46 protein-coding genes and 1 rRNA gene are annotated in these 57671 nt (G+C 46.7%); 27 read left to right on the plus strand and 20 right to left on the minus strand.

Translation table 11 applies throughout. The features are described from left to right. Positions 1-142, minus strand: a 16S ribosomal RNA gene (locus VNM22_01720); the annotation flags it as partial. Between the two features lie 789 nt (positions 143-931). Here VNM22_01720 and VNM22_01725 point away from each other — a divergent pair. The 4 genes from VNM22_01725 (at position 932) to VNM22_01740 (ending at position 15839) form a co-directional block, all read left to right on the plus strand. Next, positions 932-1702 carry a DUF4159 domain-containing protein gene (locus VNM22_01725; protein HWP45855.1) on the plus strand — a complete coding sequence of 257 codons (771 nt, stop codon included), beginning with the start codon at positions 932-934 and terminating at the stop codon, positions 1700-1702. A 64-nt stretch (positions 1703-1766) separates the two neighbouring features. After that, the gene (locus VNM22_01730; protein HWP45856.1) at positions 1767-13835 is read left to right on the plus strand and encodes a fibronectin type III domain-containing protein; all 12069 of its coding nucleotides are present in this window, start codon (positions 1767-1769) and stop codon (positions 13833-13835) included. A gap of 67 nt (positions 13836-13902) precedes the next feature. Next, positions 13903-15186: a histidine--tRNA ligase gene (gene hisS, locus VNM22_01735; GenBank protein HWP45857.1), complete on the plus strand. Its 1284-nt coding sequence runs from the start codon at positions 13903-13905 to the stop codon at positions 15184-15186. 134 nt (positions 15187-15320) lie between these two features. Next, positions 15321-15839, plus strand: a complete 519-nt coding sequence (locus VNM22_01740) for a DciA family protein (protein ID HWP45858.1) — start codon at positions 15321-15323, stop codon at positions 15837-15839. A gap of 68 nt (positions 15840-15907) precedes the next feature. Here VNM22_01740 and VNM22_01745 read toward each other — a convergent pair whose 3' ends face one another. From VNM22_01745 to VNM22_01780, 8 genes are all read right to left on the minus strand, one after another. Continuing rightward, complete coding sequence (locus VNM22_01745; protein HWP45859.1) at positions 15908-16348, minus strand: DUF5946 family protein; 441 nt, start codon at positions 16346-16348, stop codon at positions 15908-15910. A 220-nt stretch (positions 16349-16568) separates the two neighbouring features. Beyond that, complete coding sequence (locus tag VNM22_01750) at positions 16569-17057, minus strand: pyrimidine dimer DNA glycosylase/endonuclease V (protein HWP45860.1); 489 nt, start codon at positions 17055-17057, stop codon at positions 16569-16571. A gap of 271 nt (positions 17058-17328) precedes the next feature. Further along, positions 17329-18174: a PhzF family phenazine biosynthesis protein gene (locus VNM22_01755; protein HWP45861.1), complete on the minus strand. Its 846-nt coding sequence runs from the start codon at positions 18172-18174 to the stop codon at positions 17329-17331. 123 nt (positions 18175-18297) lie between these two features. After that, complete coding sequence (locus tag VNM22_01760) at positions 18298-19038, minus strand: methyltransferase domain-containing protein (protein HWP45862.1); 741 nt, start codon at positions 19036-19038, stop codon at positions 18298-18300. Continuing rightward, positions 18969-19523, minus strand: coding sequence for a hypothetical protein (locus VNM22_01765; protein HWP45863.1), 555 nt, complete (start codon positions 19521-19523; stop codon positions 18969-18971). Before VNM22_01765 ends, VNM22_01760 begins: the two co-directional genes overlap by 70 nt. Before the next feature lie 77 nt (positions 19524-19600). Continuing rightward, positions 19601-20161, minus strand: a complete 561-nt coding sequence (locus VNM22_01770) for a DUF4188 domain-containing protein (GenBank protein ID HWP45864.1) — start codon at positions 20159-20161, stop codon at positions 19601-19603. 377 nt (positions 20162-20538) lie between these two features. After that, positions 20539-21369: a prolipoprotein diacylglyceryl transferase gene (gene lgt / locus VNM22_01775; protein HWP45865.1), complete on the minus strand. Its 831-nt coding sequence runs from the start codon at positions 21367-21369 to the stop codon at positions 20539-20541. 102 nt (positions 21370-21471) lie between these two features. Then, a complete protein-coding gene (locus VNM22_01780) occupies positions 21472-22911 on the minus strand; it encodes a DegQ family serine endoprotease (protein HWP45866.1) in 1440 nt (479 codons plus the stop codon). A 293-nt stretch (positions 22912-23204) separates the two neighbouring features. Here VNM22_01780 and VNM22_01785 point away from each other — a divergent pair, with 293 nt between their 5' ends. The 21 genes from VNM22_01785 (at position 23205) to VNM22_01885 (ending at position 44551) form a co-directional block, all read left to right on the plus strand. Next, complete coding sequence (locus tag VNM22_01785) at positions 23205-23588, plus strand: response regulator (protein ID HWP45867.1); 384 nt, start codon at positions 23205-23207, stop codon at positions 23586-23588. Between the two features lie 13 nt (positions 23589-23601). Next, entirely contained in the window at positions 23602-24837 is a 1236-nt protein-coding gene (locus VNM22_01790) for a response regulator (GenBank protein HWP45868.1), read from the plus strand. A gap of 58 nt (positions 24838-24895) precedes the next feature. Then, positions 24896-25306, plus strand: a complete 411-nt coding sequence (locus VNM22_01795) for a response regulator (GenBank protein ID HWP45869.1) — start codon at positions 24896-24898, stop codon at positions 25304-25306. Between the two features lie 62 nt (positions 25307-25368). After that, a complete protein-coding gene (locus tag VNM22_01800; protein ID HWP45870.1) occupies positions 25369-27537 on the plus strand; it encodes a chemotaxis protein CheA in 2169 nt (722 codons plus the stop codon). A 26-nt stretch (positions 27538-27563) separates the two neighbouring features. Continuing rightward, positions 27564-28070 carry a chemotaxis protein CheW gene (locus tag VNM22_01805; GenBank protein ID HWP45871.1) on the plus strand — a complete coding sequence of 169 codons (507 nt, stop codon included), beginning with the start codon at positions 27564-27566 and terminating at the stop codon, positions 28068-28070. Positions 28071-28107: 37 nt separating this feature from the next. After that, positions 28108-29385 carry a glycosyltransferase family 4 protein gene (locus tag VNM22_01810; protein ID HWP45872.1) on the plus strand — a complete coding sequence of 426 codons (1278 nt, stop codon included), beginning with the start codon at positions 28108-28110 and terminating at the stop codon, positions 29383-29385. 175 nt (positions 29386-29560) lie between these two features. Next, positions 29561-30481: an MBL fold metallo-hydrolase gene (locus VNM22_01815; protein HWP45873.1), complete on the plus strand. Its 921-nt coding sequence runs from the start codon at positions 29561-29563 to the stop codon at positions 30479-30481. Between the two features lie 22 nt (positions 30482-30503). Next, positions 30504-31124 (plus strand): hypothetical protein, encoded by a 621-nt coding sequence (locus VNM22_01820; protein ID HWP45874.1) that lies wholly within the window; start codon positions 30504-30506, stop codon positions 31122-31124. A 15-nt stretch (positions 31125-31139) separates the two neighbouring features. After that, a complete protein-coding gene (locus VNM22_01825) occupies positions 31140-32231 on the plus strand; it encodes a DUF6599 family protein (protein ID HWP45875.1) in 1092 nt (363 codons plus the stop codon). Then, on the plus strand, positions 32221-33255 hold the full coding sequence (locus VNM22_01830; protein ID HWP45876.1) for a DUF362 domain-containing protein: 1035 nt from the start codon (positions 32221-32223) through the stop codon (positions 33253-33255). The genes VNM22_01825 and VNM22_01830 overlap by 11 nt, the downstream gene beginning before the upstream one ends. Further along, a complete protein-coding gene (locus VNM22_01835) occupies positions 33252-34898 on the plus strand; it encodes a 4Fe-4S dicluster domain-containing protein (GenBank protein HWP45877.1) in 1647 nt (548 codons plus the stop codon). The genes VNM22_01830 and VNM22_01835 overlap by 4 nt, the downstream gene beginning before the upstream one ends. 128 nt (positions 34899-35026) lie before the next feature. Next, complete coding sequence (locus VNM22_01840) at positions 35027-36262, plus strand: aldo/keto reductase (GenBank protein ID HWP45878.1); 1236 nt, start codon at positions 35027-35029, stop codon at positions 36260-36262. Positions 36263-36415: 153 nt separating this feature from the next. Beyond that, positions 36416-37507: a cobalamin-independent methionine synthase II family protein gene (locus VNM22_01845; GenBank protein HWP45879.1), complete on the plus strand. Its 1092-nt coding sequence runs from the start codon at positions 36416-36418 to the stop codon at positions 37505-37507. Positions 37508-37554: 47 nt separating this feature from the next. After that, positions 37555-38385, plus strand: a complete 831-nt coding sequence (locus VNM22_01850; GenBank protein ID HWP45880.1) for a hypothetical protein — start codon at positions 37555-37557, stop codon at positions 38383-38385. Between the two features lie 168 nt (positions 38386-38553). Next, positions 38554-38922, plus strand: a complete 369-nt coding sequence (locus VNM22_01855) for a carboxymuconolactone decarboxylase family protein (GenBank protein ID HWP45881.1) — start codon at positions 38554-38556, stop codon at positions 38920-38922. A gap of 304 nt (positions 38923-39226) precedes the next feature. Further along, a complete protein-coding gene (locus VNM22_01860) occupies positions 39227-39682 on the plus strand; it encodes a VOC family protein (protein ID HWP45882.1) in 456 nt (151 codons plus the stop codon). Positions 39683-39866: 184 nt separating this feature from the next. Beyond that, the gene (locus VNM22_01865; protein HWP45883.1) at positions 39867-40451 is read left to right on the plus strand and encodes a hypothetical protein; all 585 of its coding nucleotides are present in this window, start codon (positions 39867-39869) and stop codon (positions 40449-40451) included. A gap of 264 nt (positions 40452-40715) precedes the next feature. Beyond that, positions 40716-41747, plus strand: a complete 1032-nt coding sequence (locus VNM22_01870) for an MBL fold metallo-hydrolase (protein HWP45884.1) — start codon at positions 40716-40718, stop codon at positions 41745-41747. Between the two features lie 230 nt (positions 41748-41977). Then, complete coding sequence (locus VNM22_01875; GenBank protein ID HWP45885.1) at positions 41978-43159, plus strand: hypothetical protein; 1182 nt, start codon at positions 41978-41980, stop codon at positions 43157-43159. 17 nt (positions 43160-43176) lie between these two features. After that, positions 43177-44199: an SMP-30/gluconolactonase/LRE family protein gene (locus VNM22_01880; protein HWP45886.1), complete on the plus strand. Its 1023-nt coding sequence runs from the start codon at positions 43177-43179 to the stop codon at positions 44197-44199. 16 nt (positions 44200-44215) lie between these two features. After that, the gene (locus VNM22_01885; protein HWP45887.1) at positions 44216-44551 is read left to right on the plus strand and encodes a BON domain-containing protein; all 336 of its coding nucleotides are present in this window, start codon (positions 44216-44218) and stop codon (positions 44549-44551) included. A gap of 287 nt (positions 44552-44838) precedes the next feature. On the opposite strand, the gene VNM22_01890 is transcribed toward VNM22_01885, so the two are convergent. From VNM22_01890 to VNM22_01910, 5 genes are all read right to left on the minus strand, one after another. Then, positions 44839-45852, minus strand: a complete 1014-nt coding sequence (locus VNM22_01890) for a hypothetical protein (protein HWP45888.1) — start codon at positions 45850-45852, stop codon at positions 44839-44841. A gap of 15 nt (positions 45853-45867) precedes the next feature. Next, positions 45868-46425 carry a peptidylprolyl isomerase gene (locus tag VNM22_01895; protein HWP45889.1) on the minus strand — a complete coding sequence of 186 codons (558 nt, stop codon included), beginning with the start codon at positions 46423-46425 and terminating at the stop codon, positions 45868-45870. Positions 46426-46577: 152 nt separating this feature from the next. Further along, positions 46578-47012 carry a universal stress protein gene (locus VNM22_01900; GenBank protein ID HWP45890.1) on the minus strand — a complete coding sequence of 145 codons (435 nt, stop codon included), beginning with the start codon at positions 47010-47012 and terminating at the stop codon, positions 46578-46580. Positions 47013-47069: 57 nt separating this feature from the next. After that, positions 47070-48884 (minus strand): PQQ-binding-like beta-propeller repeat protein, encoded by a 1815-nt coding sequence (locus tag VNM22_01905; GenBank protein ID HWP45891.1) that lies wholly within the window; start codon positions 48882-48884, stop codon positions 47070-47072. Positions 48885-49057: 173 nt separating this feature from the next. Then, positions 49058-49951: an NAD(P)-dependent oxidoreductase gene (locus VNM22_01910; GenBank protein HWP45892.1), complete on the minus strand. Its 894-nt coding sequence runs from the start codon at positions 49949-49951 to the stop codon at positions 49058-49060. 484 nt (positions 49952-50435) lie between these two features. Here VNM22_01910 and VNM22_01915 point away from each other — a divergent pair, with 484 nt between their 5' ends. Together VNM22_01915 and VNM22_01920 are read left to right on the plus strand one after the other, a co-directional pair. Beyond that, positions 50436-50672 (plus strand): hypothetical protein, encoded by a 237-nt coding sequence (locus VNM22_01915; GenBank protein HWP45893.1) that lies wholly within the window; start codon positions 50436-50438, stop codon positions 50670-50672. 61 nt (positions 50673-50733) lie between these two features. Continuing rightward, on the plus strand, positions 50734-50967 hold the full coding sequence (locus tag VNM22_01920; GenBank protein ID HWP45894.1) for a hypothetical protein: 234 nt from the start codon (positions 50734-50736) through the stop codon (positions 50965-50967). 478 nt (positions 50968-51445) lie between these two features. Here VNM22_01920 and VNM22_01925 read toward each other — a convergent pair whose 3' ends face one another. The 6 genes from VNM22_01925 to VNM22_01950 form a co-directional block, all read right to left on the minus strand. After that, the gene (locus tag VNM22_01925; GenBank protein HWP45895.1) at positions 51446-52432 is read right to left on the minus strand and encodes a VWA domain-containing protein; all 987 of its coding nucleotides are present in this window, start codon (positions 52430-52432) and stop codon (positions 51446-51448) included. 164 nt (positions 52433-52596) lie between these two features. Further along, positions 52597-53169, minus strand: coding sequence for a tetratricopeptide repeat protein (locus VNM22_01930; protein ID HWP45896.1), 573 nt, complete (start codon positions 53167-53169; stop codon positions 52597-52599). Between the two features lie 84 nt (positions 53170-53253). Beyond that, on the minus strand, positions 53254-54174 hold the full coding sequence (locus tag VNM22_01935) for a VWA domain-containing protein (protein HWP45897.1): 921 nt from the start codon (positions 54172-54174) through the stop codon (positions 53254-53256). 3 nt (positions 54175-54177) lie between these two features. Beyond that, a complete protein-coding gene (locus VNM22_01940) occupies positions 54178-55398 on the minus strand; it encodes a hypothetical protein (GenBank protein ID HWP45898.1) in 1221 nt (406 codons plus the stop codon). Positions 55399-55412: 14 nt separating this feature from the next. Further along, on the minus strand, positions 55413-56291 hold the full coding sequence (locus VNM22_01945) for a DUF58 domain-containing protein (GenBank protein ID HWP45899.1): 879 nt from the start codon (positions 56289-56291) through the stop codon (positions 55413-55415). A 52-nt stretch (positions 56292-56343) separates the two neighbouring features. Continuing rightward, complete coding sequence (locus VNM22_01950) at positions 56344-57312, minus strand: MoxR family ATPase (protein ID HWP45900.1); 969 nt, start codon at positions 57310-57312, stop codon at positions 56344-56346. Between the last annotated feature and the right edge of the window lie 359 nt (positions 57313-57671).

The following is a 57671-nucleotide window of genomic DNA, read 5'->3' on the forward strand; positions in this document are numbered from 1 at the left end:
CCCCGTCCCAAAGTCAGGTCACTCACGTGTTACTCACCCGTCTGCCGCTTTACTAGGGAGTTGCCTCCCGTTCTCGCTCGACTTGCATGTGTTAGGCACGCCGCAAGCGTTCGTTCTGAGCCAGGATCAAACTCTCCGTAATTACTTCTTAAAACCTTGAAACTCTCAGGTTGACTCCGGTTGATCCCTCCCATCAACCTGCTCCTATGTCAAAGAACAAAAATGGAAGAAAAAAGATTAAACTTTTTAGAAAACTTAGATTTTAATTGAGGATTAAAGATTAAACCTTAACTTAAAAGGTAATCACGGAGGGGAAAATTGGATCTTTCGATCACTTAATCAGGTTCCTCTTTCGAGGAACACTATCAATATAAGTTAATCTGCAATTTTTGTCAAGAACTTATCTTCAGCAATGTTATCTTATAACTACCAGTTAACTCTGTTCTTTTTCAGAAAGAACGTTTTTAATATAAAACTAAACTTCAATCCTTGTCAAGGGGTGTTTCCTTATTCTCCTAAAGCCTTTTATCAACCTCATTGCCACTTCCTAACGGATAAAATTAATATATTTTAATTTTTGACTCTTGTCAACGGCTTATCCTTTGGAGTGGAGAAGTATGCATCAGTTTAACAGGTTACTTTTCCTCTTTCTAACCTTCCTCAAGGGGGTTTTCAGGGAGTATCTTTTTTATTTTCCTTAAACCATACTCCCATGGTCCTGAGCTGAGTCTAAGGAATTCTTATAACTTGCAAAGAGTTCAACTTTCTCTTAACATTATCCTCAGATAACTTCTTTCCGTTTTTTTTAATTTTATGATAGAATTTCGGTATTTACCTGAAATTAAGCTTGACAGAGGGAAAAAGATTGGGTACGCTTCTGTCAGCTTTAGCTTTAACCTTTATTGGCCCTCTCCGAGGATGGTGTAAGAGTATGAAATTTCCAGCAACACGAAGAGAGTTTCTCAAGTATGCAACATTCCTGCTAGGAACTTCTTTCTTTCCCAGAACTGCTTCTACGGCTCCCGAATTCGATGCGGAAAAATTTACGTTTACCCAGCTTATCTATCGTGGAGGTAACTGGAATCCTTATCGTAATAGCTCCAAAGAACTCATGTATGAGTTAATGCGGCGAACCAGCGTAGAAGCCAACGTAGAAAGAAACAATGTAAGGTTGACGGATGAAGCCTTGTTCATGTCTCCCTTTTTATATATGACAGGTGGGCAAGAATTTGAGCCTTTTACAGATCAAGAGATTGAAATTTTAAGGCGGTTCTTGAACTTTGGGGGATTTTTACTGATCGATGATAATCTGGGACATAAGAATTATGGGTTTGATAAATCGGTTCGAAGAGAGCTAGCTCGTATTTTTCCAGATAGTCCTTTAACCACACTTCCACCAGATCATACGGTATTTCGTTCTTTTTATTTATTAAAAGCCGTTGGGGGACGAAATCTGGTGAACCCTTATTTAGAAGGGATCTATGTTGACGATCTGACTCCTGTTATTTACTGCCAGAATGACCTCGGAGGTGCCTGGGAGCGGGATGATCTAGGGAATTGGGTTTATGAATGCCAACCCGGTGGTGAGCATCAACGCGCTTTAGCTTTTCGATTAGGTATTAATCTGGTTCTCTACGCCCTTACCACAGATTACAAAAAGGATCAGATTCACTTGCCATCTATATTGAAGAGAATTCAATAATCGTCCGTTGTCTGTTGTCTGCTGTCTGTTGTTCGTAGTCATGAACAGAGAGCCAGCTCCAGGCATGACAAAGGACAAAGGACAAACTGCCATGAAGGGTCGATACCTCTTTTCTGCCTGTTTAGTTCTCTTATTAACCCTGATCTTGACCTCGCCATTAGGTATAACTGCACAATTTACTCGTTCAAATAGCCCTCCGGATAAACCTGGAGTCCGTTCTGAGCTTGCCGAAGGAGTGAAACTTGAACCCCCCCAAGAGCCCCAAACTCCAGTTACATCCCCCCCTGGTAAGGGGGAAAGGTTCGACCCTAAAAAATGGCCCATCGATGTGGGAGCTGTCGTGAATTCATCACCTGTTCTGGGAGATTTGGATGGAGATGGATGTTTGGAAATCATCATCGGTTCTGATAACGGTAAGGTCTACGCCTGGAAAGCTGATGGGACTCCCTTACCTGGATGGCCGGTAAGTACAGGAGATTCGGTTCGATCTTCTCCGGCCTTGGCAGACCTGGACGGAGATGGTAAACTCGAGGTTATTGTAGGATCCTTCGATGGTAAGATATATGCCTGGAACTTCCGTGGAAGTTTGGTCCTGGGTTGGCCGGTCACCACGGGAAGTGTGATTTACTCTTCTCCGGCTATCGGGGATGTAGATGGAGACCAGTCCCCTGAGGTGGTGGTAGGATCCTTTGACAATAAGGTCTATGTCTGGAATGCAGATGGATCTCTGGCAAGGGGTTGGCCACAATCCACCGGTCTCTTTGTTTATTCTTCCCCGGCTTTGGCGGATCTGGATGGAGATGGTAAACCCGAAATAATTATCGGATCGGATAATAACCAGGTTTTTATATGGAATGGAGAGGGGATTCCCTTAGCGGGATGGCCTCAGGTAACTGGACATGTTGTCCCTACATCTCCGGCTGTGGGAGACATCGATGGGGATGGAGAGTTAGATATTATAGCAGGATCCTGGGATAAAGTTTACGCCTGGGATAGCCATGGAAAATTGAAACCAGGCTGGCCTATTACAGTGGGAAGTTGGGTAACCTCCTCTCCGGCTTTGGCAGATCTGGATAATGACGGGCTTCCAGATATTATTGTCGGTTCCAAAGATGGAAAGGTGTATGCCTGGAATGGAAAAGGAAAACTCATCGATGGCTGGCCGACCATTACAGACGGGGAAATTACCTCTTCTCCCGCTGTGGGAGACGTAGATGGAGATGGGCGATTGGAAGTTGTCATAGGCTCCAAGGATAACAAACTTTATATCTGGGATATGAATGGAAAATTGCTCCCAGGCTGGCCCAAAGCCACCGGAGGACCTATCACTTCCTCACCGGCTATTGGAGACCTTGATAAAGACGGCAACATCGAAGTTGTGGTAGGGTCCAGGGACCATAAGGTTTATGTCTGGAGTATCCCAGGTTCCGGGCGCGTGGCCAGGTCCTCTCGACCTGACATCCCCTGGGCAGGTTTCCATCGAGATCCTCAACATACTGGTTTCTTAGGTCAAACCCTCCTTACCGGACAGGTAGCAAAAACCCTACGACCCTCTACGCCTGTCTCCGGTGCACAACCGACTCCAAACCTGACAAAAAGCCCGGAAGCCGAAAGATCCCAAGTCCCGGATACAGCCCTTCAATCTTCCCTTCAGAGAGGGCCTGAGGTTAAAAGGGAGGAGCCTGCAACACCACCGGTGGTCGCTAAACCGGTTATTGAAGATTTGACCATCTCGGACTTTACGGATACTACTGTGACTCTAACCTGGACGGCTCCCAGTGTAAAAGGAAATCCGGCTAAATTTTATGATATTCGATTCTCAGGGGAGCCGATAACCGAGGAAACCTGGGAGAAAGCCACCAAATATACCACCGATCTGCATCCCAGTTCTCCAGGCCAGCCAGAAACCTTTGTTCTCATTAACCTTCCTCCCCGGGAGAAACTTTACCTGGCCATCCGGGCCTCAGATGGAAAAGACAAAACCAAACTCTCCAACGTGGTGGAACTGGACCGTCTGGATACTATTCCTCCAGGTGCAATTAAAGATTTAGTCGTGGTCGAAAAGGGAGAGCAACTTGAACTTACCTGGACAGCTCCAGGAGATAATGGATATGAGGGAAGTGCCAATGCCTATGATATCAGATATGCGTCCCAACCTCTTAGCGAGTCTTCCTGGTCCAAAGCCGCAGAGATTATCGGAGAACCTAAACCGCTACCTGCCGGAACGAAACAGCAGTTCTTGATTCCAAAGCCTGCTACTACCGAAGTTCTTTATTTTGGAATCAAGACCATCGATGAAGCTCTAAATATCAGCCCCCTGTCTAATATTGCCACCTGGACTCCCCAGGATAAAATACCTCCAGCTAAGATCCAGGATCTAAGGGTCGAAAATATCACTCCGGAAGGAATTATTCTGACCTGGACGGCTCCCGGCGATGACGGTAATGTAGGGAGGGCTTTTCGGTATGATATTCGTTATTCAGAATCCCCCATTACCGATGCAAACTGGTCTTCCATTAAAAACCTTATCATAGGTCCTATTCCGGAGGCGGCCGGGACTTTACAAAGATTTATAATCAAAGAACCCCTGGCCGATAAAATTTATTATTTTGCCATGAAGACGGTGGATAAGCGGGGCAATGAATCTCCTCTATCCAATATTCTTCAGGTGGACGTTCGGGACAAAATAGCACCGGCTCCCATAAAAGACCTGGTCGTGATGGAAGTCGGATCCGATTGGGCCCGATTGTCCTGGACGGCTACCGGTGACAATGGAACCGAGGGGACGGCGGCTGCTTACTCTTTAAGATATGCAGAAGATCCTAAAATCCTGGAGGCCTGGGACCAGGCCCAGGAAGCAAAGGATTTACCGAAACCTTTGCCCTCGGGGTCAAAAGAGGAATTCAAACTCTCTGGATTAAAGAGTAACCTTCGTTATTACGTTGCTATAAAAGCTATTGATGGAGCAGGGAACTATTCGGCTATCTCCAATCTGGTCGAAGTAAAGACCTCAGATACGATTAATCCAGACCCCATAACCGATTTACGGGCTACCGGCAGTACAGAAGATAGTGTCACCTTGAGCTGGACCGCCACTGGAGATGATGGCCGAACAGGTAAAGCAGCTCGATACGACCTCCGTTATACGGTAAAGGAGAAGTTAACCAAAAACAACTGGGATCAGGCCAATAAACTAACCGGACTGCCCCAACCTGCCGAATCCGGTAAACCGGAAATTTATATTGTAAGAAACCTTGCCCGGGATACTGTTTACTATTTCGCCATTGAGGCCATTGATAAACAAGGGAATCGCTCCGGTTTATCCAATGTACTGGAAGTATCGACCTCGGATACAACTCCTCCGGCTGCCGTTACAGATCTGGCAGTACAGGGAAGTGGAGCCGATTGGGTTCGGGTAAGTTGGACCGCTACCGGAGATGATGGCACCGAAGGGCAGGCTTCGTTTTACTCTCTGCGATATGCCGAAAGCCTTCAAACGGTTCAGGAATGGGATCGGGCAACCGAAATTCCCAATATGATCAAACCCGGAAAATCAGGAAGTAAAGAAGAGTTTACTATTTCAGGTCTTAAAAGCAACACGGTTTATCATCTTGCAATTAAAGTCGGGGATGATCGGGGGAATCTCTCCCGAATCTCGAATATTGTTCAAGCGCGAACAGCGGATACCATCAATCCGGCACCTATTGCAGATCTGAGGGTAACCAGCAGTACCGAGGACAGTATTACGTTGAGCTGGACGGCTACCGGAGATGATGGAAGGGTTGGGAGAGCCGCAGCTTATGATTTAAGATTTACCCAAAAAGAGAAATTAACGAAAGAAAATTGGCCGCTGGCCGAGAAGATAGAACATCTCCCCAAACCTGCGGAATCGGGTAGTACCGAAACGTTTAGTATTACAGGTCTGGTTAAAGGGACTCCTTATTACTTTGCCATTGAAGCCATCGATGCCCAGGGAAATCGCTCCGGTTTGTCCAACGTGGTGGAGATCACAACGAAAGATGTTACCCCACCGGCGCCTATTAAAGATCTATCGGTTGTGAGAACAACGGGAGACTCTGTAGAACTAAGTTGGACCGCCACCGGAGATGATGGGACCGAAGGAGTGGCCACGGCCTATTCCTTAAAATATGCTCTGGATCGTAAAACCCTGGAGGAATGGAATCAAGCGACCGAGGCGTTTTCTATGATCAAACCTGCCAGGTCCGGTGAGAAAGAGAAATTCACCCTAACGGGACTTAAAAGCAATGTCGTTTATTATATCGGCCTAAAGGCCATTGATGAAGCCGGAAACACTTCAGGACTTTCCAATATTGTTCAGGCCAAAACCCAGGATACTATCAGCCCGGATCCCATTGTAGATCTGCGGGTAGTTGCCAATACAGAAAGTAGCATTACCCTGAGTTGGACGGCTACCGGAGATGACGGTAAAATTGGAAGAGCGGCCTCTTATGATTTAAGATTCACCGTCAAAAGTACCCCGAAGGATAAAAAGAAAAGAGAATCCGGAGAAGGTGTATTAACCAAAGACAACTGGACCCATGCCGTACCGGTTACGGGGCTACCCCAACCTGGAGAAGCAGGCAAAACAGAAACCTTTACGGTGACCGGATTATCTAAAAACAGCACCTACTACTTTGCCATTGAAGCTATTGATAAGCAGGGAAATCGCTCCGGATTATCCAATGTCATAGAAGTCTCTACCTCCGATACTACTCCGCCTGCCACGGTACAAACCCTGGCGGTTATGGGGGCCGGTGCAGATTGGATACGACTAACCTGGATCGCTACCGGAGACGATGGGATGGAGGGAAGAGCGGCCTCTTATTCCTTACGCTATGCGGAAACGGCTGCAGCTATCAAAGAATGGGACCATGCCCCAGAAGTCCCAAATATGATTCGACCCGGTAATCCTGGAGATAGAGAGGAGTTCATTATAACCGGAGGTCTGAAGAGTAATACTACCTATTATATAGGATTAAAGGTACGGGATAGTCGAGGGAACACGTCTGGGCTCTCGAATATTGTTCAGGCGAAAACCAGTGATGCGCTTAGTCCGGCACCCATCACGGATTTAAGAGTGGTAGAGAGTACCGAAGACAGTGTCACACTAAGCTGGACGGCCACCGGAGATGATGGAAGGGTTGGTCAAGCCAGCGAATATGATCTTCGATATACCCTGGGTGAAAAGCTTTCCAGAAATCTGTGGCCGTTGGCACATAAAGTGGAAGGATTACCCAGGCCGTTAGAGGCTGGACGTAGTGAAACTTTTAAAGTTACCGGGTTGAAAAGGCACACAACTTATTATTTTGGCCTCGAAGCCGTTGATAATCAGGGAAATCGATCCGGAATCTCCAATATTCTCGAAGTAAGCACCCGAGATCTAACCCCCCCGGCGGCTGTGACCGATCTGGCCATAGTCAGTACCGGACCTAATTGGGTGAAGGTAAGCTGGACGGCCACCGGAGATGACGGCACTGAAGGGCAGGCGGCCAAATATTCCCTAAGATATTTGGGGAGTACAGGAACAGAGTTGAAACCGGATCCTAACTGGTGGGATCAGGCTGTGGAGGTCTCAGACGTTCCTAAACCTGCTCAACCCGGGACTAAGGAAGAGTTTACGATTACAGGACTGAACAGTAATACCACTTATTTTATCGGATTAAAGATCTTTGATGGTCAAAACAATGTTTCGCCCCTCTCCAATATTCTCCGCACCCGAACTGCAGACACTATTAAACCGGCTCTCATTACAGATCTGGCTCCTGTAGAAGTTGGCGAAACCCTTGTCACTCTAAAATGGACGGCTACAGGGGATGACGGTAAAGTAGGTCGGGCCGAACGTTATGATTTAAGATATATGGTCGTAGGTCCCGGGCGTGGATCTTCTCTAACGCCTAAAACCTGGCAGACGGCCACCGAAGTCCCTAACTTACCCCAGCCTTCTGAATCTGGAACTGTTGAAGTAGTAACAGTAGCCGGTCTTTCCAGAGATACCAAATATAATTTTGCCATTGAAGCCATCGATGGAGCGGGAAATAGATCCGGACTATCCAATATCATCGAGGTAGTTACCCTGGATACCACTCCCCCGGCTTCTGTCACGGACCTGAAAGCCTTAGAGACCGGACCCGATTGGGTTCGATTAAGCTGGACGGCTACCGGAGATGATGGGATTGAAGGAACCGCTTCACGTTATTCCTTACGATATGCTACTGACTTAAAGACCCTTGAAAATTGGGAAAAAGCTACGGAAGCCGTCGCACCGAATCGTATGCCTCTCCCCAAGAGTGCAGGGACTTCCGAAGAATTTCTCCTCAAAGGACTCAAGAGTAATACCACTTATTATATCGCTCTGAGGGTCTTGGATAATCGGCAAAATATCTCTGGGCTTTCAAATATTGTAGAAGTACGTACCGCAGATGCTTTGAGCCCTGGAGTGATTGAGGATTTACAGGTAGTAGAAAGTACCGAGGATAGTATAACCCTAAGCTGGACAGCCACCGGAGACGATGGTCGGGTCGGACAGGCGAACGAATATGATCTACGGTATACCAGTGGAGAGAAACTCACCAAAACGAGCTGGAAACTAGCCCATCGGGTCACGGAGGTACCGAAACCCCAGCCATCGGGAAGTATGGAAACGTATAAGGTAACCGGACTAAGCCGAGATACGGTTTATTACTTTGGTATTGAAGCCATAGATAAGCAGGGGAATCGATCCGGGATTTCCAATATTGTCGAGATCCGCACCCAGGATCTGACTCCTCCGGCCGGTGTGGTAGATCTTGCTGTCATAGGAGCCGGAGCCGATTGGGTAAAGATAAGTTGGACGGCTACCGGGGATGATGGGACCGAAGGGCAGGCCACAGCCTATTCTCTCAGATATGCTGGCGATTTGAAAACTCTGGAGGAATGGGATCATGCTCTGGAAGTACCTGGAGTTCCCAAGCCCGCCCCCTCCGGGACTAAAGAAGTGTTTACCATCACCGGGCTTAAAAATAATTCAACCTATTATATCGGCTTGAAGGTCATGGACAATCGGCAGAATTTCTCTCCCCTTTCGAATATCTTAACGGTTCAAACCGCAGATACCATCAACCCAGCACCTATTACCGATCTTCGAGTTGCCGAGACTGCAGCAGATAGTATCACCCTAAGCTGGACGGCCACCGGAGATGACGATCGGGTTGGTCGGGCCGCTACCTATGATTTTCGCTATTCCACAGTTCCCTTGACCGAAAAGACCTGGGCATCTGCCCAGAAGGTCCCCAATCCTCCTACTCCCGCAGAGGCCGGAACTATAGAGAAATTAACGGTTCGAGGTCTTGTTCCCAATCAAATCTACTACTTTGGCGTACTGGCCATCGATAAAAACAGTAATATCTCTCCCTTATCCAACATCGTCGAAGCAAGCACCGCTGATACTCTGGCCCCAAAAGCGATTACAGATCTGTCCATTGAAGAGACCACCGAGAATTCCGTCTCGCTGGTCTGGACTTCGGTTGGAGACGATCCAATCCATAAGACGGCTGCTAGGTATGACCTGCGTTACAGTACAAATCCCATTACCGAAGGAAATTGGTCCCAGGCAACCAGAGTTTCTCCAGTCATCAAACCCTCGGAGTCAGGAACCAAAGAAAGACAGGTCGTTACGAACCTTCGTAAGGGTACTTCTTATTACTTTGCCATCAAATCTATCGATAACGCCTCCAACGTGTCTCCCCTTTCCAATACAGTTTGGGCTTATACCTTGCCAGACCGAATTACAGATCTTGCCGTGGGAAAGGTAGATAAGGACAAGGTAACCTTAACCTGGACAACTCCAGGGGGAGATCTAACGGGTATTACAGGTACCGAAGGACGTTTCTATGAAATTCGTTATGCAAAACAAGAAATAACCGAAGATAACTGGTCCCAGGCAACCCTCTACCCGGCTCGAATTAAAGCAAAAGAACCGGGCTCTCAAGAGCAGGTGGTTTTGACCAACCTACCCCCCGACGAAAAGCTTTTCTTTGCTGTCAAGGTCTTCAAAGTGGGAGGTCCGACGGTACCGGGTACAGCAGGAGTCCCGGGCACCGGAATCTCTGCCTCACAAATCTCCAATAAACTGGAGGTGAACCGATTAGATATAATTCCTCCGGCAGCCATTACAGATCTGGTAGTTCGCCCCATAACCTGTCAAAGCCCTGAAGGCCAGAATCTGGGGTCTCGAGTTCCGGATTCTGGACCTGAAAAATCTGCAGAATCCAAAAAACAATCCAAGGGTAAGCAAGGCCTACTCTCCTTTACAAAGCGTAAATCCAATAATTTGAGATCTGAATCTCCGGGCTCTGAACTTCGAACTTTAGATTGCTTAGAACTCTCCTGGACGGCTACGGGTGATAACGGTCATGAAGGGACTGCCACAGCTTATGATATCCGTTACGCCCGTACCCCTTTAGATGAAACCAATTGGGTCAGGGCAGAGCGATATCTCCATCCGCCCACTCCCCAGGCCGCCGGAACCCCCCAAACTTTTATCGTTCCACTCCCTTCCCAAGAAGAAACCTTCTTCTTTGCTATAAAAGTCTTAGACGAGGCGCTGAATATCTCCCCCATCTCCAACGTGGTATCCTGGACCCCTCCTGATCACATTCCACCTGCGGCTATTACAGATCTTAAAGTTACAAGTCTGGATAGTCATACCATCACCCTTTCTTGGACTGCACCTGGAAACAATGAAAACAGAGGAAAAGCCGCCTTTTACGATATACGATACTGTGGGGGGGATGTGCGTTGTAAGCTTCCTGAAGGATGGTCCAAAGCTCAAACGGTCGCAGGAGAACCCCTTCCAGAAGAAGCCGGTACCCTTCAGTCCATGACCTTAACAAATTTAATTTCGGATACCACTTATTACATTGCCATGACGGCTACAGATGGAGCCGGAAACACTTCTCCCCTGTCTAATATCGTTGAAGCGACTACACCGGATGTGGTAGCTCCGTCTCCTGTAAAAGATCTTTCTGTGGTAGGGGTAGGACTGGATCGGCTTAAACTTGCGTGGACGGCCACAGGGGATGATGGGGAGGTAGGACAGGCCTCCCAGTATTCGCTTAAGTATGCTACAGATCGGGCCACTTTGGAGAGGTGGGATTCGGCCACGGAAGTTCCTAAAGTTCCGGCACCTAAAAGCGCCGGTAAAAGGGAAGAATTTCTCCTGACAGGTTTAACCCATAATACCACTTACTATATCGGTTTAAAGGTCATTGACAATCGCGGAAATTATTCCGGACTTTCCAATATCCTGGAGGCGCGAACGGGGGATGCCATAGGTCCTGAAATGATCACAGACTTGAAAGTCATTGGAAAGACCAGTAGTCCTGGCACATCTGAAACACCCGATACACGGGAAGAGCGTACTGCCTCGACAGATGGCCTTACCCTCTCCTGGACGGCTCCTGGAGATGACGGTAAGGTAGGCCAGGCCGATAAATACGAAATTCGCTACTCGATAGAACCTCTCAATCCCGCTAACTGGAATAAAGCAACAAAAGTCAAGGAAGTCCCCAAGCCGTCTGTAGCAGGAACCGTTGAAAACCTGGTTATCCGGGGGTTGGCTTTTAACAAAAAGTATTACTTCGGCATCATAGCCGTAGATAAAAGTGGGAATCCCTCTCCCCTCTCCAACATTGCAGAAGGTTTTACAAGGGACACCATTCCGCCTCAACCGGTAAGGGACCTCCAGGTGGAAAGCACCACCAAAGATACCATCACTCTGACCTGGACTGCCCCAAAGGATGACGCTTTGCACGATCAAGCCTTTGCCTACGATTTGCGCTATAGCATACAACCCTTTGGGGAAGGATCCAATGCAGGTTGGGAAACTGCCGAGAGAGTTCAGGGTATTCCACAACCGGGTAACCCCGGAGCTTTAGAACGATTTACCATTGGACCTGCTCAAGGAATTACTCTCCAGGAAAATACACCTTATTACTTTGCGATTAAAGTGATAGATCAAGCCGGTAACGTTTCACCCCTATCCAATATTGTTTCTACCCAGACCAAAGATGTGACGCCACCTGTGGCTATTGGAGATTTAGTCGCTGCGTTTCCAACCCGAAATACGATTACCCTTATTTGGACGGCGCCTCAAGACCCCAATACCGGGAAGGTAGCATCTTACGAGATTCGCTACTGGGAAGTAAAAGACACCGATTTAGAAGGAACGGGTACCTGGGGGCATGAGAGGATAGAAACGCGACGACAGGGCGGGCAAGGTACACCCGGAGCGGAGGTTCAGAAATCTGGAAGCGGGGAAACGCCGGAGCTGATGACCACAGAAGATGTACCTCCTTCCAAGATAGAACCGCCCGGAAAGAAAACAACCGAAAAACCTGAGGCTAAACCCGAGGTGTCCTCTGGTAAGAAATCCCAAAAGACTTCAAAGGAAAAGGGTAAGATAGAGAGGCAAGGGCCGGAAGGTACAGGACAGGAAGGATCTGTACGAAAACCATCTGTTGCAGCGTCGAAACGCTCGATGCGGTCTGTTCTCCCCAAACCCGAAGAGATTCCTGAGGCTAAACCCAAGATAAAGCCGACCCCCTCAATATCGGGACAGGTTCCAGGCTCGGGGGAAACTACTCTCCAGCAGGGAGGTATAGAGGTACACGGGCAAAAGAGCCAAGAAACGGTTCCCACAACTTCGCGTTCTCAGGTCACTACGTCCCGGATACCTTTTCCCTGGGAGAAAGCTGTTCGGATACCTACTCCTCCTCAACCGTCCAATCCTGGATCTGTAGAAAAGTATGTGGTGGCAAACCTCAAGGAAGGTCAAACCTATGCCTTTGCCATCCGGTCCACAGATCCAAGTGGTAATATTTCTGAGCTTTCCAACGTGGTGGTTGAAATGACCCTAGGTCCGTCCCTTCCTGTAGGTCGTCCGTCGATAAGTGCAATCAGCCCAGAAAAACCGATCCATCAGGGACAATGGAGCACTTATCAGGGAAAAGGAACGATCCTTTCAGAGGATAATATGGGTATTCAGGTAACCTCCACCGATAGGGTTTTTGGGATTAAGCGTCCCCTGGTGGTTTCTTATCCGGCCGGAAATAATACGGTAACACTCCCCCAGGATCAATTATCTTTAAAGATCAAGAGTCGAGAACCTTTTATTGTCTATATAAAGGTTATGTCAACCCAAAAGGACGAATACTACCTGGCCTATCAAGCCTCTACATATAATGGTTTGTGGGCTGTGAGTCAGGAGCAGAGATTGAGTAGTGATAAGGAAGTAGCTGTTGCAGCCGATAATGAACAAGGAACTCCTCGATTAAACCCGGGACAGACAATGGACCATGGACCCCAAATAACCGATAACAGACAGCAGACTATGCCTGACAGGCAACCTGCCTTTCATCGGGTGGATAATTTTGTGTTCTTCCGACTGGGTTCGGAGTTTTTGGATGGAAACTGGCATAATCTGGAGAGAAATCTGAGAAAGGATCTCTTTGAAGCTACCGGGCAGAACTATCTGGCAACTAAATGGTTCGCAGTGAGAGGAACCCAGTTTTCCCTTGGAGATGTAAATCTGGCCGGTAAGCTGGTTAAAACTATTTCTGTAAGCGATGGAGGAACCGCTGCGGCAAGTTGGGGGATTCACTATGGAGAGGGCGATTTAAGTATCCAACCAGATAGTGAATTAAACAAACCGGTTCTTCAGGCCAAATCCCGCACAGGAAGAGAATTAGTTATTGCTTATCCGGTAAAGCCGGGCATTCAAATTACGGAAAAGATTTTATCCGCCCAGATAAAAGCCCGAGAAGAGTTCAAGTTCTTTGTAAAGGTTGTGACCTCTACGGGAGAGACTTATTATCTAACCTATATTCCCAGAGAAGGACCCCTAACCGTGTCCGGCAATTATATCTACGTCCCCATTGGAACTTCTTATCGAGACGGTACCTGGCACAAACTGGAACAGAATTTAGAAGCGGATCTGAAAAAAGCCCTTGAATCCTCGGGTCAACCCGGTACAAATTATAGCTATACCAATTGGATTTCCATCGGTGGTAGAGAATTCAGCCTGAATGATATACAGTTCAGTACCGAGGAAATGACCGAGAAGATCCTAAAGTAAAACTTTATCGGAGTAGGGCGTATGGGGCTTTTACCCCCCATACGCCCGTACTTCTACACTTCCCTATTTGATTAAAGGTATACGCGGATTTAAAGATATTTTACCGGGCGAAGTAAGCACCTGGCAATGGGTCGAGCAGAAGGCCCGGGAGATTTTTCATTTGTACGGCTATTTGGAAATACGGACGCCGGCTCTGGAGAAACTAGAGTTGTTTATCCGAGGAGTAGGGGCAGACACAGATATTGTCCAAAAGGAGATGTATATCATTCCGGATCCTCGAGAAGGAGATATGGCCCTTCGTCCGGAAGGAACGGCACCGGTCATGCGGGCCTATGTAGAGCACCAGATCTACGCCAAGGGAGATAAAGATCGTCCTTACAAGGTTTATTATATAGGTCCTATGTTTCGCCATGAAAGACCCCAGGCCGGTCGGTTTCGTCAGTTTCACCAGATCGGTGCCGAAGTATTAGGCGTTGAAGATCCTCTGGTAGATGCTGAAGTCTTAGCTTTACTTCGAGATTTCCTGATCGGCTTAGGTGTACAAGACTTTCAACTTCAACTAAACTCGGTAGGATGTACGAACTGTCGACCTACGTATCGAGAAGAGTTGAAGAAGTATCTTAAAGAGCATCTTAACGAACTTTGTGAGAATTGCCAGGGTCGATATGAACGAAATCCCCTTCGGGTCTTAGATTGCAAAAATCCAACCTGTAGAGAAGTTGTTTTGCAGGCTCCTCTCCTTCGTGACTTTTATTGTTCGATCTGCAAAGACCATCTCCAAAAGCTTGAAAACCTTTTACAAGCTTTAAATATCACATATATGATCAATCCCAGACTGGTGCGAGGTCTGGATTATTATATGCGAACTGCCTTTGAGATTGTCAGTTCTAAGCTTGGGGCGCAAAATGCCATTGTGGGAGGGGGGCGCTATGACGGCTTATCCCAGGATATTGGAGGTCCACCGGTTCCAGGTATCGGTTTTGCCATGGGTATTGAACGGCTCATCTCTCTCTTAGAGATCAGACCGGAAGGTTATATTCCAGATGTTTTCATAGCCGCACTGGGAAAAGAAGCCAAACAGGAAGCGTTCCTGCTGCAGAGTCAACTACGAAGCGTCGGCATCACGGCAGAAATAGAATATCAGGAGGACCGAAGCCTTAAAAGTCAACTCCGAACCGCCGATAAACTCAAAGTCCACTTCGTGATCATGATAGGAGAGGATGAGCTTAAAACCGGTGAGTTAACCGTCAAGAATATGCGAGAGGGAACGCAGGAGCAGATCAAAAGAGAAGAGATTATCCAACATCTGAAGGGGAAGAAAATACCCCATGGATCTTTCCCCTCCCGATAGGGAAGGCTGTTTTTTAAGGGATAAGTAAAACCACCCGGGGGGTATTTTTACTTATCTCAGAATCGTCAGTAAAATCAGCAAGAAGATTCCCTGTTGTAAGCAGATAACTTTGAGTAAAGGAATCTGGTGAAGAAATGAAGCCTTTAGTTTCCATTCTCTCCCGGGTTTTAAACCACGAACAAGAGTCTCTCCGCAGAGGTGAACCGGAAGCAGGTCGTGATCTACAAATCTGGATGGTCTGGAACCGTATTGTAGGAGATCAAATCGCTCAGAGAGCCCAACCGCATCATCTGAAGGGATCTTCCCTTTATGTGGAAGTCAAAGCTCCCACCTGGCTCCGGCCCCTTCAGGAGATCGGTCCACAGATTTTGGAAAACTTAAACCGGGTGATTTCCCACAAGATTTCTCGGATTATCTTTTTTCAAAGGCAATACAACCCAAATCTTGAAGCTACGAAGGGTACAAAAACAAAAAACAACGGTCAACTAACAGGCAACAAGGACAGGTGGTACGAGCGAATCTTCCTGGATGCCGGTGAGAATCAAGAAATTGAGCGAGAGTTAAGTCAAATTTCCGATGTTGAACTTCGAGAAGTGATAAGCCGCGTTCGGATTAAAGCAGCAAAGCTAGAGAAGCTAAGGTCGAAGTTTTGACCAGATTTATCCTTCCCTAAATCCCTCTTGCTTTTCCTCTCTGAATGATCGATCGTCCTGATTTGGTATTACACGATCCCATACTGCCTTAGTAGATCGACTACTTCTTCATGGCTGCCTCGAAATGCATCCCAAACCGAGACGCACCATGCCTCGATAGCCTTATCCCGCCCAGGGCCAGCGGGGGTAGCCATCACCTGCCTTACGGTAATTGAGCCTCGTTCGCGTGGCAAGGCAAACGAGGGCCAGTTCCTCTTGCTTCGGGCAAGAGCCATATGTACACGCTGCACCTGCCGCCCCGAAAATCCCTTCTCGATGTGAAGATAAAGCCCCACAAGCGCAAAGGTCAGGGCGATTGGCTTGGTCTGTTCATTCGCCTGCTGCGCCGTCCAGGCATCCACCACGTGTTGATGGATAAATGCTGGATCGCCGTGAGCAAGCGTGTAGCACTGGAGTTCGTGATAGGCTTCCAGTTCTGATGACCGGTCATCTGAGAGATCTATCTTCATTATTCCTTCCATAATACTCTGTTCCCTTAGTTTGATCGAAGTTCTACGGTACCGGAACGTCAGGCGAGGACGCTTAACCTACCTGCCAACGGGTTATCCCATAGAATAGGTTAAGCGTCCTCGCCTGACAATGCCAGTGATGCAAACCGAAAGCCCGACAGAAACGAGTAGGATTATCTTCAGCTATCTACCTATCCCGTTTCCTTGATATAACCTAACATCACTGCTCAGAAGTGTGCTGCTTGCGGCGCGTCTGCTGCAATAGTTTGTTAGGCAGCAAGATACCTTTTTCCCACGGAGCAACACCGCCTGGTATTACCCGAAATAGGGGATGTGGGCAGGGAAATTTGACCGGTTCAAGCGTGGCGTGCCATTGTGGGTCTCGCGCTTCCAGTTTTTTCAGGAGGTGAAACCACTCGAACTTAAGCTGACCTTCCGTCACGGTGAGTCGCCCAGGCGCTCGCGCACGACTGATCTTTTCGGCGTCAAACCGGTAACCGCGGCGCGTCGCTTCCTCATAAACGACCCGCAAATACTTTGCGATGAAACCAACCGGAAACGCTGTATCCTGAAATCGATGCAGTTGCGGATGATGCAAATAGCCGCTGGTCGTTCCCTTTAGCACTGCTTGGGCGAGAAGTCCTTCTCGCCACAGCGCAACAAGGCCACGGGCGTCAAGATACTTCGGATGCAGACTCCAGATGCGCATAGATGTCACTCAAGCTTTATAACGCCCCGATTCAGCGGTGGGCCATACAGCGGTCCGTCCGCTGGAACCGGAGGAATTGGGGAGTGAAAGTAACCCTAGGAGGTCAAAATTAAGGTAACAGTGTACTACAGTCACATACAGGTGCGCTTTGGGTCGCCGAGGGTGGGAGACCCTAACGAGTTACTATGGGGCTACCCCTACGGCTTAGGTGGCGTTTCGACGTAGAAATGGTATAATTTTCTTTTTACTTCTATCTGATATCTGAACAACTTTAGAATAAGCCTGAGCCCGAAAAAAGCGTGTTTGTTTTTCCACCAACCCACACGGTGCCTGCCGGATCCTGGTTGATATAGATATAGCCAGCACGCCCAAGACGTGTTCCCTGGGAAGCGGTATAAGGTGCAACGGCACGACCGCTGGACAAAAGCCATTGTGCCACCGAGGCGTTCAAGCTGCCTGTTACGGGATCTTCAACCACGCCACCCTTGTGGTCGCTAAAGAATGCGCGAACCTCAAAAGCAATCGAACTGCCCGGCGGATAGGGTCCAACGACGCCGACATCAATCCGTGTGGGGTAATCCTTCGGTGGATTAAGAGCCAGCACTGCATCCGCCGATTCAAGGAGAACGGCGATCCAGCCAGGTCCGTTATCCGCCCACTGCGCATCCATGATTTTTGAGCGATCAATGCGAAGGAAATTCGCAACCTCCTGAATTTTGGATTCATCTACCGGACCGCTACGAATAAGCGGTGGTGCAGCAAACGCCAGGCCTGTGTCATTGCGGCGGATTGATACCAGACCGATACCACACTCTTGAACGATTTCTGTGTTGTGATGTGGCCTGCCACCAGAGGTGAGCCATGCATGGCAACTACCGAGTGTGGGGTGACCCGCAAAGGGCATTTCCCGCTCCAACGTGAAAATGCGGACGCGATAATCTGCCCCGGTGGATGTTGGGGATAGAAGGAACACGGTCTCAGAAAGGTTGAGCCAACGTGTGATGCGCTGCATTTCCTCTGTCGTCAAGCCCTCTGCGTCCAAAACCACTGCTAAAGGGTTTCCAGAAAATGGTTGTTGACCATGAAATACGTCAATCAGTTGAAAACGGCGATTCATCTTAAATAGCCTCCGTAGGTAATCATCCTCCCTTTGGATTGTGAATATCCTTTCTTCGGATTGCTTCCAGAAAATCTTGTAGGTATTCCGGTTTGGGACGGTAGATGTCTGAAGTAAGATAACTCATATTTCACTTCTTTTCTTTCCAACGAACAAAAAATGGTCGCTCTGTCCGAGACCTTCAGATGTTCTGCCTGTTTGTTCAACCAGATCGAGCCATGCGTCGCGTTCATCTGGGGAAAGCTCATGGAGCTTCGATTGCCAAGCGGTCGTGAACGATTCTGTCCCAATTAAAGCCAGTTCCTCAAAATACTCTGTGAGAAGTTCTCGGAACTCTGCCACCGTCGTGAGATGGGCATAGCCAATGGGAGGCGCATGGTGAGGATCAAGCTTACCCTCTCTCAAAAAATCCTCATGAAACCTCTTCCGTCCAAGCACTTCCTTTGGGTTCTCCCGAAATAGATCGCGCAGGTACGCCAGCCGATTGATCCCTGCGGCAAACAAAACACCATTTGGTTTGAGCACCCGCTGGGCTTCTCTGACTGCCTGTTGTCGTTCACGCAGTTCTCGAAGATGATAGAGTGGTCCAAGCATGAGGATCACATCCAGGCTCCCATTGCTAAGGCAATGTAAGTCCTTGGCAGATGCTTTGTGGATCCCTTTGATAAGATTCCCGAGACCTGCGCTTTCCAATCGCTGCCGTGCTGCGTTAAGCAATTGAACGCTGATATCGATTAAGTAAATGGTACAGCCCCTCTGAGCCAGGAACGCGGCATAATGCCCTACACCAACCCCTACATCTGCCACAAAAGCACCGGGCGGAACATACTTTTCGAGATAGCGGCACGTGGTGGCATACTCCACCGGGCAATGTTTTTCCAGCCGTTCCAGCTCGAACTGAAATACTGCGGTATCGTAGTGTTTGGCGATGTAATTCTCGTCGGGCGTCCACATACTTGCCTCAAGATGATTATTCCAAAGCAACCCATCCGGTAAGCTGCTGCGGTTGTGGTACAAGAAAAAGGAAGATTCCGGCTAACTTTCGAGAGTACGGGTCGATGGTCATCGACCCCTTCAGTCATTCCCAAACAGCCTCCTTCGAGCTTGCTTAATTCATTCACCACGACATGCGCCAGACTCTCCCATTCAACAATGGTGACAAAGTTGAATTCTCCGGGCCCGGCAAATTGTTCGAGCAAAATGTCTTGCACAAAACCCCTTTGCTTTCTTAAGACCTCATGGGTTGCTTTGACCCGAGCCATGAACTCATCTCGTGCTGAATTTGGTACAACGAATTTGTCTACACGATAGATGTGGCCCGTACCACCTTGCTTTAGGTTGGATTGCATTTTGAACCTCTTTGAATGTTCGATGTGAGACCTTAACCCCACACAATACTTGCACTCCTATATAACCTCCAGGTCCTTTATTTTTCCCGAATTTGATCCCATAACGGTTTGCTCTCCTTATAAAGTTCCTCTTCCGTGACAGGCACTCCAACTTCTGCACGTCCGCCCAACTTCAAGCGACTCCGTGCTGTGAACATCCCACCGCGAGCTGGTTGCAGCGGAGCAAAGCACATAAAGCCGACCGGAGCGACCATATCATCGTAAATAGCCTCCATGCCTCCTCGCATAAAGTACGTCTCGTGCCAGAATCCGGTACCTCCTGAATCACGTAAGAATTCCTGCCACCACGCTTGATGAGGAAGCGACCGTGCCCATCTTTCGAGTGATTCAAAATTGCGCCAGTATTGCCGCATCCCCATGTGGAGCGGAAAGAGTGAGAAGATGAGATTCTCGTGCAAAAGCAATCCATCCGGTTGCGCATCAACAGCCTTTCGGATCTTCGCCCCGAAACTCAATAATGTCCTCAACCCTCTGAACTGATTCACCCGCATTCCTAAATAGATCACCACAAGATCAGGGTAACCGGAAAGGTCTATCGTGCGGCGATTGACTTGCTTTTTCATATCACTCGGGCTCATAGATATCCTCCTTGTTGGTTGATCAGGTAATTGTAACAATTTAGTAGGCATCACTTTTTCTGTCTGAACACCCCCCTGGCCTCCCTCCAGGGGGGTGTTCTTCCCTGCTTAACCTGACGCGTATGCTCCCATCCCCTTCTCCCGAAGCTTCGGGAGAGGGAGGTATCTGGGAAGTTGATTTGGAGATTTGTCGGCTCCCTTCTCCCACAGCGTGGGAGAGGAGCCGGGGAGGTAAGGGCAGAGAGTTAAGAGAGTTACCTGAAAGGGGTTGGGTAGGGGCTAACATCCTGGTCCCTTTCTGTACACACGTCAGATCAAACACCGAATTGCCGGGATTGATGGTCAGAAGGAAGAGGTCTTGCCTCCTTGCCTCTGTTCTATTTCCCTCCTTTGCTTGGATTAATCAATCTGGTTTTGGCTGTGGAGGAGGCCTGTTCTTCGGAAGATACCTCCCATAAGCGCCATTTGAAAATCAAATAACCAAACACGAGAATGGTTATAACACTGACTACGTGTGGCATTTTTAAGGGACCCAGGTAGAGGTCATCGGCACGAAAGAAGCTGACAATAAAGCGACCGATGGAATAGCCGATCAGGTAAAGGCAAAAAATAAAGCCATCTTTGTGAGGACGGGTGCGGAGTTTCCAGAGTAAGAGGAAGATCCCAAAATTGATAACCATTTCATAAAGCATGGTGGGATGGAGGGGTTGACCAGGGAATTCTCTACCGGCTATACTTGTGGGCGGAAATACGATGCCCCAGGGCATTGTTGTGGGAATTCCATGGGCATCTCCATTCATAAAGTTCCCAAATCGCCCTAAGGCCTGTCCCAGGATGATGCTCGGAGCTACAGCATCGGCCATGCGCCAGAAGGAAATATGATATCGCCGGGTAAACCAGTATCCGACCAGGACACCTCCGATAATACCTCCATGGATAGCCAGACCGCCATGCCAGATAGCCGGAATTTCCAAAGGATTTTGGGAATAGTAATCCCAACTAAAAATAACATAGTAAATTCTTGCACCGATAATGCCACCTAATACCGTTAGCAGAACAAAATTGGTAATCTGATCTTCATTGAGTGGGATATTTTTACGAAGAACCTCGCGTTTGATTAAATACAACCCGATAAGTATGGCAATGGCATACATGAGGCCATAATATCGGATTTCCAGCGGACCGAATTTGAAGAGTATTGGATGCACTTAGAAAGAAGTATGGAAGTATGGGGGTATGGGGGTATGGGGGTATGGGGGTATGGGAGGTTCTTCATATCCTTGTACCCCCATACTTCCCTACTCTTTATCTTATGATTTGGTATTTAGCACAACGTACAAAGTACGTTTCCCTCTTGCGATGAGGAGCAAAACATCCTCACCTTTTTTGATTTTGTCCATGGATTTTTCAAAATCTCGAACGGTTTTGATCTTCTTTTTATTAATTTCCAGGATGACATCTCCCCGTCGGATATTTGTATCATTGGCGGGACTATTGGAATCTACATCGGTTACTAAAACACCTTCTGTTTCTTCCAGACCAAACTTCTCGGCGAGTTCCGGGGTTAAATCTTGAACACTGATTCCGTAACGTTGAAATTCAGGGTTTTCCTTGGTGGAAGCCATGATCTTTTCCTCGGGTAATTCGGCTACCTCGATCTTCAGAACCTCTTCCTTATCATCACGGAGAATCTTAACATCTACCTTTTCTCCTGGAGTGGTTTCAGCAGTAACCCGTTGAAGTTCTTTAACGTCTTTGACTTTGCTTCCTTTAAATTCAAGGATAATATCACCGGTCTTGAGACCGCCTTTTTCGGCCGGGCTATTTTCGACAACTTTACTGACCAGGACTCCTTCTTCGGTTTTCAGCTTGTGTTTTTCTACGATTTCCGAGGTAATCGGCTCTATCATGATACCCAGGTAACCTCGAACGACTTTACCCTGGCTGATGAGCTGAGTCATGACTTTCTTGGCCATATTAATGGGAACGGCAAAACCAATCCCGCGTCCCTGTCCAATAATAGCCGTATTAATTCCCACCACCTCTCCCTTCAGGTTTAGAAGAGGACCCCCACTGTTCCCAGGATTGATAGAGGCATCGGTTTGAATAAAGTCCTCATAATCTGCAATTCCTATATTCGAGCGACCTAAACCACTGATTACCCCTACGGTAACGGTTTTATCTAAAGAGAAGGGATTACCGATGGCGATAGCCCACTCCCCAATTCGAACTTTACTGGAATCCCCCAGGACTGCCGTTGGTAAGGGGGTATTGGCATCTATTTTAATAACTGCTAAATCGGTTTTAGTATCCTGTCCGATCAACCTGGCCGTAAACTTGCGCCCATCAGAAAGCGTAACTACAATATCTCCACCATTTTCAATAACATGGTTATTGGTTAAAATGTAACCCCTCTCATCTACCAAAATTCCTGAACCGGAGCTGCGCATGGGAAAGTCTTCAAAGGGGAAGCCCTTACTCCGAATGGAAGGATGTTTAAAACTTCCCTTTAATTGAATGCTGACTACAACAGGTTTGACCTTCTCGGCTACACTGACAAAGGCATTTTGAAAGGCCTCTAGTTGAGAAACCTGAGCGTCCGAAGCAGGGGGCGGATTAGAGGCCATTGGGGCATCTGCCGCAAGGGATATCCTGGTAACAGGATAAGACCCCTTTACTGCTTGATTTTCTTCTCCTACAAGGGGAAGATAAAAGGTAGAAAGCATAAAAATAATTAGAATAGTAACCATTCTTGATGCTCTCCATTTTTTTAAGGTAAACGGTGGGTCTCTGAATAAATTTCCCGGATAAAGCATAAAACCCTTACTCACCTTGTGTTCATCTAGCTTTAACAAAAAAGCTTGACTTATAACTCACAACTTCTTATGATATGCCTACTGGTTTGCCGTCAATAGAATCCAGAATCTATCAGGCCATATAGGCTTAGACGATAAACTCTCCGTTGAGAGATATCTATTGATATTTTTATGGAGTAGCACGTTAGTTTCGTATTGTCAAACGAAAAATAAAAGAGGAAAGGGCCATGCCAAAAAAGATTTTAATTGTTGAAGATAGTCGCTATGTAAGGGCGGTTCTGACCAATGCCTTAAAAAAGAGTGGATTTGATGTGGTTTGTGTCGAAGATGCAGAATCTGGTCATTTAGAAATCCTCCAGATGAATGAAAAACCGGACTTGATCATTTTAGATTTAAACTTACCGGCCTTAGAGGGAGAAGATCTGGGAGTCATGTTAAAGGGAATGGATGAAACCGCTAAAATCCCCATCGTTATTTTTTCTGCCAGACCAGAGGAAGAAATCAAAAAGGCTGCAGAGTTGGCTGGAGCCCGGGGCTATGTAAAAAAAGACCAGGATCTTAAACTCTGTACCACCCAGTTGATTAATAAAATTAAATCCATTCTCTCTTAGGAGGGGTTCCGAAATGGCCAGAGTCATGATTGTCGATGATAGTAAAACCGTACGGCATTATCTGTCTCAGATGATCGAGCTGGCAGATCATACAGCGATTCCGGTAGAATCTGCAGAGAAAGCTATCGAACTCCTGGAAATGCGTGCAAAGGAAGAACCTGTTCTCCTTCCCGATCTCATTTTTATGGATGTGATCATGACACCTGGCATGAGCGGTATTGAAGCAACCAATAAAATAAAGTCGCATTCCAACCCGGCCATTGCCGATATTCCCATTGTTTTCCTGACCGGGATTGGAGAACAGGACATCGCCAGCGAAGCTTTAGACGCCGGAGCTCTGGATTATATTGTAAAACCCTCCAGTGCAGAGTCCCTCCCTATCTTTTTAGATAACCTGCGTAAAAAGCTGGATAGACTCCTTAATATCAGCACCCGTAGTTTAAAGAAGGGAACTGGTCTTATTGCAGATTTATCCAATGAGTACTTACCCTCTCTCTTACAGATGCTCCATCTGGAAGATGCTTCTGGTTACATTACCCTGACCAATCCTAAACGCAGACAGAGTGCCTCCATGCATATGCGTTATGGAAACATCGAGTATATTGCCCTGGTCGATACGTCTAAAGGGGTTAAGGTAAGGCTGGAAGGTGAGGAGGCTTTCCATATGCTGGTAAACTGGACAGAGGGGATTTTTTCCTTTGGGAGGGCCGATCCCGAAAGAATGCCAAAAGGAAAACCTATGAACCTGGTTGTTCTGTTATGCGCCATAGATACCCGCGAAATCCAGGGTGCCACAAAATCTCTCGGCTCGTCTTCAACTCCCGTTATAGAACCCTACCCGAAATTTAAAGCCAGACTGGAAGAAGAACTCAGCCAGTTGTTGGAAAATTCCACGGCCTTCCAAATTTTCTATATTCGGATCAAAGATAAGGCTTCTATACTCCTGCGGGGTCAGAAAAAAAACAAATCTCCCAAAACTCAGCCATTCAATCCCTTTAAAAGCGAAAAAGAGCTCCTCACCTTTGTAGAATCCAAAGCCCAAAATTTTGTCAGTAAGCTTAAAGATGTTTTCTTCTTCCTCCAGGAAGGCTATCTTCTGTTGCGTAAATGGGGTAAATCGGATTATATCGTAATTCTGGATCCCGATTCGGATCAATCTCATCAGGGTCGTCTCCTGGCAGCTCAAGCAGCAACCATTATACGAAAAGCCGCGGTGGAGCGACGAAATCAACGATTGGCAACTACATAGAATCGTTCTTAAACCAAGGTCTGATAAACCGGGTCAAAGAAGTTAGGGATGAATTTCCATGCAAAAGAATGTTCTTATTATAGATGATTCCTTTACAACCCGTCGTATCCTCTCAACTGCAATTAAAAGCCTTAACCTACACTCTGAGGAAGCCAAAGATGGTTTTGAAGCGCTACAAAAACTTCCCACGAAACATTTTGATCTGATCCTTTTAGATATCAATATGCCCCATATCAACGGCCTGGAATTTATTCAATATTGTAGGAATAGCCAGCTATACAAAAATATCCCCATTATTATTATTTCAACGGAGGATAGTGAAGAAGATAAAAAGAAAGGGCTTAGCCTGGGGGCCCAGGCTTACCTCATGAAACCGGTTCAACCCGATCAGATTGTAGAAACGGTCAAAAGGGTCCTCGCCCACCCTATCCCCCACCCCCCCAACTTGGGAGAGGGGGATCGAAGGTGAAGGAGAAGAAGAAAAAAAGTAAAAGAATCAGCTAACCGTATCCGGTTGTTAACCCTCAGTATATGGACGAGCTTATAGAAGTTTTTATAGAAGAATCTACAGAGATTTTAGAATCCCTGGATCAAAATCTGTTGAAACTGGAACAACAGATTAACCGGGAAAATCCTGACCCGGAGCTGGTCAATCAAATTTTTCGTTCCCTCCATACCCTTAAGGGAAACTCCGGTCTCGCCAGTGCCGATAAAATTAAGGAACTGACCCACAAAATGGAGTTCCTTTTAGACCTCCTAAGGAAGAATAAAATTCGACTAACCGATACCTTCGTAGACTTGTTGTTTAAAGGGGTGGATATGGTAAAAATCCTGTTGAAAGAGGTTTCGACAGGAGTTGATCAGAAGGTAAATCTGTCTGATCTTCTGACCCAAATAGACCGTCTGATGGAAGGGGAGGTAACTCCAACAGAGAAGAAATCTCCCCTCGATCTTTATCATATTCCCAAAGAAATAAGCCGGGTCTTAACGGAATACGAAGAAGCGCGTCTCTTAGAGAACATCCAGAAGGGTATACCTATTTATGAACTACTGTTAAATCTTAAAATAACAGATCTGGAACGGACCATGAGCCAAATCCTTGAAAAGATAAATGGATGGGGAGAGGTCATTGCCAAACTTCCTATTTCAAAATCTTCGAGTACCTTTGATCTTCAGCTTAAAGTAATATTCGCCTGTAAATGGAACCTTTCAGAGGTTATGGAGAATTTAAGGAATGTTACAGAACTTCAGTCTACCGATTACATCGTTCAATCGCTTTTACCCGAAGATAAAACTGGAGCGATAAGCCAATCCCCCGTCTCGGCACCCTCTATACCCGTCCAGGAACCCAGATCGATACCTCTGGAAACTTCTGTATCTATCGAGACTGCCCATGCTAAAGCTGTTGAGGAGCAGAGGAAGCCATTACCTGAAAAGGTGGAAAAACAAATTCCCCTTCAGGAGCAACCCAAGTCAGTAGTGGGAGGAGGAGAAAAAGAGTCTTTAGAGGCATTGGGAAATACGGTACGGGTCGACATTAAAAAGCTGGATAATCTTATGAATATCGTGGGAGAGTTGGTTTTAGCTAAAGCGCGCTATCAGCAAATAGAAGCACAAATTGAACCCGATCCTAAATTACGTGCATTATGGGATGAATTCAAAAAGAATAACAAATTTACTTCTAAAAAATTGGAAGATTTGCGGGAGGGGATCTTGCAGGTTCGTATGGTTCCTATTGGTCAGTTGTTTAGTCGATTTCCTCGAATTGTACGGGACTTAACCCGAACAGGGGATAAAAAAGTCAGACTCATTCTCAAAGGAGAAGATACAGAACTGGATAAGGCTGTTATCGATGAAATGGGAGAAGTTCTGGTTCATATGATCCGAAATGCTGTGGATCACGGGATTGAACCTATTCCCCTCCGCCTGGAACGGAATAAACCCATCGAAGGAACCCTTATTCTCAACGCTTATCAAGAAGGAAATCATATCGTTATCGAGGTCGAAGATGATGGGGGCGGTATCGATGTAGATAAACTGACCCAAAGGGCTATAGAACGAGGGCTTATCGAAAAAGGAGCCCATCTCAGTAAAAGTGAAATTCTAAGTGTTATGATGAGTACAGGGATCTCTACGGCTCAAACCATTACAGATATATCGGGGCGAGGTGTTGGAATGGATGCGGTTAAAAGTACCCTTTCTAAACTCAAGGGAACCATTGATTTTGAAACCACGCCGGGTCTCGGAACCAAGTTTATCATCAAACTTCCCCTGACCCTGGCCATCATCCAGGTACTGTTGGTGAAGGTGGCTGATCAGACTTATGCCATCCCCTTAACTTCCGTACTCGAAAGCTTTAAGATGACCCGCGATAAAATAGAGTTGATCGATAAACAGGAAGTTACCCAACTTCGGGATATGATCCTCCCCCTCATGCGTCTGACCGACGCCTTTAACCTGCCTAATTCCCAGAGGAATAAAAACAGTTTTTATGTGGTCGTTGTGGGCCTGGCAGAAAGAAAAATCGGGGTCATTGTAGATGAACTCTTAGATCAACAAGAAATTGTCATTAAACCCCTGGGACGGTACCTGGCAGATACCCCGGGGTTTGCAGGTGCTACAACACTAGGAGATGGTCGGGTCGTTCTCATTTTGGATGTTGCCGGATTGATCGAATCTTTAAATGCAAGATTTCGATAGAAACTTAAGCTAAAAATTTAAATACCATGGATAACCTTACTGTTCCCGCATTAAATACAAAAGAATTACCCTCAGGTGAGGATGAACAGTTACAGCAAGTTTGTTTTAAGCTGGCCGATAGCGAATACGGGATCGATATTTTCCATGTCCGCGAGATTATTAAACCTGTGGAAAATATGACGCCGGTCCCCCAGGCTCCCTTTTTTGTAGAGGGAGTCATCGATCTGAGGGGAGACATTATCCCTATTTTAGATCTCAAAAAACGGTTTGATCTTGGCAAGACCGAGATGGGAAAATCTACCCGAATTATTGTGGTGAAGCTGGCCGGAACATCAGGTGCAAACACTCTTATCGTAGGCTTTTTAGTCGATCAGGTAACCGAAGTCCTACGGGTTAAAAAAAGTGAAATCCAGCCGGCTCCCGGTAAGGTGATGGGAATCGACTCCGAGTATATCTGGGGCGTGGGAAAACGGGCCGGTCGCCTGATCATGCTCCTGGACGTAGAGCGGATGCTTCTGGCCGATACGAAGTAAAATCGTGGGAGTATGGGAGGTATGGGGGTATGGAAGTATGGAAGTGTGGGAGGGTGGAAGTATAAAGGAATATACTTCCCTACCCTTATACCCTCTACTCCTCCATACTCCCATACTCCCATACCTCCCATACTCCCATACCCCCATACTTCCCACACGCCCAAACTTGAATTACAAAATTGCCCATATCATTACTAAACTGGAGCTGGGGGGGGCTCAACAAAATACCCTCTATACCCTTGCCCACCTGAACCGTGCTCGGTTTCAACCCATCCTTATAACCGGCCGGGAAGGGGTCTTAATAGAAGATGCCAATCGGCTCCAGGGGGTTACCCGCTATTATCTTCCCTCGCTGATCCGGGAAGTAAATCCGGTACAGGATTTTAAAGCTTTATTAGAGATCCGGCGGATCCTGATCAAAGAAAAACCGGTTATTGTTCATACCCATAGTTCCAAAGCCGGAATTGTAGGAAGATGGGCTGCAAAGCTGGCCGGAGTTCCCTTTATTATTCACTCCATCCATGGCTTCGGGTTCCATGATCATCAAAATTTCCTTCAACAAAAATTTTTTATCTTCCTGGAACGGATCACTTCTCCGATTACAACCCGGTTTATCGCGGTTTCCCGGGCCAATATAGAAAAGGGAATCGGGTTAAATTTATTTCATTCCTCTCAAGTCTCCTTAATCCGAAGTGGGATCGAAATCGCTTCCTTTCGAGATGTTGTGTTAGACCGCCCGGTCAAATTAAAAGAACTCGGTCTTCCTCCCGATGTTCCTCTGGTGGGAATGATCGCCTGCTTTAAACCCCAAAAAGCTCCTTTAGATTTCATCGAGATGGCTTATTTGGTTCATCAACAAATACCTGAAGCTCACTTTCTGATGGTTGGTGATGGTGAACTTCGCCCTCAGATTGAGGCCCGCATTCAGGCTCTTCATTTGGCTCAAGTTGTTCACCTGGTTGGCTGGCGGAGAGATGTCCCGGAAATTTTACACCTGCTGAATATCCTGGTTCTAACCTCTTTATGGGAAGGACTCCCCCGGGTATTTCCTCAAGCCATGGCCGCCGGTGTTCCCATTGTGGCAACTTGTGTAGACGGAGCTCCGGAGGCCGTTAGAGAGGGTCTGAACGGTTATCTCCTTCCACCAAGGGATATCAAAGGATTGGCCGAAAAAGTTATTTATCTCCTCCGACATCCTGACCTTGCCAGAAAGATGGGCCAGGAAGGAACCCGCCTGGTAGATGAATTTGATATCGATGATATGGTTCGACAGCAAGAAGAACTTTATCTGACACTTCTAAATTCTTTTCGTTGAAATTCACGTAATAAAAGCTACCTTTATATTTAAGATCTCCAGGATGGATAAAATCTTGTAAAAATCCTGGGAAATTATCTCGAGATGCGAAGCTTGATCGGTTCGAAATCGTTTTGAACCTTCAGGTTTTGGCACAGAGCAGAGTCTTTTAATAGAGACTCAGGAGGAAAAGACGATGAGCAAAGAATCAGTCTTGAAGGGATCTCTTAGGTTGGTGATAACCCTCGTCATGGTAGTTTCTCTTAGTCAGGTAGCTCAACCGGCCTTTAAACCTGTCATTCATCGTCATGCATCTGATCCGAAAGCCGCCTGGGTAAATTCTTATCAGATAGAGACCGGAAATGGAGTTATCGTCATCGATACGTCTTTGACGATTTCAGAAGGTAAAGCCATCCGGGCAGAAATAGAGGCTCTGAAAAAACCCCTTTTAGCCATCCTTCTGACCCACGGTCATCCCGATCATACCAATGGCTTATCCGAAGTACTGGGATCGGATAACGTACCGGTCATAGCTACGGAAGGTGTGGATAAAGTTATGAGAACAACCTACACGCCAGAAAGAGAAGAAAGTGGTCGTAAGAGGTTCGGAGAGGAGTGGCCACAAAAGAGAATCTTTCCGACAAAAACCCTTCGGGACGGAGAATCTATTACCCTGGATGGAGTTACGTTAACGGTTCACGATCTGGGTCCTGGGGAATCCCATAGCGATTCTTACTGGGTCCTGGAAGGAGATGAAAAAGTTGCTTTTATCGGGGACGAGGTCATTAATAGAGCCCATGCCTATATGGCCGACGGGCATAGTAGCCAATGGTTGAAGAATCTGGATCGGTTAAAAACCGAGCTTAAAGATATGAAGACAATTTACCCGGGTCATGGCGAACCAGGTTCCCTGGAAATGCTGGATTGGGAGAAGACCTATATTCAGGCTTATAGAGAAGCCGTTAAATCGTTGGCAAAAGGACAACCCACCCTGACCGAGGAAGCTAAGAAGGAGCTCCAGGCCAGGATGGAAGCCTTTTTACCCAATGCTCCGCTAACCTACCTCATTGTATGGGGAGCCGACCCCATTGCTGCCGAATTGGCCAATGAAAAATAAACCGAGAGGAGGATTAAAATCTATGAAAAACTCTAAACCCTTTAACCAGACCCGTCGTGAATTTTTGCAAGCTTGTTTTACAATACCGGCTATAGGCGCAATGGTACTACACGATGGGTTAGAGGTTATTGCCCAGACACAAGAATTACCGCCAACTCCGGCTTGTGGGGATGAGGAGGACCTCACTCCATCCAACGCAGAAGGTCCTTTTTTCAAACCTAAATCTCCCAGGCGGACTTCGTTACTGGAACCGGGTATTACAGGGACTAAACTCATCGTTACAGGATACGTTCTTTCGACAGATTGTAAGCCGATTACGGGAGCCCTTTTAGACTTTTGGCATGCAGACGCCAAAGGCGTCTACGATAATGTGGGCTACAAATTGCGAGGCCACCAGTTCTCTGATGAAGCCGGACGCTATCATCTGGAAACCATTGTTCCCGGGCTATATCCAGGAAGGACGCGCCACATCCATGTAAAAGTCCAGGCACCCAATAAACCGATTCTGACTACCCAGCTCTACTTTCCCGGAGAGCAACTTAACCAGACCGATTTTATCTTTAGACCTGAGCTACTCATGAAAGTTCAGGATTCCAACGAAGGCAAGACGGCTACATTTAACTTTGTTCTGGATGTGAGTTAGTAAAACGAGAGCTCTATGAACCAGGATCGTGTTTTCAACGCTAAAAGGCGTAAACTTTTACGGAAGTATATCCCTCTTAGCGAGAATATAGTCACTCTGGGGCTCTTTGGTATTCTGATAGGTATAAGTCTCTGGGTCTTTGCCCAGAGACACCACTATGATCCTAAAGAGCGGACCCTTTCCCCGGAACAACTCCTGCAAAGCTCCCATCCAGAAAAACTGTATACCCCGCCCTTAAAACCCTGGGTGGAGCCGGGGATGGATATCAAACCTGCCACCGCCGACCTGGGTATATTTCCCGAGACCATCCTGGATCAGGACTGGCAGCTCGCGTCTCGTTTGAAACAGTTCAATCCGAACAATCTTTTTGAAAAGATCGACGGAGAAGCTGAAAAATTCATTCGACAAGGATTTAAGTCGCTGTATTATATCGTATTAAAATCAAAGGATGACGGAAGTGAATTGTCGATTGAGCTTTTTGATCAGGGTAGTACCACAGGAAGTATAGGGATTTTTTCGGATCATTGGTCCGATGATAAGGAGATTCAACAGAATGGTCCGGTGACCTTTTTCAAAACCTCCAACGGAGTCATTGGAAGAAAAGGCAGGTACTTTTTTAGAATAGCCGGAGATCGGGAAAGTGAAAAGATCCGCAAAAAATCCGAACAGGTGGCTGGAGCCTTTTCCCAATTAGAAGAACCTGAGGAAAGTGTTTCAGAGGAGTTTCAAATCCTCAGCCGGGGGTTGGAGATTCCCTCCAGCCTGATCACATTTCAAAGTAAGAACGTTTTTCAATTTGATTTTCTCAAAGATTTTTGGTTTGGCCAATTCAATCCCAACGATCCTGCCCGAGCTTTTGTTCATCAAGCGGGGTCCCCGGAGGAAGCCAAAAAGCTGTTCGAGGAAATCCTCAATGAACAGAGCCTCGACTATGAGAAGGTTGAAGAGACAGTATGGGGGGTCATACTGCAACATAATTATTTGAAAAACTATTTTGTGATAAGTCAGCAAGGTTCTTTTATCTTCGGGATTGAAAACCTGGCCGACAAAAACCAAATTCAACCGATCATGGAGAAATTTGTAAGGGGGTTTCAGCATGGGCAGTAAAAAATATCCACATGCAGACTATCAAAAAGAACCTGTAAGCCGGCGAGAGTTTATCAAACAGGGGGTTGCCGTTGCAGCCATGAGCGCGGCAGCAGGCTATTTGATGCTGGCTCCTGAAAACTACCCTCTCTCATTAAGAGACGTTACCGGCTTACGAAGTCAACCTAAAGAAAAACCATTTCAATTACCCGATTTTCGGGTCCCCAAGGAAGCCGGGGTTTTTGATATCGGTATAGGCCGGAAGGGAAGTATAGGTGTTAAACTGAGAAAAGCCCTGGATGCCATTGGTGGAATCACCCGATACATAAAACCCGGAGATGTGGTTCTCATCAAACCCAATGTCGCCTTTGATCGCCCACCCATGTTAGGAGCCACCACTAATCCGGAGATCATTGAAGAGCTGATCCGTCTTTTATTGGTAGAGGGTCGCGCTCGAGAAGTGCGGGTGGCCGATAATCCCATTGAATCGCCCGTAGATTGTTTCGCCAAGAGCGGAATTCGTTTAGCTACCGAACGCGCAGGAGGGAAGGTTTATCTTCCGGATAGTAATGCCTTCGAAATTTTGTACACCCCTGGTGCCACGTTAATCGAACGATGGCCTTTTTTCAAAAGACCCTTTCAGAATGTAAATAAAGTCATCGGGGTGGCTCCGGTGAAGGATCATAATCTCTGCTATGCTTCCATGGGAATCAAAAACTGGTACGGGCTCCTGGGGGGTCGCCGGAATCAGTTCCATCAGAATATCCATGAAATTGTCTCGGATCTGTCTATCATGATCAAACCAACTTTGACGATTCTGGATGGAACTCGCATTCTAATGAAAAACGGCCCTACCGGAGGCGATCCCTCAGATGTTAAACCGGCAGATGTGATTATGGCCGGGGTTGATCCGGTCGCCATGGATGCCTGGGCCTTTGAAAATCTTCTGGAACGAAAGGAAAAACTCCCGGAGTATCTTTACAAAGCCGAGCAAAAGGGAAGCGGAAAGATAGATTTCCGGGGAAGAATCAAGGAGGTTGTATGAGTCTATCCAGACCCGTTACCCTTCAAGAAAAAACACGAAAATTCTTACGCCTCACGCAGGTACGGGTTTTTTCCCAGGTGGTATTCTTCGGATTGTTCCTATTTTCAGTCTGGGCAACCTGGACCTCTCGCCTGGAAGGTTATCCTGTTTCCAGGCTTTTGGAAATGGATCCCCTGGTTGCAGTTTCTACGGCCTTGTCTACCGGATATATCTACCGGTACCTGGGATGGGCCCTGGGAATTATCGTACTGACCTTCCTCTTTGGAAGGGTTTTCTGTAACTGGATCTGTCCGTTTGGAACCTTACATCAATTTGTAAATTACCTTTTTAATATCCAACCCAACTCAAAACGGATCGAGCAAAACCGATATCACCCGGCTCAGTATTTTAAATACGCCATCCTGGTGGTTTTTTTGATTATGGCGGCATTGGGAGCCCTCCAGATTGGGCTGTTAGATCCTATTGTCATGATGTATCGGGGTTTTGCAACTTTTGTATCTTCAGCCTGGAACATGCTGATAAGCGCTATAACCCCCCTCTTTGCCAGGGTCAGAATCGAAGCCTCCTGGTCGGATACTTTAAAGTTCTCTCCGGGTGTAGCCCACAGGGTTTTTGTGGGATCCTTTTGGATTGGTTTATGGTTTCTCCTTTTTGTAGCTTTAAATCTTTGGAAACCCAGGTTTTTCTGCCGATTCGTTTGTCCTTTGGGAGCTTTTTTGGGGGTACTTGCCCGTTACTCGCTCTTTAGAATCAATCGAGATGTCACAAAATGCACCGACTGTAACCTGTGCCTGACCCGCTGTGAAGGGGCTGCAGATCCCCAAAGTATGGTCCGAAAAAGCGAGTGTTTTTCTTGTATGAATTGTATCGACGATTGTCCGGAAGATGCACTCCAATTTACCATGATGGGACTGGATAGGAAACAGGTAGTTGAAGCCCCGGATATCTCCCGACGTCGCCTCGTTTTTGCCGGGATTACCGGATTGCTGGCTTTTCCTCTACTTCGAAATAATGGAACCGCCACCGATGAGAATTTCTCTCCCCACATGATTCGACCGCCCGGTTCGGTAGCCGAGCCTGAATTTTTAAAAAAATGTATCAAGTGCGATCAGTGTATTAACATGTGCCCCACCAACGTTCTGCAACCGGCAACCCTCAAGGAAGGGGGTTTTGAAACGCTCTGGACCCCCGTTATGAATTTCAATATCGGTCATTGCCAGCTTAACTGTACCCTCTGTTCCGAAGTTTGTCCCACCGGAGCCATTCGTAAAATCACCGTCGCTGAAAAACTGGGTAAGGGTGAGTATACCCAGAAAGGACCCATTGTCCTGGGAACTGCTTTTATCAACACCACCCGATGTCTCCCCTGGGCGAACCAGATTCCCTGTGTGGTGTGCGAAGAGGTTTGTCCTGTTTCACCCAAAGCCATACAGACCATCGATGAAGAAGTCAAAGATGTTTTTGGGAAAAGGGTCATCCTGAATAAACCTTTTATCGTTCCAGATTTATGCATCGGCTGTGGTATCTGCCAGCATGAGTGCCCAGTTCAGGACGACCCTGCGGTTTATGTAACCGCCATCGGGGAAAGTCGATCCAAGAGCCGCAGACTTTTACTCCATTTCAGGAGTAGTACAAGTAACTGAGGAACGGAGGTTTTGGGACGTGGAGACATTGAGACGCGGAGACTAGGAGACACGGAGACGCGGGGAAATGTCTCAATGTCTCCGCGTCTCCGTGTCCCAAAGTTCCCGTGTCCCAGAGGATATTTGCCATGGAAGAAAAAAATATCGGACGTCGAGGTTTTCTTAAAACTGTCACTCTGACCGCAGCCGGGATCCTTACCACCAGTTCTTGCTCAGAAACGGCAAACAAACCCTCTAAAACGGCGGAATCCTCCACCGAGACAGCAACAGCCGAACAACCTGCCGAATCACCGGCCATGCCTGTCCGGGAGTTGGGTAAAACCGGGGTCAAAATTCCCATTTTGGGATTGGGAACTTCTCAAAGCCTGGATCCCGTTTATGACAAAGTCATGCATCTTTGCTTTAAAGAAGGAGTAACCTATCTGGATACGGCTCTTTCCTATGGCTGGGGAGCTTCCCATCGAGCTATTGCCAACTTTATTAAGCAAATCGGAGATCGAAAAAAAGTCTGGATTACTTCAAAATCAGGAAATCGAACTCCTGAAGGTCTTATCGCCGATATCGATAAATGCCTGGCCGAATTGCAAACCGATTATCTGGATTTGTATCTCATGCACGGAATTGATGATATCGGTATGTTAGATAAAGCTTTTATCGAAGCAGGAGACAGGTTACGTAAGTCTGGAAAAACCAGGTTTTTTGGCTTTTCCTGTCATGGCGGAGATGTTGTGAAACTCTTGAATAAAGCTGCAGAGGTCGGTGGAATTGATGCCATTCTTTTCCGCTATAATTTTCGACAGTACGGAGATCGGGAGTTAAACCTGGCCATAGATGCCTGTAGTAAAGCCGGCATCGGCCTGCTGGCTATGAAAACCATGGCATCGGTTCCAGGGGATATTGAAAAGGTTGTGGAATTTCGTTCCCAGAACTTTACCTTAGGTCAGGCCAAGCTAAAATCTGTTTGGGCGGATACACGGATAGCGTCTATTATTTCCGAGATGGATAGTGTTAAAATTGCCCGTGAGAACATTGCAGCCGCCAAGTCTCAAAAAACCATCAAAGCAGAAGAAATGCATCAATTGAATCGGCTGGCAGCACTTACAGCCAGCTATGCCTGTAATGGATGTTCTCATCTTTGTGAATCGGCTGTAAATGGAAAGATAGCCATTGCCGACTCCTTGAGGTATTTGATGTATTATGAATGTTACGGTAAACAAGCCCGTGCCCGGGAACTCTATCAGGCCCTTCCTTTGGAGGCCAGAAACTTTGACATCGAAGACTTGAAAAAAGCCAGTGCGGTTTGCCCCCAAAAGATCGATATTGCCGCTCGATTAAGTAAAGCCAGGTCCTTGCTGGCCGGTTAATTTAAGTTCTTCTTCTTCAATTGGAAATGGCCTGACCCGTGGACGTTTCTGATTTTTCCGTTGACTTTCTGTAAACTCTGAGATATGGAACAGTTCTAGAAGAGGTAGAAAAAATTGTTTTTTAGAAGTCACCTAAATTAAAGGAGATGGGCCATGAATACCTATCGAAGTGATGTGGTCGGTAGCCTGTTGCGTCCGGACTATCTGAAAGAAGCTCGGGAACGCTATGAGTCGGGAGCCCTCAGTGATGCAGCGTTCAAGCGAATTGAGGACCGGGCCGTTGACGAAGCCGTTGCTCTCCAAATTCGTGCAGGGGTGGATGTAATCAGTGATGGGGAGATGCGACGATATGCTTTCTTCGGTCATCTTATCGATGCGGTGGAAGGGTTTGATAAATTTGGTGGCTGGGCTATCCCTTTTCGAGATGAGCAAGGGACGGAACTGGTTTTTAAACGACCTGTGGTGGTCTCCCGCTTGCGGAGACGGCGCCACCTGTGTGCCGAAGAATTTACCTATCTTCGGGCTCGTACCGACCGCCCTGCTAAGGCTACATTAATCAGCGCTCAACAGGCGGCAGCCTATTACGAGCCCGAGAAATCGAGGGGAGCCTATGCTACCATCGATGCTTATTTATCCGACCTGGTGGATATCCTGCGTGAAGAAGTAGCTGAATTGATCCGTCTGGGTTGTACCTATATCCAGATCGATAGTCCGCAATATGCCGCCTTGGTGGATCCTCAACACCGTGAAGGATATCGGCAGCGAGGTAACGACCCGGATCGTCTTCTTGATCGGTGTATTGAAATGGATAATGCCGTGATCGGTAACCATCCCGGGATTCTCTTCGCATTACATATCTGTCGAGGGAACTACCGGAGCAAGTTCCACAGCCGGGGGGATTATGGACCGATCACCAAAGTTTTCCGTCATACCCACTTTCAACGCTTTCTGCTGGAATATGACGATGCACGTTCAGGAGGCTTCGAGCCGTTACAATATGTTCCTGAGGACAGAACCGTCGTTCTTGGATTGGTGACCACCAAGAAAGCCGAACTTGAAAGCAAAGAAGAGTTGAAACGACGCATTCGGGAAGCCCAGGCTTTCATCCCCCTGGAGAGGTTAGCCTTGAGTACCCAGTGTGGATTTGCCTCAACCCTGGAGGGGAATCTCCTCACACCTGCAGATCAGGAAGCCAAGTTACGCCTTGTGGCCGAAACTGCTCGGGAAGTATGGGGCGAATCCTGAAAGAAGGATCTGTTCATAAGATTTTTCAAACCTGAAAGGAGATAAAAATGACCGGAGGAGTTATTGCAAGTGCTGTAGCGTCGCATACCCCCAGAATGGCCTTTGAGGAAAAAACCCCAGAATTTCAACGGGGTTTGGTCATGGGTTCTAAGGAAATGGGCGCCGCGTTGCGGGCTTTGCAACCGGATTTGTTTGTTATCAACTCGGCACACTGGGTTTCCAGCTTTAACTGGTACGCAACCTGTCAGAATCCCCATGAAGGGATCTGTGTAGCTGAGGAGGCACCGGATCTGATTCCCGGAATTCCTTATAGACGTAAAGGAGACCCGGAATTTGCCAGGGTCTTTGTGGAGACTCTGCAACGCGCCGGCATCCCTTGTTTTCGTAATGAATCGCCCCATTACGAATGGGATTATGGGGCCTTGGTACCCCTCCTCTACCTCGACCCGGAGGCGACGATACCCGTTGTGGAAATTCCTACCTGCCTTTCTGCAGATCATGGGGAATGCTTACGTGTCGGACAGCTTATCCACGCAATCGGCAAAGAAACCGGTCGACGCATTATATTTATCGCAAGTTGCGCTTTATCCCATAAAATCGTGCGGGGACCCCATTTATGGCCTACCCCTGAGCGGATCGAGATGGACCACCGCTTTATGGATTTAATGCAACAGGGTCATATTTCCCAATTACTGGCCTGGTTCCCTGAGTACAGCCGTGATGCCGTTGCCGAGATGGGGGGTCGTGTCCTCGCCACGATGCTGGGGACTTTAGAGGCACTCGCTCAGGAAGGCGTTAAACTAACCGGTCGAAAATACGGTGACTATGCTCCATCATCCGGTAGCGGTAATGCAAATATTGCCGTATATCCCATTTAATCGTCCAGGGTGTTGACTTTAAGGTAAGTAACAAATAAGGTAAAATGCCATCTCAACCGGAGGAACCTCCGATTTGTTCTACAGATAGGGCGATGTCCCGATTCAGGGAAATTACCCTCTAACTCTCAATACCCCTGAACCTGAACCCCTATAGCTGTGAAAGAAAACATGTCAAAGAAAGAACAATATGAAAAGCGTTATGAGGATCTCATCGGTTTTGTACCCCCACGGATTCAGCATCGGATCGCCCTGGGTCTTGAAGTGGATCCGGACCTTCTGGATCAGGTAGAAGAGCTTCGTGCACGTGCCATGTACCCAAAGTCAATGGATATTAAGACGGCCCAATTGATCCTGTTTGCCGTGTTACTATCCCAGATTTCCCCTGCTTCCGAATATCACGCACGTGCTGCCGTACGCGCCGGAGCGACCCGTGAGGAATTACACGATGTTGCAGGACTGGTCTTTTTGTTTCGCGGTCTCCCCGCGTTTAACCTGGCGGCCGAAGTCATCAACAAAATTTTTCCACCCCGGGAATAATACCATTTCTACGTTGAAATATCCCTTAAACGGTAGGGGGATCCAGTGGGGCTGTCTTGTTTAAGGACGATCCTGGATGATCACCTTGTAGATTACAGGTTATATGATATGATATTTCTATCTGGGTCTGGTATAACAAGTTGAGGAGGACCCTTTAAGGAGGCCCTTAACGGGAAAAAGGTTAAATCTATTTTTTCGCACCTCCAACTCGATCTATAATTTTGAAGTTTTGTATAATGGTTCCGTTCCTGCCTCAGGTTCCATTCAACAAAAGTAGAGTTTGATGAAAGGAGAATAAAAAGCCATGGAAATAACGGGTATTCATCACACCAGCTTTACAGTTAGCAATCTGAAACGCTCTATCGATTTTTATCAGGGTATTTTGGGTTTTCCTATTGTGATGGAAAAAGAGCTAACAGGTACAGAAGCCGAAACGATCACAGCCCTTCCCGGCGCTCATCTTCTTATCGCTCATTTGAAGGCAGGTGAATATCAAACCATAGAGCTCATTCAGTACCTGGCTCCTCAGGGAAAGGTTTTAGATACCACAACCTGCAATGTGGGGAGTGCTCATATCTGCTTTGTAGTTCCTGATATAAAGAAAGCCTATCAGGAATTGAAAGCAAAGGGGGTACGTTTTAAATCAGAACCTATCCGCCTCTCCAGCGGTAAAAGTAAAGGGGGGTATGCGGTTTATTTCCGGGATCCCGATGGGATTACTTTAGAGTTGTTTCAAAGACCTCCCTCTATGGCCATCTAAAGATGGATAAATAACCGAAAAAAGGCCACTCCGGAGATTTTTATGGTATAAAAAATTTTTCAAAAATTTTTATTTTGAGCTTGACAAAGGACCCAACTTTGATGTAGTCAGGATTGGTTAGTGGGTCTATAACAGTCCTCTGTTTGACCAACCTCTTTCAACCTTTTTCAAAGGAGTAAAGTCTGTGATGGATTCCAACATAAAAGTACCTTACCAAACCTGGATAACGCGTTTACCGAATGCAAAAGTACTCTTAACGGGTTTGGTTATGTTCGGACTCATCGGCTTGGTAACCTTTGCTGCACTGCGTGAGATAAATGTTACTACGACAAATAGTGTGGGAACCATGATCGAGCCTTTGCGACCAGCCTTTACTGAGGCAGAAGAAGCGTATGTTTCGGCATTATGGCCTATTCATAGTGATGTAAAACTCAGTGCGGTCAGTATGACATTTGCCGGTCTTTACTACAAGCTAGGGGAAATCGATCGAAATACCCTGAAATCTAGGCTTAAACCGGTCGCCGAGAATTTTGAAAAGGCGGCTTTTCGGCTTCGCCAGATAGAACCCCCGGTATCCATGGAAAAGATTCACTGGAACTATGTGAGGGCCGTGAAGCTTTATCAGGATTCTATTACAGAAATGACCAAAGTACTCGATGACGGTCGTGACGAGCATTTAATTGCCGCCCAGGCGCAAAGTGAGCAGGCAGCAACCATTCTGCTCAAAGTGAGTAGTGAATTGTGGCCCGGAGAGTATAAGCCGAACTAATTATCCAGAAAGAAGGATAAATAACCCTTCAGCGGCATTCAGGAATAGACTTTTTGTATATCTTCCCTCTGGAGGGGTGGGAAGTCATAAACTTTTAAAGGATGGTGTCTCTCTGAGAGACCCCATGAAGAGGAGAGTTAGGGATCTTTCCTCTTCTTTTTAAAAGCCGTTAAAACCCTATGATCAACCTCCCTACCCGTAGATTTGTAATGTCAGACTTGGATATTACAAATTCATAGGTAAGGGTTATCCCAGGAGGAAAACATGCAAAAGAGGCAGGTAACAAGCGCAGGGTGGTTTGTATTACTGGTGATGTTCGGGTTGGCTATGGTAGCTACCACCTTTGGTCCCGTGGCGTTTGGAGCCGAAGAAAAGGAAGCACCCATAGTCTACTCGGTTTGGCTGGTTGAAAGTAGCCGTTTCATGAAAGTACCCTTTGGGGCCTTTATGCCTGATCGTGCCTTTGTTCCGGATAGTAAGAATCCCATGAACAGTATTAATACGGTGGATCTTCCGGTCAATGTGGGTGTTATTAAGGGAGGTAAGGACATAGTTCTCTATGATACGGGATGGAAACAACAGGAATATCTAAAGATGACCGGAAGTGATCATTGGGCACCGCTTCCAGAACAGTTAAAACTGCTGGGGATTAAACCTGAGGATGTAACGAAGATCGTCATCGGCCATGGTCACTGGGATCATGCCGGTCAAATCGATGATTTCCCCAATGCTGTCCTTTATGTACAGAAAGAAGAGTTACGGGGGATCGAGTGGGCCCTTAACTATCCCGGACATCCCAAAATCAGGGCAGTGAATACCGATCCCGGTGGATGTATGCGTACACCCGCCTGCGGTTATCCTCCGCTAACCCTGGATCAGATTTATGGTAAGGTCTTAAAAGGGAAAGCAGTCATTGTGGATGGGATGATGGAGATTGCCCCCGGTCTGATTATTCATCCGGCCCATCGTGCCCATACGGCAGGTTCTCAACTCCTGCAAGTGAATACGGCCAGAGGACAGCTCATGTTTGGTAGTGATGCTTACTCCTCCTGGGAGGGTATCCGCGACTGGATGATTGCCAACCCTCAACAGACCGATACCGTTCAACAGTTTCTGGCCTATGAGAAATGTTACAAGATCACCGGCGGTTATGATAACTGTGTAGCGGCCCACGAACCCCTCTCTTATACTGATAAATACCCGCTTACCAAGGATTCATGGGTCGGTCCTAATGGTTCTCGTATGGCCGAAATCACCCTGGCTCCTGGAGAACCATCCCGTAAACCCAAGAAGTAAAGCCAGCAGGGATGATCAAATATTGCGAGGAGTCCGGCAAAACCGGACTCCTCGTGTTTTTTTACCTTCTCTAAGTTCCCTATTTAGGAGTGATGGTTATCTTATACCGACTTGCTTTTCATAAAGTAAGATATCATTGCAAGGAGCTAAGTGACGAAGCAATCTGTATGTTCAGAGATTGCTTCGCTGCAGGGATAAGGACGCTTTATTCATTCAATTACAAACTAATATTGCCTTTCATCTCTTTGCTGATGGGTATACTGGGATTTTCTGAAGCGGATGCCCATGATCCAAGTGCCTATGGGGGTCTATTTCGATCCCGGGATAACGGGGCGACCTGGTTCCCTGCAAATACAGGACTTTTTCTAACCGACGCCCTCGGCGTGGCTATCAGCCCAACCGATGCAAATCATCTCTTGCTTGCAACAAGCACTCAATTATTACGCTCACGCAATGGAGGACGTGATTGGGTTCAAGAAGCCCCGACGGTATTGTTCGGAGGTGTTTATGCCATAGCCTTTGATTCTGATGGGCAACGCGCCTTTGCTTCAACCAATTTGGGAATTTATGTAACCGAAGATGGTAATCAATGGCATAAAACCTCGACTCCAAAGGGTGCCATACCGGCTTATGCTATCACACCAGGATCTGTTACCGGGAGAATTTACGTAGCAGGACCCGGTGGATTATGGCGAAGCGAGGACCGGGGTCGATCTTGGTTAGATGCAGGTAAGGGCCTTCCTCAAGGACCGGTAACCGGCCTCCTCATCCATCGAACAAACCCCGAATCAGGGGTTAAGAATTCTGAAGAAACCGTTTATGTCATCGCAGGAGGGCGAATCTGGATGAGCCCAGATGGGAGGTATAACTGGCAACCTCGGGATACCGGACTCCCTGTGGGTCGTGTACAGGCTTTCTCACAGGATCCTGCAGAATCCGATCAATTATGGGCTGCGGCAGCCGATCAGGTATTCACAAGTGAGGATCTGGGTGAGAATTGGCGGCCCATTGGACGGCCACTGCCAGAAGCCAATACTTCCATCCATGGGATTGCCGTTGCTGAAGGTGGAACCATTATTGTGCTGACAACCCATCGGGGTCTGTTCCGAAGTACCGACGGCGGAAATAACTGGAATCTCATGGAAGGTAATCTCCCCATCCATCTCGAAGCAGGACCCCTGGTACGAGACCCAAACCATTCTGCAACCCTTTATGCCGGATATGCCCTGACTCCCTACAGTGAATTAAGAAGAACGGCCATGGAAGGAGGATCATTACTCAGTCGTGCCGATCCTGTGAGTTTGATGGGTGGTGCTGCCTTCTTGATTCTTCTGACGATCCTTGGAATTATCTTGGTCCGCTGGCTTGCACGTTCTCGAAGTGCGGTCAACACGACCCTATCTCGATCCTAAATCAAGGAGACTTTATCATGAATGAGCGGGTTTCCCTACCTTATCAATTTGTACGCCGCGCCCGATCTCTGCTAACCTGGGCTATTGCGGCTTCCATTGCGCTCTTACTGGGAGCGGGAATCCTCATCTGGCGTCTTGGGTTATTCTCTAACCCCGGATTCATCGAATACCCCATGTTACGCTCGACAGATATTCCGACGGCTATCGCCGTAGCCCCCAATGGTGCTGTATGGTTTACCATTGAGTTCTCAGATGCCATTGGACTCTTTCGTAATGGAAAAATCGAGCGACTTCCCAAGGGTTCCCAGAACTTAGTCCCCGTAGGATTAGGTGTTGCTGCCGATGGTTCGGCATGGTTTACCGATGTTCCGGCGCGAGCCATTTCAAATATCTCCCAGTCGGGCAAACTCACCTCTTTTTCCCTCTCAACGCCCATCGCCAGATTAGGTAAACTCGCTGTTGCTCCTGATGGAGCTGTCTGGTTTGCCGAGCCAACTTCTTATAGTATCACACGGCTTAAGGATGGCCAGTTCACACGATACCAGCTTGAGTCTGCTCGAGGAGACCCCTATGGGGTTGCAGTGGATGCACAGGGCACTGTGTGGGCTACTCTCCAAAGTGCCAACAAGTTGGTAAGGATCTCGCCAGATGGTAAAATGACCGAAATCGAAGTCCCCACCCGAGGTAGTACTCCGACCGAAATTGCGGTAGACGCAACGGGAGTCGTCTGGTTCACGGAGTTCCGTACAAGTAAAATCGGACGCTACGCCAACGGCCAGTTCACCGAGTTTCAGGCTCCTGGTAACGAGAGGTCCGCAATTACCGGCCTGGCCATAGCACCCGACGGATCCGTCTGGTTCGGTATGCTGCGTAGACATAGCCTGGTTCGCTTACACAATGGAGTTCTCAAGGAATTCCGTCTTCCTCGCCGGGATGCTCGCCCTTACAACCTCGCCGTCGATGCCGCCGGTAATGTATGGTATACCGATATCAGTGGATGGCTCGGGATGCTTCCTGCCGATCAAGCCAGAGTCGACTAAGTTATTGATCTAACCCATGAGACTTCAAAATCATCTCCCTAAAACGATTTTGATCTTGGGAATGTTAGTTTTTGGATTAAGTTGTGGTGTACCAGTCCGCACACCCCAGCAGATTAATGAAGACAGGATAATCACAAAGAAAGTTTTAGAAAAACTAGAAGAGGTCCCGCTCCGGGCGCCTCCTCAGGATTATTTAACGGCAACAACCCAACGGGGTATTGTCCACGTAGAAGGTGTAGTCCAAGATCTATACACCAAAGCTAAAGTGATCGAACTTATAAAAACTGTGGAAGGGGTCAAAGGGGTTACGGAAAATATTCGGATTGAAGAGGGACCCCAGGGAGGGAGATGAAGGATCCCATAAAGTAGAAAGATGTTGTAGAAGGTATAGGGAGGACGACGACCCTGATGGGATCGCCCTTAAACAGGGCCGTAAGGGTAGCCAGGGGGGGGTAGGGGCAGTCACAAGGATGGTCCTTACTAATACTAAATTTCGATGTTAAAGGGTTATAAGAATGCCACCCCCCCTGATGCTGTGCCCTTTCGGTAGATGGGTCCTGAATTTATCCAATATCAAAGGAGAACCATTCATGTGAGAATTCCGTTAAGAAGGGATATTCCTCTTACTACATCAACTTACTACATCAACCCGCTTACGGTACTCCAGGCTTTAGCGGTCAGGACAATCCCTACAACCACAATGAGCAGCGCTGTAGCCATCTGAACCCTCACCACCCAAGGTCCACTGAGCCAGTTTAATACGGTCTCCCCTACCTTGGCTGCCAGTACCCCTACAACGACCAGGGTCGTCGCGAATCCCAGACTAAAGACAAGAACGGTACCTAAACCGAGGATTACTTTGCCACTGGCCAGGGCCGAAAGCAGAATTGCCAGGGCCGCAGGGTCCGGCAATAGCCCACCTGCGATGCTCAATCCGAGAAGAACCATCAAGCTGGGTCGATTTTGAGTAATAACGTCGAGTCGATGGGTATGGCGAATACCCCAACCATGACTATGAAAACTTACCTCCTCCCCAGGTTCATAGGGGTAATCTGTTCTGAGTTCGTGTCCATGTCCGTGATGATGAACCGATGAAGAATCCTGATTAGGGGCATGATCAGGATGTTGCTCCTGGGTAGGTAGAGAGAGATGGGGAATCGAATGTTCATGCTCATGGGGATCATGGTCACCAGAGTGGTCATGATCATGGTCGTGCTGATGCATATGAGCAGGGATATGGGAAGCATGGGGCTCATGGTTATGGTTATGATTGGGATCATGAATGTGATCACCTGAAGGGCCATGATCGTGATCATGGGAGGAGCCGGATAAAGACAGGGACCACAAGTTACGCTGGGCCAGTAACATCCAGAACCCCATAACAATTACCAGAATCCCGGTAAATAAAGCAAGGTAAGCTTCTACACGCTGGGGTATGAGCCCGGGTAGACCCAGTGAGGCCAGAACGGCCACCAGTACAATACCACTGGTATGGGATAGCGTAACAAAGATACCGAGAATGAAGGCATCCACGGGACGACCCCTTGCACCTACAATGTAGGCTGCGGAAATGGTTTTTCCATGGCCCGGGGTTGCCGCATGTACGGCTCCCAGCCAGAAACTGGACACTAAGTAAAGTAGCGCTTGACTCATCTTTCCAAACCTCAACTATTTGATTCTCTCAATAATTAACCTCTTAAGTACTACATCTTCTACTGGTTTATCTCCGGGTCCTTTTTTTACATTTCCAATCTCGTTAACTACCTCTTGCCCTTTAATGACCTGACCAAAAATGGTATGCCGACCGTTGAGCCAAGGGGTTTCCTTATGGGTAATAAAAAATTGGGATCCATTGGTGTTAGGCCCGGCATTGGCCATGGCCAATCTACCCGGCCTATCAAAGGCCAGCTCTTTAACGATTTCATCTTTAAATCGATAACCAGGTCCCCCTCTACCGGTTCCTGTGGGGTCTCCTCCCTGAATCATAAAGTCAGGAATAACCCGATGAAAGATAGTTCCATCATAAAACGGTCGTTTGACCTTTTCACCTGTTTTAAGGTCTACCCATTCTTTGGTTCCCTCCGCTAAGCCAATAAAATTAGCAACCGTTTCAGGAGCTTCCTTTTCAAAAAGCTGACAAATGATCGTCCCATGATTCGTCATAAAAACCGCATAAGTTCCAGGTTTTAAACCTTCTAAGCTATAATCTTGACCTTGTATATTCACTACAGTACCTCCCCATAAAGTTAGAGTCATACAAACAATCAACCAAAAATTTTGCATTTTACGGAAAATAAAATGAACAATTAAAATCGTTGTTACTTATCCACCTCCGCTATGAATGATCAACGACTTTAATCGTCATTATCGGTGGTATCTTAGACAATCAACACCGGACAAGGTGCCTGGCGGGTTACCTTCTCCACAGTGCTGCCTAAAAAACGATGCTCTGGTTTTTCAATGCTATGGGCCCCAAGAACAATAAGATCTACGGCCTTTTCACGGGCTATCCGAATAATTTCCCCAGAAGGGCTTCCGGTAACAATTACGGCCTCATAGTTACTAAAATTTTTAAGCTTTTCTCTACAAAGCTTTTCGAGTTGGGCTTTTCCTTCTTCTTCCAATTCCTTCTGAAGTTGGGCCAGGGGAGTTTTAGTAACATAAAACCCTGTGTACCCCTTCAGGTCGTGAACAACATGAAGGATATAAAGCTTAGCAGGGAATTTCTCGGCAAAAACAAGGGCATAATCCAGGGCCTGCTCGGAGTTTTTAGAAAAATCTGTTGCCAATAAAATTTTTTCAATCGATTTCATACTTTTGTAAAACGGAAAACGGAAAACGTAATGGGGGCACGTTCTACGCCTTACGTTTTACTTTTCTGAGAGGGCAAAAACTAAAATATCATCTCCTAAGGGATATCCAAAAATAGAGTTTCCTCCTGCCGCAACTGCGATATACTGAGTTCCATCCACTTCATAAGAGATGGGCGGTGCATTTACGCCGGCACCGGCTTGAAATCGCCAAAGGATCTCTCCGGTTTTGGCATCAAAAGCATCAAAGTAGCCGTTCCCCTCACCGGTAAATACTAGACCCCCTGCGGTAGCCAGAGCACCCCCTATCATGGGCAGTTCCATCTTTTTTTGCCATAGAATCTTTCCGGTAGAAGTATCAATGGCTGTGAAAGTCCCCCAGGTTTCTTCCTGGGTAGACTTGATAAAGGTATAACTTTGCCAGGGTTTATCGGGTTCTGGAGTCAAAGTCCGGGAAACATATAAGGCAGGTCGGTGGAGACCTGAAATATAAACAGCGCCTGTTTGGGGGCTATAAGCTACGGGAGACCAGTTGGACCCCCCTCCTCCGGCCGGGGCAATACGGACTCCTTCTGGGGTAGGTCTGGCAAACAGATTTTCTTGAGGTACAAAGGGCTCTGATCGGAGGAGAAGCTTTCCGGTTTGTCGATCATGGACATAGAACCAGCCTGTTTTGCTGGCCTGCCCGACGGCTTTGATTTTTTGTCCGTTGATTATTACGTCAAACAATACCGGAGGACTGGCTACATCGTAAGCCCAGCGATCATGGGGGACTTGTTGATAGTACCATTTGAGTTGCCCGGTCTCTGCATCCAAAGCCACGAGACTTACGGTATAGAGATTATCTCCCGGGCGGGTGGAGTCGTCCATTTGAGGGGATGGGTTTCCGGTTCCAAAATAAATTAAGTTTAACTCCGGGTCTGGAACGGGCGTCATCCACAGGGAACCACCTCCCAATTTCCAGGTATTTGGATACTTTTTAAAGGCCTCTTTTTCCGCTTCGATATTCCGATGGAGGTCTTCCCCATCGGGAGTATGGGTACGCCATTCCCCTTCCCAGCCTTTCTCAGGAACGGTATACCATCTCCAGATCTCTTTTCCGGTTTGAGCATCATAAGCTACTAGAAAACCCCGTAATCCTTTACCCCCACCGGAGAGGCCTACTACCGACAGAACCTGCTTCCCACCTTCCTTAAATTCCAGGTGAAGACCATACCCGGCTCCTGTGGTTCCGACAATAACTTTCCCTTTATAAACGAGGGGAGCCATGTTGGCACTATACCCTGAAGCCCCGGTAACGGTCCCCCCTTGCAATTCTTTGACACCTGTCAGGGGCTCCATCGACTCGACCTTCCCGGCTTCTGGATCTTCGGCAATCTCTACATCCCATATCAACCTGCCGGTTTTTTGATCCAAAGCAACCAGTCGGGCATCCAGGGTTGCCATGTAGACTTTTCCATACGCTACCGCAGCACCTCGATTAGCCGGCCCACAGCAAAACTTCTCGGTTCGAAGCTTGTGCTCATAACGCCAGAGTTGTTTGCCGGTCCTGGCATCCAAAGCCACCACATGATTGTAAGGAGTCGTCACATACATAATTCCATCTACAACCAGAGGATTCGTCTGAAAAGAGCCTATTTTTCCCGTTTGATAAATCCATTTGAGGACTAAATTCTGAACATTATCTGTCCGGATCTGATCCAGAGGACTATACCGCTGATTGGTATAATCGTGACCATACAGAAGCCAGTTCGCTTTGTCCTGTTGCGCATTAAGTAGATGGGCATCGGTTACTTCTTCGGCCTTCAAACCTTTGGACAGAAATAAACTTATCCCTATAATCAGGATCATGATTCCATAGCTCCATCTCTGCATCCTTAACCTCCTATTCTTTGGAATTCTAAATTCCCCGTAGACTTTGAAAAACGTTTCCTGGATTCCCCTTCCCTCTTCCTGGAGGAGAGAGTTAGAGTATCATCTTTAGCCCTCCTTACAATCCCATAGCCACATTTTCCACCTCCTCGTGGTGAGGAATCCCAATATTTCCCTTATCCTTTCTTCAATCGGGTTCCTGCAAGTTTTTCCACGACCGTAAGCACGCCAGAAAAATCTTTTTCTCCTAATCCTGCAACTTTGGCGACCCCAAAGAGTTCTCTTACTAAGGTCGTAACCGGTAGTGCAAGCCCCAACTCACCGGCAGCAGTCGAAATGAGCCAGAGATCCTTATACATATGCTTGAGGGGAAAATGGGTATCGAAGTTTCTTGCCAGTAAGGAAGGTCCCTTTGCCTCCATTGTCAAGGTTCGATCTCCACCCTGGAGGATAACTTTGATCAATTCTTGAAGATTTAGTCCGGCTTTTTGGCCAAACAACAGGGCTTCGGAAACAGCCTGCATAACGACCCCACTGATCAAGTTATTACAGAGCTTTGTGTAAAGTCCCATGCCCTGAGGACCCATGTAAAAAACCTGTCGCCCCAACACCTGGAAAATTCCATGGCACCGCTCATAAACAACCTTCTCCCCCCCTACTACAATAGTTAAAGTTGCGTTTACGGCCGCCCGCCGGCTTCCCAGGACCGGAGCATCTAGCATCTCACACCCGTAAGTTTTTATCACCTGTGCAAGCTGCCTGACTGCAGAAGGTAGAATTGTACTCATGACGATGATAACAGAACCGGATTGAACTCCAGCCAACAGGCCGTCTTTCCCCATCAGGATTTCTTCTACTTCAGGGGTGTCTGAAACCATGAGGATGGTAACCTGAGAGCGACTTCCAACCTCCCTGGGAGATTCGGCTACAACGGCTCCCAATTCTTTAAGTTCAGCAGTTTTGAAGGCGGACCGATTAAAAACCGTTAAAGTATATCCGGCTTTAAGGAGATTTTTAGCCATGGGTTTTCCCATGGTTCCAAGGCCTATAAAGCCGATTTTTTCTTTCATACTTATCCGGTATTCTCCCTCCGGGACAACCAACAGCAGGTTATGATAAGTAAGAAAATTAACATAGGGGCCTGGATAAGTCAATAAAACTTTTTGAAAGAAAATTTTAAAAAAAAAGACCCATTTTAAAATGGGTCTTTCGAGAAAATAAGGTTTTTAAGTCAGCGGCGATAGCAACTTTCGGGAACGAAATTGAACCGGTTCGCTATCCCTGGCTAAAAGTCGGAGATGTCATTCGAATGGAAGCCGAAGGAATTGGTGTTCTAGAAAACCGAATGGAGGTTATTGAAATGCCTGATCCGAGAATTTAACCAAAGGGACCGAAGCAGCCGGGTGAATGATCTTAGTAAATACGATTTTTTATCTTAAAATTACTTAATATAAGATAATTATATTGACTTTATATAGATATGTCTTAGATTAAGTAGAAAGTAAATCATATAGGTCTTTCAGAGTCAGAAACCCCTGAAAAAAGGAGAAGCCTATGATGGGAAAAGAACATGGTACCGGAACCCGGGATGAACTCTATGACTTAATAAGTGTACTTTATCATATCCTACAAGGTGCCGAAACCTATCTGCAATACATCGAAGATGCCGAACAGACTGGAGATAACGAACTTGCTCAATTCTTTAGGGAGATACAACAGCAAGATCGACAGCGCGCAGATCGAGCTAAGGAATTACTCAGGCAGAGAATAAATCAAAGCAAGTCTCGTTAAGCAAGCAATCCAGAGACAAGACCCAATGTCTAAAAAATAAACAATGGAAGGAGGAAGGAAGATGGCGAGATGCGAAGTCTGTGGTAATGATTACGACAAGGCCTTTGAGGTCATCATGGCCGGTAACTCCCACACATTCGATAGCTTTGAATGTGCGATTCATGCCCTTGCTCCGGTTTGCAATCACTGTGGTTGTAAGATTGTCGGGCATGGAGTAGAAGCGGATGGCTCATTTTACTGCTGCGCCCATTGTGCCAACAAAGAAGGAGTCAGTGAAGTGCAGGATCGTGTTTAACAACTATCTTAAACCCCCTTTTTTGAACCTGCCTGAAAGTAGAGTGAAATGCCATTTTGTCCTCTGATTTTGGAATCCCCATTAACCGATCGTTTTGGGAATATCCTATAACCTACGTAAGGGCAGTTTCAAAGACTAAGCTGGGGTTTAAGTGGGTTCCAGGGGAAAAGGCCCTGGCCTATCTCATCCCCTTCTCCTGAAGTTTCAGGAGAGGGGGAGCGAAGGGCATGGGCGCCAGCATAAGGGTAAAAAGCCCCGCCAGGGGTGAACCATCTATAACCCTGGCGCAAGTCGGGGGGTTCAGAAATTCGGAATTTTTTCAAGCCCCCTAATCCTGTCCTGTTAAACAGGTTGCCCCGCCGGGGCTAACCTTCTTATCCTGGTGCGTAGGGAGTGAGGGAGTTAGGCGAGAAAAGAACCTACCTGCCCCCTCCCCCCCGTGGACGGGGGGAAGGGGGCAGGGTGAGGCGGATGGGAGTTAAGCTGTAAGGAAAGAAGATTTCCTGATAAAAAGGAGTAAGAGCGCTAAACCCAGGGGAATCTGGAAGAACTCCTTTTCATGGACCACAGATTTCTCTCCCACAAGCTCGACATGCTTCAAAAGTCCCTGGAGTTCCTTACCTGAAATAACCCGGAGATATTTTCCATCGGTTTTAGCAGCCAGCTCCCTTAACGGAGATTCATTTAAACGGGTTAAAATTAATTCATTATTGATTCGGTACCAATCCTCAAATTTTCCATCCTTTCCGTAGACAGGAATTTTAGAACCTTTCAGATTTCCCAAACCTATGGCAATGACTTTAATCTTTTTTGAAGAAAGCTTTTCCTGGATTGGTAAAAGATCTGGGAGGGCTACATCCCCTCCGTCGGAAAAAAGAAGAATTAATTTGCTTCGATCTTCTTCTTTGAAGAGATTATAGGCTTCTGAAAGGGCCAACAGGATGTTTGATCCTCCCCCCGGGGCCGATTCAATTTTTACCCAGTTTTGCAAAACAAATTTAAGAGCCACGAGATCATCGGTCAGATTAGACTGAACAAAACCCTCTCGCGCGAAGGTCACCAATCCCACCCGGTTACCTACCAGATCAGGGAAAAGTCCCATAAGCATATCCTTCGCTTTTTGTAATCGAGAGACCTCATCTCCATAATCCTCTGCCGCCATGCTTCGCGATACATCCAGGACAGCAACTACATCCAGGGACCCTTCCCGGAGTTTAATCGAACCTCCCGGCCAGACAGGTCGGGCCAGGGTGATAATCAAGGCGATTACAGCTCCCATCAACAAACCCCCTTGAATCCACTGGTCCCAATTTTGCGAAAGGCGGGAGGTTTGTCTAATGAGGTTCTCCTGACCAAAGGTTCTTAATAAAGAGCGCCTCCGATAATAACCTATTCCTAGAACTCCTATCAGAATCAGGAGGAGTCCAAACCCCCAGAAAGCTTGCGGATAAAGAAATTGTATCATTCGTCCATTGTCCGTTGTCTGTTGGCTGTTCCTCACCCCTTTGCTTTCCTTACCTCCTCTTCCCTTTCCCCAACTGGGGAGAAGGGGAACAAGGAGGTGAGGAAAGGTAAGGTAGCTCTTCCAGCGGAATATAAACCCTGGATAACAGACAAGGGACCGTTAAGTTAAATTCCCCTTGGATTAGGACCGGTTCCCCAGCCTTTTCCTTTAGACGGGTCCTGGGCACTGTTAGCTTCTTCATTAGGTTCCTGCTGCATAGAAGCCTCTTGATTTCCCTCTCCAAAGGCTTTGGGATTAAAAACGTATAATCGTTCCAGATTATATTTTGTCTCCCAATCAGAAGGATCCAGTCGCAAAGCAGCCTGATACATGGCAGCCGCCTCTTTGGGTTGTTCCATGACTGTTAAAATGTTACCCAAATTGTAATAGGCTTTAGCTTTCAAATCATCGGAGTTGCTTTCCTGGATAACCTGGCGAAAATAATCTGAAGCACGTTTGAGGTTATCAGCTTTATAAGCTCGAACTCCCAGGTTGTAATGAAGGATATCCTTCGAGGCAAATAAGTTCTTTTCAGCCTTTTCATAATCTTGATTATCAAAACGATTCTCCTGGGTAGCCTGATTGCCTTTTTTAATTAGATCCAGATAGCCGAATTTGTAGTAAATCCCAGAAATAAACAATACCCACCCCCCAACGAATAGGATAATTTGTAAAGCTCGTTTTTTTCCACCTGACATAGAATATCTCTATGATGACCGATGGGGGATGAGAAGCAAAGGAAGTCAAGGACTCATCCCCCATAGCTTATCACTTAATTAAGATTAAGGAAACTCCATCATAAGGGTATTTCCAAGGATCTCAGCCAAGAGGAGTAAAATGAAACCCACCAGGGTAAACACGGCATAAAACTCAACAGATTTAATCTCCGTTTTTTCCACCGTGATAGCAGATTGTTCTAACCGATTGATTTCATCAAAACCCTGACTGAACTCGGCTTCCTTTTGAATATTGATAAATTTTCCACCAACGTTTTTGACAATATCCAACATATCCCGTGCGTTCGTTAATTGAATTCCCATCAAGTAAAAACGAATCCCTTGGTGGATAAGGTTTTGAACGATCTCTGCTTTAGCTTGAGGAGGAATGGGAGCATCTCCATCGGATAAGAAAATAAGGACTTTACTTTGAGATTGACCCAACTGTTCAAAGTGTTGAAAAGCCGTTTTGAAGGGTTTTTCAAAATTAGTTCCACCGTGGAAACGGTTCCCGATGTCTTGGAGTTTTTCATCGATGATATGGAGATCTGTCGTCAAAGGCCAACTCCCATAAGCCTCATCTCCAAAGACAATCAAAGCAATGCGACTTCCTTCCTGTTTTTTCACAAACTCCCGGGCTGCTTCCCGTGCAATATCGATCTTTCTCTTTCGGCTTTCTCCATCTAAACCCATTTCCATACTATAGGAGAGATCCATAACCAAAATGATATCTCGGGCTTCCAGTTGTTTAAACTCTTCGTACTGGTGCTTTTGCGGTCGAGCCAGGGCTACAAGTAAGAAAGCGATGGCAAGGAGGAATAAAACCGTCGGCAGCTTTACCCAAAAGTTAGATCCCAGCGTTTTTTTTAACAGATTTAAGTTAGAATACCCTATAAAAGTTTTTCGCTTTACCAGAAAGAGTAAGGGAATTAGAAGAGCAACCAAAAGCAGGTAAGGGTCTGCCAATGTTAAATGAGTTAAGGTCATAATTTATCTGGTGGACACGGATGGCAGTGGCGACTTAGGTTTTTTCCTTGAACGAATAAAGGTTGAAATCGCAACTACCTTTCTTTCTTTCCGATTTTCCACATCTTTCTGCTCCGATGCTTTATCCTGAGTTTGTGGAGGAACCCCGAGATTCCTGGTTTTAGAAACAGTGGATATCTGTTTAATTAATTCTTTCACTTGTTTAATGGTCTCTTCTTGCTCTCGCTTCCCCGGGATATATCCTTCATAAAGTACTGCATGACATTTTCCAAGAACCTCTAAAATCTCGCTTTGATAAGGTTTTCCTTGTAGAGCTTCCTTTAACTGGAGAAAGGTTTTTGTAATGACGGGAATATCATACACTTCTCCCAGGTAGGTTCGGAAAGCTAAACTTGTTTTAGACAAAAGATCCTCCACCCTTCCGCCATTAATTACATATTGTTCCCAGGCTTCGGTAATCGTTTGAAGCGTTCTTTCTTCCAGGGAAAGTTTTTTCTGCAACCGAACTTTTCCTGCTCGTATCGCATACCATTTCCAGGTCCAGGTCGAGAGAGTACCGACCCATAAAAGAGCTCCCAGCAGAATACCCCCCCAGGCTAGAGGAGAATGTTCTTCACTCATCACCCCCTTAATACCCTTCATGTGACTAAAATAGGTGGCCGTACGAGAGAAGGAAATGGAGTAGGGCATAGAGATAACGTTCTTATATTGATATTCCCCTGATAGAGCATTCACGCCATCTGGGGTTGCATAGAGGATATCTAAAGGGGGAAACTCCAGGGTATCCACGGCCAGTATCGGCTTAAAAGTCTGTAAGTTAAAATTAATTCGATAGATTTTCGTATCCCGGACTTCCTCGGTATGAACTTCTAGATTACGAACCTCAAAGGATCCATGGACTTCTCCCTTATGGGGTAAATTTACCAAATCCAAAACTACATCCTTCTTAGCCTCGATAACCAACGTTAGGGGTATCTCGTCTCCAATATGATAACCAAAATTCCGTTTCATTTGAAAATAAGGATAAATAGGGAACTTTGAATCTTCAGCTTTAGATTCTGATTCCTTAGGAAGAACTGTATCCGAAGGATCTGAGGGACCTAACTGATTTTGTGTAAGCTTATGAGGGAAACCCAGGGCCAAAGGAAATAGAATCTGAGAGGACGGTAATAACGTCGTTACCCCTAAAGATAGAAGTAAAATACCTAAAGTAGTCTTTCTCATGATCTTCTTCTCCGTTATGATCTTTTCCTCCGCCTGGAGAGAAACAACTTGGTTATTTCTAACAGATAATCCGTTTTAGGATCGATCCAAAGGTAATCCAAGTTTAACTGTTTAAAAAGTGAATTTAAATCTTCTTCTCGTTTCTTGGCTTCTGCTTGAAAAGTTGCCCTATTTTTCTTTGTGAACCATAGCATTCTTTCCATACCCGTTTCTAAATCCCTCAACCGAAGTCCTCCCCGATACTGTGGAAGTTCACGTTCACGGGGGTCATGGAGGACCAGAGGAATTACATCGTGGCGTGAACCCATAACTTTTAAAGCCTTTTTTATTTCGGCCAACTCTTCCAGGAAATCAGACAACCAGAATACCAAGGCACGTTTTGCAGGCAAGCTTTCAAATACACTGGAAACCTTTCCTTGGGTACCATGTTGAGTTTTAAAAGATAGAACATGTTGTGGAATCAAAAAATTGTAAGCTTTTTGGCGCTGAGGTTTTAAATGAATTTCTATTTTCACCGTATAGCCGATGAGTCCGATGGGGTCACCTACACGCCAGGCAGAATAAGCCAAAGTCGCCGCAATTTCAGCCGCTAATCTTCGCTTGGAAACTCTTTCTGATCCAAACTCCATCGACTTACTCAGGTCAACCACTAAGATTAGATAGAGTTCACGTTCCTCGATATACGTGTTTTTTAAAATGTGTTGACCTCCGATTCGAGCCGTTGCTGCCCAGTTAATCCATCGAGGATTCTCACCCAAATCATATCGGCTGATCTTATCAAACTCCAAACCCCCTCCTTTGTACACACTGAACCAGGAACCCGGACATACTTGCGTAGTATACCAGTTGATATAATAATCGATTTTCGAGACTTTTTTCAGAATTTCTTCCATAGAACTTACCTCTCGTAGGGAGTTTTCATAAGAGAGATGGCTTCCCTGATCCTTAGGGGACAGGAATCTTACTTAAAACATGATCCAGGATCTCATCTGGTGTAACTCCTTCCATTTCAGCCGAGTAGGTTAAGATCATACGATGACGGAGCACATCCTTGGCAGTACGCTGAACATCTTCTGGATAGACAAATTTCCGTCCTTCCAGAAAAGCTTGTACGCGAGCCACATCTCGCAAACCCAGGATTCCTCTGGGTGAGACCCCAATTCTTATTTTCCCTTCTATTTTGTCCAGCTTATATTCCACGGGATTTCGAGTCGCACGACACAAATCCACCATATATCGATGGGCATATTCTTCGACCTTTACCTCTGCTTTGATCTTCTCCCGTAAGCGGACAACCTCCTCCGGGGAGAAGACCTGTTGAATCTCTGCTAAACGATCCCGGCGGTCTAAAAGGGTATTTTCCAACATGTGGATCTCATCTTCTCTAGAAGGATAGTTCACGAGAAGCTTTAAAAGGAACCTATCCAATTGAGCCTCCGGTAAAGGATAGGTACCCTCGTGCTCGATAGGATTTTGAGTTGCCAGGACCATAAAGGGATCTGGAAGTTGAAAAGTCTCTTTCCCCATAATGGTCACCTGACGTTCCTGCATGGCCTGGAGAAGAGCTGCCTGAGTTTTGGCAGCCGCTCGATTAATCTCATCCACTAAAATCAGATTAGCCGATATGATGGGGCCTTTTTCGACTTCAAACTTGCCGTCTGTATAGATATAGGTACCCACAATATCACTGGGCATCATGTCCGGAACCATCTGGATACGCTGAAACGCACCCCCAATAGTTTTTCCCAAAGTGGCTACCAGTAAGGTTTTAGCCAGTCCGGGTACTCCTTCTAATAGCACATGCCCATCGGCCAGAAGTGCGGTTAAAACTTTCCAGATGAGGGAAGTCTGCCCAATGATTATTTTCTCGATTTCATTAACAACCTGATGAACCTTTTCCAATTCATCTTTCATAAACGCCATCCTTTTTAAATCTTAATCGAAGGGCGAGAAAGAGATAGAAATATCTAAAGTCAGGGAAAGTCGAGATGGAGCCTTAACCGATCGGTAAGTGGGAGAGGTAGGATTCAATAAGCTATTCTAACTTCTATTTTTCTCGCATTCTCTTCCTGTTCAATTTCTGTTTTAGTTCCCTGCAACTTTATATGCAAAGCAGATACCAAATCCAAAGGTAAATCTTGAAAAGATCTGATGTCCCCATTTACCATACACAGAGAAGAGCCTCGGGAGAATAAAAAGCTGGCATCTATGATCTAGTTTTTAGACGGCTTATACTAACCCTTATGAAGAGGTTACCTGCTTCCCTCCCGGTG

This window comes from Candidatus Limnocylindrales bacterium, assembly GCA_035559535.1.
Lineage (GTDB): Bacteria > Moduliflexota > Moduliflexia > Moduliflexales > JAUQPW01 > JAUQPW01.

Coding starts and splice junctions, on each gene's coding strand:
- VNM22_01725 (HWP45855.1), top strand. CDS start 932: ATGAAATTTCCAGCAACACGAAGAGAGTTTCTCAAGTATGCAACATTC.
- VNM22_01730 (HWP45856.1), top strand. CDS start 1,767: ATGACAAAGGACAAAGGACAAACTGCCATGAAGGGTCGATACCTCTTT.
- VNM22_01740 (HWP45858.1), top strand. CDS start 15,321: ATGAAGCCTTTAGTTTCCATTCTCTCCCGGGTTTTAAACCACGAACAA.
- VNM22_01745 (HWP45859.1), bottom strand. CDS start 16,348: ATGAAGATAGATCTCTCAGATGACCGGTCATCAGAACTGGAAGCCTAT.
- VNM22_01750 (HWP45860.1), bottom strand. CDS start 17,057: ATGCGCATCTGGAGTCTGCATCCGAAGTATCTTGACGCCCGTGGCCTT.
- VNM22_01755 (HWP45861.1), bottom strand. CDS start 18,174: ATGAATCGCCGTTTTCAACTGATTGACGTATTTCATGGTCAACAACCA.
- VNM22_01765 (HWP45863.1), bottom strand. CDS start 19,523: ATGCAATCCAACCTAAAGCAAGGTGGTACGGGCCACATCTATCGTGTA.
- VNM22_01770 (HWP45864.1), bottom strand. CDS start 20,161: ATGAGCCCGAGTGATATGAAAAAGCAAGTCAATCGCCGCACGATAGAC.
- VNM22_01780 (HWP45866.1), bottom strand. CDS start 22,911: ATGGTTACTATTCTAATTATTTTTATGCTTTCTACCTTTTATCTTCCC.
- VNM22_01785 (HWP45867.1), top strand. CDS start 23,205: ATGCCAAAAAAGATTTTAATTGTTGAAGATAGTCGCTATGTAAGGGCG.
- VNM22_01790 (HWP45868.1), top strand. CDS start 23,602: ATGGCCAGAGTCATGATTGTCGATGATAGTAAAACCGTACGGCATTAT.
- VNM22_01795 (HWP45869.1), top strand. CDS start 24,896: ATGCAAAAGAATGTTCTTATTATAGATGATTCCTTTACAACCCGTCGT.
- VNM22_01800 (HWP45870.1), top strand. CDS start 25,369: ATGGACGAGCTTATAGAAGTTTTTATAGAAGAATCTACAGAGATTTTA.
- VNM22_01805 (HWP45871.1), top strand. CDS start 27,564: ATGGATAACCTTACTGTTCCCGCATTAAATACAAAAGAATTACCCTCA.
- VNM22_01810 (HWP45872.1), top strand. CDS start 28,108: ATGGAAGTGTGGGAGGGTGGAAGTATAAAGGAATATACTTCCCTACCC.
- VNM22_01815 (HWP45873.1), top strand. CDS start 29,561: ATGAGCAAAGAATCAGTCTTGAAGGGATCTCTTAGGTTGGTGATAACC.
- VNM22_01820 (HWP45874.1), top strand. CDS start 30,504: ATGAAAAACTCTAAACCCTTTAACCAGACCCGTCGTGAATTTTTGCAA.
- VNM22_01825 (HWP45875.1), top strand. CDS start 31,140: ATGAACCAGGATCGTGTTTTCAACGCTAAAAGGCGTAAACTTTTACGG.
- VNM22_01830 (HWP45876.1), top strand. CDS start 32,221: ATGGGCAGTAAAAAATATCCACATGCAGACTATCAAAAAGAACCTGTA.
- VNM22_01835 (HWP45877.1), top strand. CDS start 33,252: ATGAGTCTATCCAGACCCGTTACCCTTCAAGAAAAAACACGAAAATTC.
- VNM22_01840 (HWP45878.1), top strand. CDS start 35,027: ATGGAAGAAAAAAATATCGGACGTCGAGGTTTTCTTAAAACTGTCACT.
- VNM22_01845 (HWP45879.1), top strand. CDS start 36,416: ATGAATACCTATCGAAGTGATGTGGTCGGTAGCCTGTTGCGTCCGGAC.
- VNM22_01850 (HWP45880.1), top strand. CDS start 37,555: ATGACCGGAGGAGTTATTGCAAGTGCTGTAGCGTCGCATACCCCCAGA.
- VNM22_01855 (HWP45881.1), top strand. CDS start 38,554: ATGTCAAAGAAAGAACAATATGAAAAGCGTTATGAGGATCTCATCGGT.
- VNM22_01860 (HWP45882.1), top strand. CDS start 39,227: ATGGAAATAACGGGTATTCATCACACCAGCTTTACAGTTAGCAATCTG.
- VNM22_01870 (HWP45884.1), top strand. CDS start 40,716: ATGCAAAAGAGGCAGGTAACAAGCGCAGGGTGGTTTGTATTACTGGTG.
- VNM22_01880 (HWP45886.1), top strand. CDS start 43,177: ATGAATGAGCGGGTTTCCCTACCTTATCAATTTGTACGCCGCGCCCGA.
- VNM22_01885 (HWP45887.1), top strand. CDS start 44,216: ATGAGACTTCAAAATCATCTCCCTAAAACGATTTTGATCTTGGGAATG.
- VNM22_01890 (HWP45888.1), bottom strand. CDS start 45,852: ATGAGTCAAGCGCTACTTTACTTAGTGTCCAGTTTCTGGCTGGGAGCC.
- VNM22_01900 (HWP45890.1), bottom strand. CDS start 47,012: ATGAAATCGATTGAAAAAATTTTATTGGCAACAGATTTTTCTAAAAAC.
- VNM22_01905 (HWP45891.1), bottom strand. CDS start 48,884: ATGCAGAGATGGAGCTATGGAATCATGATCCTGATTATAGGGATAAGT.
- VNM22_01910 (HWP45892.1), bottom strand. CDS start 49,951: ATGAAAGAAAAAATCGGCTTTATAGGCCTTGGAACCATGGGAAAACCC.
- VNM22_01915 (HWP45893.1), top strand. CDS start 50,436: ATGATGGGAAAAGAACATGGTACCGGAACCCGGGATGAACTCTATGAC.
- VNM22_01920 (HWP45894.1), top strand. CDS start 50,734: ATGGCGAGATGCGAAGTCTGTGGTAATGATTACGACAAGGCCTTTGAG.
- VNM22_01925 (HWP45895.1), bottom strand. CDS start 52,432: ATGATACAATTTCTTTATCCGCAAGCTTTCTGGGGGTTTGGACTCCTC.
- VNM22_01930 (HWP45896.1), bottom strand. CDS start 53,169: ATGTCAGGTGGAAAAAAACGAGCTTTACAAATTATCCTATTCGTTGGG.
- VNM22_01935 (HWP45897.1), bottom strand. CDS start 54,174: ATGACCTTAACTCATTTAACATTGGCAGACCCTTACCTGCTTTTGGTT.
- VNM22_01940 (HWP45898.1), bottom strand. CDS start 55,398: ATGAGAAAGACTACTTTAGGTATTTTACTTCTATCTTTAGGGGTAACG.
- VNM22_01945 (HWP45899.1), bottom strand. CDS start 56,291: ATGGAAGAAATTCTGAAAAAAGTCTCGAAAATCGATTATTATATCAAC.
- VNM22_01950 (HWP45900.1), bottom strand. CDS start 57,312: ATGAAAGATGAATTGGAAAAGGTTCATCAGGTTGTTAATGAAATCGAG.